This window comes from Collinsella sp. HCP3S3_E5 (genome assembly GCF_052067635.1).
GTDB lineage: Bacteria > Actinomycetota > Coriobacteriia > Coriobacteriales > Coriobacteriaceae > Collinsella.
This window is the reverse complement of sequence record NZ_JBQHQF010000018.1, coordinates 1-41132: the sequence shown is the minus strand read 5'-3', so window position 1 is coordinate 41132 and position 41132 is coordinate 1. Positions and strand designations below refer to the sequence as shown.

The window sequence follows — 41132 nt, the reverse complement described above, 5'->3', positions numbered from 1 at the left end:
AGGCAAAGCCAAAGAGAGAAAGAGGCACGCCTTTGCCAAACCTGAAACCTTTCCTTGCCACGTGTGAAAAGAACCGCTGCCTCAATTGAAAGCCCGAGCTTGACACAAACATACCGGCCGCAGCCGTTGCAGCATCGCGGCCACGCCGCCAGGCGCGGGCAGGCCGCCGACAGGTCGGCGGAGGCGTCCACGCGCTCGCCGCGCCTGGCCTTCGGCGCCGTCACGAACCTGTGCGACGCCACCTCGGCGCTCACCGTCGAGGGCGACCTGCCCAGCTCCCTCGCGATCTCCCTGCACGACGCCCTGCGCTCCAGCATCCTCTGGACCGTGTCCCGCTCGTGCCTCGTGAGCCTTCCGTAGGCCCTCGGGACCGCCCTTGCGGAGCCGCTCTTCTTCTTTCCGGACATGCCGTCCTCCGATCTCCCGGGGCCGGCCGATCCGGCCCTCAGGGTATCGGGTTCCCACATTCATCCGCACATGTACGGATGAATGTGGGAGGTGTTCGGATAAAGTTGATAATCAAGGAAAGCTATGGAGACTTCCGGTTGCCTTGTGTCAAGTCCAAAATTGGAGTAAATTTGTGTCAGTGAAATTGACGTGGAGCTCCTACGGGAACCACGTCCACCTGAAAGGCGGTCTCCGTTTGGCGGCCGCCTTTCGCATTTTCTATGAGGACTTGTGTCTAAGCCGTTTCTTACGATTGAGGAGCAGGTTGGACTGCTTATTTCTCGTGGCCTCATCGCCGATTCGGAAACTGATCGCCTTTTGATGAGGGTGATCTAACCTTCGGTAATCTCGAGCACTTTTTAATTTAATGAAACCTCAAGGAAAGAAAGACGTCGCGAAGATGATTGCACTTTCAACTCGTGAACTCAACGCTCCTAATCCGGGCTTCCTTGAGGTAAATGACATGAGGACGCATCTGGAGGTGCTTGTAAAGTTTCGCAATATTTGTGCTCATGACGAGCGCTTGTACTGCGCCAAGGTTGGTGGAAGAAAAGACGTTAATTACCTCAAGATGACCTGGATGCTCGAGCACTACTTAACTCACTCGGAATTCATGGAGTATTTGAAGGACTTGTTGGGGCTTATTTCTACGGGTGTTAACGACGCCTCTATTGGACACGTCTTGTCTGGACTTGGATATCGAGAGTTCAATGCTCAGCTCCAAAGGAGATTGTGCTAACTGAAATCGAAGTTCGCATACAATGATAATCAATACAAAGAAGTTGGTTGAGATCTTCTTATCGGGGACGCATTCGCTGAGTGTGCCCCCGTTTTCTTTATGGCCGAAGTGGCGTATATTCCGATAGGACGCTTGTCGCTCTGCCATTTGCTGCGAGGATGGGTTTATATTGGAGCATTTCGCATTAACTGAAAGCTGAGAGTCCTTCGGGTAACGTTTTCTGTTGTGTTGAAGGCTTATTACATGAGCTGTTTCCGGAAGTGCGGGGGGAAATCGAGACCTGTCGACCACGATCGGTTATTCGTCATTAAAACCGCAGGTCACAATTGTTTAAAAGTGTGGCTTGGTTGGCTTGAAGTCGTTTCCCCCGCACTTCTGAGAACCGATGCCGGAAGTATGCGTCAAATTCTGGAAACTCTGAGCACACGCCCTATTTTGTCCAAAGAACCCGCATGTAGATTGATTGCGGTGTTCCCGCGTGGTCGGCGTGTTTCAAATTTGCCGCATACTTCCGGATTTAACGTTCTGATGCAGCGCGTGCTGACGTATTTACTTGGCAAATTACTGCAATTTAGTGGGGTAAGTCGTTGAGTCACCCAAGTGTCATTCATTGCCCCGCCGTCCGCCGATTGCAAAAACGATTTACGCCGAATTGTTCGCTTGTCCCAGCGTACTTCGATTTGTTACGGATCCAATCTCGTTACACTAATAGATGCTGCTACCAGGCCATTTTCTGGTGCAGGTCTATTGGCTTTCCGTGGAGATCGGAGCGGCCATGTCAGTCGTTTTGTCCAGTCATCATCGTCGTCACATTCTGCTTGTCGCTATGGCCTGCCTATGCGTTTTGCTGAGCGGGCCTTCTTATGCCGCGGGTGCGGATAGCCTTACCATCGCGGGCCAGACCTACGACGAGCCCGGTGTCTCGGGCCCCGGCTGGGCCTGGACCGATGCTGGCCATCTGCAGCTTAATTGCTACGCGGGCGAGGCCATTGGCGCGGAGGGCGATCTGGTGGTAACGCTGGCGGGCCAAAACGTTGTGGACGAGGCACAGGCCGAGGATGCGGACATGCGTACGAGCGGCCTTGAGGTGTGGGGCAACCTTACGCTTTGTGGCGCGGGCTCGCTGCGCGCGACGGGTTCGCAGTGCGGCGTCTTTGCGCTGAGCGCGCTGGTGATCGACGGCTGCTTGGTCGATGGCCGGGCTGACGGCAGGGCATGATCGATGCCTCGGTGGCCGGCGTGCGCGGTGCCACTGTTACCGTGCGGGGCCGCACGCACTGCTAGCAGTGGATCGGACGATGACTGCCGCTTCTTTGGCGTGTACGCCTCCGATGGCCAGTTTGCCGTGGATGCCTCTTGGGTGGATGCGACGGGCGCAAACGCCGGTGTTGCCTGCGAGACGGTTCACTTACGTCGGCGCAGTTTGTGACGCCGATGGGTGGGGCGTTTGGTAGCACCAGCGTGATTGATGCCAACGGGCCTGTGACGCAGCATGTGGTAATTGAGCTCACGGGCGCCAATCCGCCGGCAGGGTAGACCAAGCCCGGTACCGATGAGCCCGCCGGCGGCGATCCCGCGGGGGATACAAAGCCCGGTAGCGAAGAAAAGCTTGGAGATGAGACCAAGCCCAGCGAAGATTCCGCCCCCACGCCTGATCCGTCTCACAAGCCGGACGTAAAGCCCGCGCCCGCGTCCACCAAGACGCCTGCGATCAAGACTGCCAAGAAGACCAAGCCCGCATCGACGCCGGCCGCCGTGCTCGCCAAAACCGGCGACGGCGATTGGATGATTGTTTCCCTGGCATGCGTAACGATGGGGATGCTGCTACTTTGTTTAGCTTTACTGGCTGCGAAGTGATTGTCGCTAGACATGCCTCAAGTGGCTTATTAGTTTCCACGCGCATCTACCCTGCGACCTATGGCGTGTCCGTTGATGCCGCTGGCGCGAATGTGACCTACCACGCGCTCAACATCTAGGCGAGCAATCGCCTATTGGCGCTATACTGCAGCCGTTGCCCACGATGTGGGAAACATCCGCATCGTGGGCTTTTGTTTTGAGGGGACGGTGCCACGTGGACGTGCAACAGCTAGAAGAGGCTTGGGCTGCAAGGGCCAACGCACGTGAGGCGCGACTGGTTGCAGCCTCGCATGCGCCGGCAGCGCTTGCGCTGTTGGGGATTGTGCGCCCCGGTGACCGCCTGGTGGCCTTTGCGGATGACTTTGCCAAAGCTTTTGTGCGCGGCTTTGATGGCTGCGACATGGCTATGGTGGGGGAACCGTCGGTTGCGGCGTTTGCTGCCGCGTCCGAGGGCTTTTATGCTTCGCTTGATGCCGAGGGGCCGCACCTGTGGTGGTTCGTCAACTCCATCGGCGGGCATGGCCTTCGTGTGCCCGATTTGCGCGCTCTGGGTCGGGCGGCTCGCGAGGTCCATGCGCTGCTCGTGGTGGATAACACGGTGGCGTCGGCTTTTGGCTGCGATCCGCTGCGGCTGGGTGCTGCGCTGTCGCTCGAGGCGCTCGATCGCGTGTGTGCCGGTGATGCTCCGCACAAGTTGGTTGCTGTATCGGTGGCGCGCTCGCAGCTCAAGCGCCATCGTGTGGATGCCGCAGCTGAGTGCGCGCATGCCCTGCTTGGGGGCTGTGGCTTGGCCAAGTTTGATTTGCCTGATGACGAGGCCGATGTGCTGGAGCGTGGGCTTTCCTCGCTCGACGCTCGCATGCAGGCTCACTTCGATCGCGCCCGTGCGCTGGCCGAGTATCTGGCCGCGAACGAGATGGTGCGCAACGTGCGCTATCCCGGGCTGAGCGCGCATCCTGACCATGCGGTTGCAACGGGAATCCTCGAGCATGGCTTTGGACCGGCAGTTGAGTTTGACCTTATCGAGCGTGGCGCGGGAGAGCTGTTCGACGCTTTGCCGGGGGAGTTCCGCACATCGCCTGCCGGCGGCGCAACGATGCGTCTTTCGGCCCCACGTGGCAAGCAGGGGGGCACCATCCGCCTCTTCGCCGGCACCGACGATCCCCTGACGGTAGCCGCTGCCCTCGATAACGCCTTCCGACAGTAGCTAATCTGTTGACTCATCGGGGCGCGTGCCACGAAAACGGCCTATCTACTACGTTTAAGCCCTAAGGGTCGACCATAATCGACTTTTTGAAAATTGATAAACTGTCTACCAGCGGTTTTGTTTTCTTAATTTACGGTCTGGTCGGCGGTATTCGACTAAACGTAGTAGATAGGCCCGTTTTGTGTCTCGCGTCATAATTCGTGGGGGCAGTGGACTAAAAATCAGTTCCAAAAAGTCTACTCTGTGTTGATAGTGGCGATGAGGACGTCGGCTTTGGCAGCTATGACCTGGTTTATGTCGGCCTGCAGCTCCTCGTAGGCCGCTATGGCTCGCTCGCCGGCGGGGGTGAGCGAGCTCCCGCGGGCGCCGTCGCGCTCGATGAGCTTGCACCCCAGCTGCCCCTCGGCCTCGTTCACAATGCGCCATGCCTTGGAATAGGCCATGCCCATGCTCTTGGCGGCGCGGTTGATTGAGTGTTCGCGGGCGATACCCTGCAGCAGCAAGACGCAGCCGTGGCCGAACACGCCCGGCAGATCTTTGTCGCACGACTGAATGACCAGTTTTGCCGTCGTCTTGTACTCCATGCGCTCCACGTCTCTCCGTTAAAGTGTTTGCTGGGCAAACGCAAAGCCTGCGTTAAACCCTCGTGTGCTCTTCTTAAATCATGCATTGTAGCAGTCAAAGTGCGTTAAGATACTTGCCCAGTATTGGGCGCCCAAGGTTGGGCTGGGTCCTACGAGGCCTGCAGCCGACCGGTCGCATGGAAAAAGGAGAAACATGGCTACGTTCTTTCCCGGTGAGTCCCACACGTTTTCGGAGTATCTGCTGGTCCCTGGTTATTCGTCCTCGCAGTGCATCCCCAACAACGTCTCTCTAAAGACGCCGCTAACCCGCTTTAAGCGCGGTGAGAAGCCGGCAATCACCCTGAACATCCCCATGGTTTCCGCCATCATGCAGTCCGTCTCGGGCGTCGACATGGGTGTCGCGCTCGCTACCGAGGGCGGCCTGTCCTTCATTTACGGTTCCCAGACCCCCGAGTCCGAGGCCGCCATGGTCAAGGCCGTCAAGGATCACAAGGCCGGCTTTGTCCAGTCCGATTCCACGCTGACCCCCGATATGACCATGGAGCAGGTTATCGAGCTCAAGGAGAAGACCGGTCACTCCACCATGCCGGTCACCGACGACGGCACTCCCAAGGGCAAACTCCTGGGTATCGTTACCAGCCGTGACTATCGCCCCAGCCGCGATGACCACCAAAAGAAGGTCTCCGAGTTCATGACCCCGCGTGAACAGCTCATCGTGGGCGACAAGAACATCAGCCTCAAGGTTGCCAACGACGTCATCTGGGATAACAAGCTCAACGCCCTGCCCATCGTCGACGACAACGATCACCTTATGGGCATCGTCTTCCGCAAGGACTACGACAGCCACAAGACCAACCCCAACGAGCTGCTCGACGGCGACAAGCGCTACATGGTCGGCGCCGGCATTAACACCCGCGACTATGCCGAGCGCGTGCCGCTGCTCATCGAGGCCGGCGCCGATGTCCTGTGCATCGACTCTTCCGAGGGTTTCAGCGAGTGGCAGAAGCGCACCATCGAGTGGATCCGCGCCAACTACGGCGAGGACGTCAAGGTTGGTGCCGGCAACGTCGTTGATGCCGAGGGCTTCCGCTTTTTGGCCGACTGCGGTGCCGACTTTATCAAGGTGGGTATCGGCGGCGGTTCCATCTGCATTACCCGCGAGACCAAGGGCATCGGCCGTGGCCAGGCCACCGCGCTGATCGACGTCTGCCGCGCTCGCGACGAGTACTACGAGGAGACCGGCGTCTACGTGCCCGTGTGCTCCGACGGCGGTATCGTCTACGACTACCACATGACGCTCGCCCTTGCCATGGGTGCCGACTTTATGATGCTGGGCCGCTACTTTGCCCGCTTTGACGAGAGCCCGACCGAGCGCGTCAACGTCAACGGTCAGTACATGAAGGAGTACTGGGGCGAGGGTTCTGCGCGTGCCCGCAACTGGCAGCGCTACGACCTGGGCGGCGCCGCGAAGCTCAGCTTTGTCGAGGGCGTCGACTCCTACGTTCCCTACGCCGGCTCCCTTAAGGACGGCGTGGGCGGCACGCTCTACAAGATCAAGTCCACGATGTGCAACTGCGGTGCCCTCTCGATTCCCGAGCTCCAGAAAAAGGCACGCCTGACCCTGGTGAGCTCGACCTCGATTGTCGAAGGCGGCGCCCACGACGTAGTCGTCAAGGATTCGCAGCAGTCTGTATCTTATCGATAGGATAAGAGCCGCACATAAAGGTTGAGTTCCAACCACGTTATTAAGATAAAGCGAGATGCCTGCAAGTCGCAGGCATCTCGCTTGTCGTATTTGCTATCATCAGTCAAGTTAACCTTAGGGTCGGTCGGCTTGGCTTTGTTCGCTACAAGTTCCGCACACAAAGAAGAGCACTTAATGTGCTCTTCGTCTTGCGCAGGACTGTCCGCAGTAGCGAATAAAGCCAAGCCGACCGACCCCAGCTAAGATTAAAGGAGCTGATATGTGCGATTGCACAGATCATAAGGACGAGATTCCTGCCTACGACGCGCAGGCCATTGAGTCCAAGTGGATGAAGGCCTGGGAGGACTCCAACCTCTTTGCCGTCGACACCGACGCCAGCAAGCCCAAGAAGTACGTGCTCGAGATGTTCCCGTATCCTTCGGGCGACCTGCACATGGGCCACGCGCGCAACTATACCATCGGCGATGCCATGGCCCGTCAGGCCCGTATGCGCGGCTTTGACGTGCTGCATCCCATTGGCTTTGACGCCTTTGGCCTGCCCGCCGAGAACGCCGCCATCAAGCACAACACGCAGGCTGCCGCCTGGACGTATAAGAACATGGACCAGGCGCTCGCCACGATGAAGCGCATGGGCTTCTCCTACGATCTGGATCGCATGGTCAAGACCTGCAGCCCCGACTACTACCGCTGGGGTCAGTGGATCTTTGAGAAGATGTGGGAAAAGGGCCTGGTCTACCGCAAGAAGAACCCGGTCAACTGGTGCCCCAACTGCAAGACCGTTCTGGCCAACGAGCAGGTTACCGAGGGCAAGTGCTGGCGCTGCGGCACCGAGCCCGAGAAGCGCGACCTTGAGCAGTGGTACTACAAGATTACCGAGTACTCCCAGGAGCTGCTCGACGATCTAGAGAAGCTCCCCGGCTGGCCCGAGCGCGTTAAGCAGATGCAGGCCAACTGGATCGGCCGCTCCGAGGGCGCCGAGGTCGACTTTACCCTGTGTGATGCCAACGGCGATCCCATCGAGGGCGACGAGGGCAAGATCACCGTCTTCACCACGCGTGCCGACACGCTCTTTGGCGTCTCCTTCTTTGTCCTGGCTCCCGAGTACGCTCGTCTGCACGAGCTCGTCGAGGGCACGGAGTACGAGGAGGCCGTTACCAAGATCGTCGAGGACTCCAAGCATATCTCTGCTGTCGAGCGTGCCCAGGGCACCCTCGAGAAGCACGGTGCCTTTACGGGCCGCTACGTGGTTAACCCCGTCAACGGCGAGAAGGTTCCCGTGTGGGTTGCCGACTATGTCGTTGCCGATTACGGCACCGGCGCCGTCATGGCCGTTCCCTGCGGCGACCAGCGCGACTTTGAGTTTGCCCGCAAGTACGACCTCCCGATCGTCCCGATCATCCTGGACGATGACGACCGCGCTTCCGTCGAGGCCAGTGGCGAGACCATCGATACCTTCCATGCCGAGACCGTCGACTGGGATTGCGCCCACGCTGCCGAGGGCACGCTCGTCCAGTCCGGCAAGTACACCGGCATGCGCGGCGGTAAGCACTCCGAGGGCGAGGCTGCCATCGTGGCCGACCTCGAGGCCATGGGCTGCGGTCGTCGCAAGGTCGAGTTCCGTCTGCGCGACTGGCTCATCAGCCGTCAGCGCTATTGGGGCAACCCCATCCCGGCCATCCATTGCGAGCACTGCGGCATTGTGCCCGTGCCCGAGGACCAGCTGCCGGTGACGCTGCCCGAGAACCTGGACCTGGGCGCCGGCGAGACCCTCGCCGAGTGCAAGGACTTCTACGAGACTACCTGCCCGGTCTGCGGCCGCCCGGCCAAGCGCGAGACCGATACCATGGACACCTTCACCTGCTCCAGTTGGTATTACCTGCGCTATACCGACCCGCACAACACCGAGCTGCCCTTCTCCCGCGAGGCGGCAGACCGTTGGATGCCCGTCGATAACTACATCGGCGGCATCGAGCACGCCATTTTGCACCTGCTCTACAGCCGCTTCTTTACCAAGGCGCTGCGCGACCTGGGTCTGCTGAGCGTGGACGAGCCCTTTACCAACCTGCTGTGCCAGGGCATGGTCAAGGACGAGAACGGCGACACCATGTCCAAGTCCAAGGGCAACGTCGTGCCTCCGAGCTCGGTTATCGAGCCCTACGGCGCCGACACCATGCGTCTGGCGATCCTGTTTATCGCCCCGCCCGAGAAGGACTTTGACTGGGATCCCAAGGCCGTCGAGGGTGCCAACCGCTTTATCAAGCGCGCCTGGCGTATCGTGTGGCAGCTTGTCCAGTCGGGTGATGCCAACGTTGCCTTCGACAAGTCCGTGCTCGACGAGACCGCGATGAAGCTCTATCGCGAGCGTCACCGCACCATCGCCAAGTGCACCGAGGACTTCGATCGCGGCCAGTTTAACACCGCGATCTCGGCCGTCATGGAGCTCGTCAACGCAGCGAGCGCCTACCTCAACGCCACCGAGGGCGCATCGCGCGACAAGGCACTGTGCTACGGCGTGGCCAAGGACATCGTGAGCGTCCTTGCCCCCATCTGCCCGTTCTGGGCCGACGAGCTGTGGCACGAGGCACTCGGCTGCGAGGGCAACGCCTACACCGCCGCCTGGCCCGAGTTTGACCTGGCCGAGTCCATCGAGGACACGGTGCAGATCGTGGTCCAGGTGCTCGGTAAGGTCCGCGGCCGCATCGATGTGGCCCGCGATGCCTCCAACGAGGAGATGCAGGCTGCCGCCGAGGCCGCTGTTGCCAAGTGGCTCGAGGGCAAGACGGTCGTCAAGGCCATCTGCGTGCCCGGCAAGCTGGTCAACCTGGTGGTTAAGTAAACCTTGCGCATATAGTTGATGCACAATAGACGAGGGACGATCCGGCTGGGTCGTCCCTCTTTTTGGATATGGATACTTGCGACTACACCTAATTATCCATTTCTTGTGGAGAACCTGTGCTCACGCTGACCTGCGGATTTGTGCTGTGGTTGCACGTTTTCGCAGGTATTGGTATAGTTTGCTTGCAAATGAAGTTGTAATTGAAAGAAGTGGGGTTTCGGCCCCGCTTCTTTTTTGTATGGATGGAGGTGCCGCAATGGTCAAGACCAAGACCGAGCAGGCGATCATCGACGCGCTCGAGGCCGTCGCTCCCCAGCACGATGTCGATATTGTCGACGTTGAGCTCGTGGGTGCTACCAAGGCCCCCTGCGTGCGTGTGCGTATCGAGGGTGCCGAGGGTCAGAGCCTGTCGCTCAACGACGTCACGGCCAACACCAAGTGGGTCGGCGACGTGATCGAGGAGCTCGACCCCATCTCTTCGAGCTATACGCTTGAGGTGTCGAGCCCGGGTATGGCGCGCCCGCTGCGCCGTCCGCGTGACTTTGCCCGCTTTGTGGGCGAGGACTGCGAGCTTTCCTCCACCGCCACCGAGGGCCGTCGCAAGTACTCCGGCAAGATTGCCGCCGCGACCGAGACCAACGTAACCCTCGAGCTCGAGGACGGCGAGTCTGTCACCCTCGATTTTTCCGATGTTAAAAAGTGCAAGTTGAAGCCCGTCTATGACTTCAAGCCCGCGAAGGAAGGAAACTAACATGGCAGCATCCGACATGATGTCCGCCCTGATGGAGCTTTGCCAGGAGAAGCACATCGACCAGCTCTACCTGATCGACCGCCTGGAGCAGTCGCTCGCCAAGAGCTATGCCGAGATCCTGCATCTTGAGTGGGGCGCCAAGGTGACCATCGACCGCACCACCGGCAAGATCTATGTCTACCGCCTGGAGCCGATCGATGATTCCATGGACGAGGAGGGCAACTTCACCGAGTTCGAGGAGATCGACGTCACCCCCAAGAACACCAGCCGCATCGCCGCCCAGCACGCCAAGGCCGAGATCAACGCCATCGTGCGCAACTCCGCCCGCGAGCAGATCTACGAGGAGTTCTCCGGCCGTATCGGCGACCTCATCAGCGGTACCGTACTGCAGTCCACACCCGACTTTACGATCGTCAAGATCCGCGAAGGCGTCGAGGCCGAGCTTCCGCACTTTGATCAGCGCCGCTACGAGAACGAGCGCAACGAGCGCCCCATGGGCGAGCGCTATCTGCACAACCAGCACATCAAGGCCGTGATCATTGACGTTCGCGACCCCAACTCCACGCTTCCGCCGGTCCGCGGCGAGCACAGCCGTCCGCCGATCGTTATCTCGCGTACCCACCCCGAGCTCATGCGTCGTCTGTTTGAGCAGGAGGTGCCCGAGATCTATGAGGGCACCGTCCAGATCAAGTCGATCGCCCGCGAGCCCGGCCAGCGCTCCAAGGTCGCCGTCCACTCGCTCGACGACCGCCTGGATCCCGTGGGCGCCTGCGTCGGCCCCAAGGGCAGCCGTGTGCGCGCCGTCGTGGGTGAGCTGCGCGGTGAGCGCGTCGACGTCATCCTGTGGGATGCCGATCCGGCCGTCTACGTCGCCAACGCCCTGTCGCCCGCCAAGGTCACTCGCGTCCTTATCGACGAGGAGAAGGCCTATGCCGGCGTCATTGTGCCCGACGACCAGCTTTCGCTCGCCATTGGCAAGGAGGGCCAGAACGCCCGCCTGGCCGCACGCCTGACCGGCTGGCACATCGACATTAAGTCCGAGACCCTTGCCGCCGACATCCTCAAGAACGTTCCCGTTCACGAGGAGCCTGCCGCTGACCTGATCGGTGACGAGGAGGATGACGACGCCCGTCGTTGCGAGTACGTGTCCGAGGACGGCATCCAGTGCCGCAACCAGGCCCGTCCCGGTTCCCGTTTCTGCGGTGTCCACGACACCGACGCCTTCGATGATGCGGAGGACCTGATCTAGCGCGCGGTTGCGCTGGACAGGTTCCGGCGCACATCCCACGCTCGTTCAGTCTCTAGGCACCCAAGGTGCCAGAAAGGGTAGGTGAAGTCATATGGCAAAAGTCCGTGTTTCCACCCTGGCCAAAGAGTTCGGCATGACCTCCAAGGAACTGATGGGTCACCTCGCCGAAATGAAGATTCCCGCTAAGTCTGCTTCCTCCGCGCTGGAGGACGCTTATGTTGCCATGGTCCGCAAGCAGCTTGCCTCGGTGATCGAGGCCCACGCCCAGGAAGTCGAGGCCGCCAAGCAGGCCGAGGAGGAGGCTGCCGCCGCCGAGGAGGCAGCGCGTGCCGCCGAGGCCGAGCGCGAGCGCATCGCCGCCGAGAAGGCACGCGAGGAGGAGCGCCGCCAGTTTGCCGCCGCCCAGGCCGCCGAGGAGGCAGCCCGTGCCGAGGCCGAGGCCAAGAAGAAGGCCGAGCAGGAGCGCCTTGCCCGCGAAAAGGAGGAGGCTGCTCGCGAGGCCCAGCGCCGCGCCGTTCCCGCTTCCGACTCCGGTTCGCGCTTCCGTTCGCTGCTCGATCAGATCGCCGCACAGGAGACCGTGCTCAAGGAGAAGAAGGACGCCGAGGACAAGGCCAAGGCCGAGCGCGGCAACCGTCGCGGCGGCAACAACGATCGTCGTGGCGGCCGTCGCAACGACCGCAACGCCTCCGAGAACCGCCCGCACAGCCATCGCACCAACGCCAGCAACAATGTCGCTGCCGGCATGGATTTCCCCAACCCCGATAAGCAGGGCAAGGGCAAGAAGCGCAAGGGTGGTCACAACAGCGAAGAGGACCACTACAGCCGCATGGCGCGCGAGGCCGAGGAGTACAGCCGCGAGAAGGTTCTCGAGGAGGCCCGTGCCGCCGTCGAGGAGGCCTCTCGCGAGTCCACCGGTCGCCGCAAGAAGCGCAAGGAGAAGCGCGAGCGCGAGGCCGCTAGGGCTCAGGAGGAGCGCAAGATTGAGGAGGCGCTGGCCCAGGGCGTGAACCCCGAGGAGCTCGACGCCATCAAGGTCTCCCAGGGCGTTACCGTCCAGGAGCTTGCCGAGGCGCTCGACGTTCCGGCCAACGACATCATCAAGCGCCTGTTCCTGCTGGGCACGCCGCTCACCATGACGCAGTCCATGTCCGACGACCTTGTCGAGCTCGTTGCCGACGACTTGGGCCGTCAGATCAGGATCATCACCCCCGAGGAGGAGAACACCTTCTCGTTCTACGACGATCCCGCCGACCTTAAGCCCCGCGCCCCGGTCGTCACCGTCATGGGTCACGTCGACCACGGCAAGACGAGCCTGCTCGACGCCATCCGCCACACCGGCGTTGCTGCCGGCGAGGCTGGCGGCATTACCCAGGCCATCGGCGCATCGCAGGTCATGATCAACGACCGCAAGATCACCTTCATCGATACCCCGGGCCATGCTACCTTTACGGCCATGCGTGCCCGTGGCGCCAAGGTGACCGACATCGTCATCCTGATCGTCGCCGCCGACGACGGCGTCATGCCCCAGACGGTCGAGTCGATCAACCACGCCAAGGCCGCCGGCGTTCCCATCGTCGTCGCCGTCAACAAGATCGATAAGCCCGGCGCCAACCCCGACCGTGTACGCCAGGAACTCACCGAGTACGGCGTCATCCCCGAGGAGTGGGGCGGACAGAACATGTTCGTCAACATCTCGGCCAAGCAGAAGATCGGTATCGACGACCTTCTGGAGACCGTGCTGCTCCAGGCCGACGTGCTCGAGCTCAAGGCCAACCCCGATACCTTCGCCTCGGGCAACGTCCTCGAGGCCAAGCTCGACAAGGGCCGCGGCTCGGTCGCTACCGTGCTCGTGACCCGCGGTACCCTGCACGTGGGCGATACGCTGGTCGCCGGCCTCACCTATGGCCGCGTCCGCGCCATGCTCGACCCCAAGGGCCGCGCCGTCACCGAGGCCGGTCCCTCCGACGCCGTCGAGATCCTGGGCCTGCAGTCCGTCCCCAACGCCGGTGACGAGTTCCGCGTGTTCGAGGACGAGCGCGAGGCGCGCGCCCTGGCCGATGAGCGCTCGCTCAAGGCCCGCATCGAGGAGCAGAGCCGCGTGAAGCACGTCACGCTCGAGAATCTCTTCGAGACCATCGCCGACGCCGAGGTCAAGGAGCTCAACCTGATCATCAAGGCCGACGTCCAGGGCTCCATCGAGGCCCTTCAGGACTCGCTCGACAAGATGGATCAGTCCGAGGTCCGCATCAACACGATCCACTCCGCGGTCGGTGCCATCAACGAGACCGACGTCGTCCTGGCCGACGCCTCCAACGCCATCATCATTGGCTTTGGCGTGCGTCCCGACGGTAAGGCCCGCTCCGCTGCCGAGCGCGAGGGCGTCGAGATCCGTTGCTACGACGTTATCTACAAGTGCCTCGAGGAGCTCGACGCTGCCCGTATCGGCATGCTCAAGCCCACCGAGGTCGAGGTCTCCACGGGTACTGCGACCGTCCTGGACACCTTTAAGGTGCCCAAAGTCGGTATCGCCGCCGGTGTCCGCGTCGAGGAGGGCGAGATCGCCGCGACCGATTCCGTGCGCCTGGTGCGCGACGGCATCGTTGTCTTTAACGGTAAGATCGCCTCGATGCGCCACTACAAGGACGAGGCCAAGAGCCTCAAGAGCGGTTCCGAGGGCGGCATTGGCCTGGAGAACTTCCAGGACATCAAGCCCGGCGACCAGATCGAGGGTTACCGTATCGACCAGGTTGCCCGTACCGAGTAGGGGGTAGCGCTATGAAGCAAACGCAGGCAACCCGCCGTCTGGGCGAGCAGCTTCGCGAGAAGCTCGGTTATATCCTTCTCTTTGAGGTTTCCGATCCGCGTCTCGACCTGGTCACCCTGACCGCGGTCGAGGTCGCGGTGGACCGTTCGTTCGCGCGCGTGTACGTGTCGTGCGATGCGAGCCGCTACGATGAGGTCATGGAGGCGCTCGCCAGCGCCAAGGGCCGCATTCGCAGCCTGTTGGCTCGCTCGCTCGACTGGCGCGTCACGCCCGAGCTCGATTTTCGCATCGATCGCTCGACCGATGAGGCCGAGCGCATTACGCGTGCGCTGGAGAATGTCCCGGCCACGCTGGCGATCGAAAAGGACGAGGACGGCTATCCCATAGCGGATGCCGCCCAGGAGGCAGCTTTAGATGACTAATTCCGCCGACCTCGTCTCGTGCGAGTCTGCAGATATTAAACGACGCATCCTCGAGCTTATCGAGGGTGCGTCCTCCATTGCGATCTCGGGTCATACCTCTCCCGACGGCGATGCCCTGGGCTCCGTGTTGGGCTTGGGTCTCTCGCTCATGAAGGCGTTCCCCGACAAGGACATCGCGCTGCTGCTCGCAGACGACGATCCCGTTCCGCGTATTTACCGCTTTATGGAAGGCGCCGATCGTCTGGTGCCGGCTTCGAGCTTTACGGGAGATCCCGACCTGTTTATCTCGGTGGATGTGCCGGTTGTCGAGCGTCTGAACAACTCGGCCGACGTGCTCCGCCGCTCCAAACATGTGGTGTGCTTTGACCACCATCCGGCGCGCGAGGAGTTTGCCGAGGTAAGCCTGAGGCGTGTCGATGCTGCGGCGTGCGCCATGATCATCGACCGCTTTTTGGATGATTGCGGCATTGTCGTTCGCGATCGCATCGCCACCTGTCTGCTCTGTGGCCTGGTTACCGATACCGGTCGTTTTCAGTATCAGAATGCCGATGCCGCTGCGTTCCATGCGGCTTCGCGCCTGGTGGCGCACGGTGCCGACCCGGCGCGTGTCGCGCTCGAGGTCTATCAGAGCATGCGCGTCGAGTTCTTGCACCTCAAGTCCATCGTCATGGGCCGCATCAAGACGGTCGCGCACGGGCGCGTGGCGTATAGCTACGCGTACGAAAGCGACCTTAAGGAATGTGGCGTCACCTCGGATGAGTGCGACGGCTTGGTCGATGTGGTGCGCTCGGTGATGGGTGTCGAGGTCTGCCTGTTCCTTAAGGGCATCGAGGGCGATACCAAGGTGCGCGGAAACCTGCGCTCCAAGGGCGACATGGATGTCTCCGAGATTGCGGCCAACTTTGGCGGAGGCGGACATCACGCTGCCGCCGGCTTTACCAATAACGGAACGATTTTCGAGACGCTCACCGCGGCACTTCCCATGCTGGCCGAGCTGGTGGGGGAGGATCCCGCTTCGGTGACCGTCGAGCTTTAACTTTTTGGATGGTACATGGCTCGTCGTACGCCTTCTCAATTGAATATGCTGCTCGCCGTCGATAAACCGGTGGGCTGCACGTCCCACGACGTGGTATCGCGGTGCCGGCGCGCCCTCCATGAGCGGCGCGTCGGTCATGCCGGCACGCTCGACCCCATGGCGTCGGGTGTCATGGTGGTGGGCGTGGGCCAGGCTACGCGTCTGCTGGGCATGCTTACCCTCGATACCAAAAGTTACGTCGCCGATATCTCGTTTGGCGCCGAGACCAATACCGACGATGCGGAAGGCGAGGCCGTCCGTACGGTTGCCATTGCACCCGAGCTGCGCGATCCGGCCTATGCCCGTGAGCGCTTGAGCGCCATGCTGGGCCCTCAGATGCAGGTTCCGCCGGCGTTTTCGGCTATTTCGGTCAACGGCGTGCGCGCCTATAAGTCTGCACGTGAGGGCAATGCCGTTGAGTTGCCTGCGCGCCCGGTCGAGGTATATTCTGCCGACCTGATCGCCGTGAGTGGCGAGGGCGATTCCTGCATTTGGACCGTTGCCTTCTCGGTGAGCAAGGGCACCTATATCCGTGCGCTCGCTCGCGACCTGGGTCGCGCCTGCGATAGTGCCGCGCATATTTCCGCGCTGCGCCGTACCGCTTCTGGCATTGTCTCCATCGGTGCCTGCCATGCGGTCGAGGAACTTTCTGCCGAGTCCGCTGCCGGCTTTGCCTTGGACCCCATTGCGGCCCTCGGCGCCACGCGCGTCGACTTGCCGGGCAATCTTGCCGACGATCTGCTGTGCGGGCGTCGTATTCCTATTGATCGCGCGCTCGCCGGCTTCGATGCGTCGAAGGCACCGTTTGCGCTGGTGCTCGATGGCGGGCTCAAGGCCTTGGCTCGTATCGAGGATGGTCGCTTTGTGATGGAGCACGTCTTTCCGCAGGCGATCGGCGGTGTTCGATGATGCTGGACCCTCGCGAGCTCGCGCGCACATTTTTTGTGGGCGCGGCGGCGGAGGCCCGCATCGTTTTGGCTGATGCTTTTGGTGACTGCGAGTCTATGGGTGCCGCCTCGATTGCCATCGGCGTTTTCGATGGCGTGCATAGGGGACATCGTGAGCTGATCGACGCGGTCATTCGCGATGCGCGCGTCCGCGGCTGCAAAGCGGTTGTCGTAACGTTTGACCCTGATCCAGATGTTGTGGTGAGCCCTGCGCCCGCTCAAAAATTGATGACGACGGCCGACCGCCTGCATGCCCTGGCTCAGACTGGGGTCGATGCCGTGGTGGCTGTTCCCTTTACGCCTGCGGTAGCGTCGCTCGACCACGTGGGCTTTCTTGAGCTGTTGGCGCATGTTGTCGACATTCGCTCCATTCGCGTTGGCAGCGATTTTAGGCTTGGCCGCGGCGGCGCCTCGGGCGTTGCCGAGATGCAGGCATGGGGTGTCGAGCGCGGTGTTGACGTGTGTGGGCACAATTTGCTGTGCGAGGCCGGCGAGGCTATCTGCGCCACCCGCATTCGACGTGAGCTGAGCTTGGGCCACGTTGAGCTGGCAGCCGATCTACTCGGCCGTCCCTATATGGTGCGCGGCGGCGTGATTCGCGGTCGCCACGAGGGCTCCGATATGGGATTTCCGACGGCAAACCTGCTGGTGCCAAACGGAATCCAGCTGCCTGCCGATGGCGTCTACGAGGGCCTTGTGCTGGTCGACGATACCGTGTGGCCCGCTGCCGTCAACGTGGGCCTGCCGCCGACGTATGCCGACGATGCCGCTTCGGCGCATCTCGAGGCCAACTTGATCGGGTATGCGGGCGACCTGTATGGACGTTCGGTTTCGTTGGCGTTTACGCGTCGGCTGCGTCCTTCGCGCGTGTTCGATTCGCTGGACGAGCTTATCGCGACCGTCGAGGGTAATATTGACGATATCCGTTATAACTTGGGTGAGCAGGGGGTGAGCATCCGTGATTAGCGATGAGGAGAAAGACCAGGTGCGCGCTGCGTCCGACCTGGTTGCCATCGTGCAGGAAACGGTTGAGCTCAAGCCCCGCGGCCATGAGTTTTGGGGTTGCTGCCCCTTCCATGGCGAAAAGACCCCATCGTTTCACATTATCCCCGCTACGCAGGTGTGGCACTGCTTTGGCTGCGGCGAGGGCGGCGACGTCTTCACCTACATCATGAAGCGCGAGAACCTGAGCTTTCCCGAGTCGATTCGCTACCTGGCCGATCGTGCCGGCATTGAGCTGCACGATACCGGCGCGCAGCGCGATCGCGGCACCAAGCGCGCCCGCATCTATGACCTGTGCGCCGAGACGGCCCAGTTCTATCACACCATGCTCATGCGCGGTAAGGACAGCCGTCCGCGCGAGTACTTTGCCAGCCGCGGTATGGGTGGCGACGTCTGCCGTCGCTACTGCCTGGGCTTTGCGCCGGGTCGCAATATGTTGGTGGCCCATCTGTCGCAGAAGGGCTTTACCCCGCAGGAGATGATCGACGCCAACGTGGCCGTGAGCCGCGGGCGCGGACAGCTCGCCGATCGTTTTTACGACCGCGTGATGTTTCCCATCTTTGACGAACAGGGTCATAACATCGCCTTTGGCGGTCGTATTATGGGCGACGGCCAGCCCAAGTACCTCAACACCGCCGAGACGAGTGTGTTTCATAAAAAGAGAAACCTCTACGGCTTTAACTGGGCCAAGGAGTTTATCGTCGCGCAGGATACCGCCATCGTGGTGGAGGGATATACCGACTGCATCGCCTGCTGGGAGGCGGGGATCAAAAACGTCGTCGCCACGCTGGGTACGGCGCTGACGGAACATCACGTAAAGACGCTCACCCGTTTTGCCAAGCGCATCGTGTATATGTTCGATGGTGACGCCGCCGGTCAAAAGGCCGCGCGCCGCGCGATTCAGTTTATCGAGCAGGACTCGATGGACCTGCGCTGCGTGGTGCTTCCCGACGGTAACGACCCCATGGAGTTCATCTCCGCGCATGGTGGCGAGGCACTGCAGGCGCGTATCGACGCCGCCGATCCCCTCATGGACTTTGTGTACCGCTCACTGCAGGAGTCGAGCGACATTACCACGCCGGGCGGTCGCGCCAAGGCGCTCGAGGATGCGCTGACGCTCATCTATCCGCTGCGCGATAGCTACATGATCGATACGTACTTTATCCAGATCGCCGACCTTCTGGGCCTGGATTTGGAGACGGTGCGCTTGAGTTCGGGCCGTGTGTTTCGCGATGTCGCCAAACGCGAGGACGCCGAGCGTCGTCGCGAGCAGAACTACGAGCGCCAGCGGGCACAGGCCGAGCGCGCAGGCAGCGCGGGCGGTCGGGCGTCCGGTCCGCAGGGGGCATCTCGCGGCGCCTGGGCGTCGGGGGCGACGCCGTCGGTATCCACACCGGTCGAGGAGGAACCGTACGACTATGTGCCGCTCGAGGCCTACGGGGCCGCGCCGGTCGAGGTCGTCGACGATATGCCGCCGATCGATGTGCCTGCTGGCATGGACGCGGCGCCCGCGGGGTCTGCTTCGACCGCTTCCGTTCCGGCGACGTCGATCGTGCTGACCGATCTGGAGCGGAAGTCTCTGGCGGGGGAGCGCGAGCTGTTGACGATGCTCACCAGCTACCCCGATCTATTCCGCACGTACGCCGATCGCATCTGCTCGATCGAGTGGGTAGACCCCCGTCACGAGTCCATCGCGTGGGCCGTGCTCGCGACGCCGCCGGGCACCGATCCCGCGGCGTGCATGGACGCCGCGCGCGCGGTGTGTCCCGAGGCGGCTTCGCTCGTCAGCGCCGGGCGCATCTCGGCGACGAGCAAGCACCCCACCGAGACGAACATCGTCTTTATGCTCGATACGCTTGAGCTTTACACCATCAAGCGCCGTATGCGGGCTGCCCAGGCCAAGCTGCGCCAGGACCGGTCGCTCGACGATGACGCGCGCCGTGCATTGACCATGCAGGCCGCGCAGGATTCTTTGCGCCAGCGCGAGCTCCAGAAGTCGATTGGCGGCGTGGCCGATCCGTTCCGGTTGATTGGTTTGGAGACTGCGGGTCCCGATCAGGCCTAGATGTTGTGGTCAATCGGCATGTTATCTGCTATATCCAGTCTGAATTTTGGGTATAGACGTGTAAGTGTGTGCTAAAGTAATGTGTCCTGTGGACTACGAAGGGAGAATCTGTGCCAAATAAGACTGAGAGCACGGGTACTGGGCTGGAATCCTACGTTGCTAAGCTCATGGGCAACGGCTCAAACAGGACTTCGGTAACCGAGGACGAGATCCAGGTCGTCCTGAAGGATATCGATGTTTCTGACGAGCAGCTCAACGCGGTCTATTCCGCGCTGCGCAACAGCGGCATCCAGATTATCTCCGCGAGCGGAAACGACGACGCCCCCATGGACGTCGACGATGACGATAACGATACCGACGATTTCGATGACGACGAGGAGCACGATTCCGGCTCGCTCGACGATCATGAGCTTAAGATGGCCCGTCAGGCCGATGCCGAGATGGGTTCTTGCAAGAGCAAAAAGAAGCGCACCGTCCGCACGTCCCGTTCGCGTTCTCGCGTGCGTGGCATCGATGCCTCCACGGTGATGCTGACCGGTGACCCGGTTCGTATGTACCTTAAGGAGATCGGCAAGGTCGACCTGCTGACCGCCTCCGAAGAGGTCGATCTGGCCATGAAGATCGAGGCCGGTCTCGAGGCCACCGAGAAGCTCGAGGCCGCCGAGGCGGGCGAGATCGAGCTCACTCGCGCCGAGATGCGTCGTCTGACTCGTATCGAGAACGTGGGCCTCGAGGCCAAGCAGGCGCTCATCAGCGCCAACCTCCGTCTGGTCGTCTCCATCGCCAAGCGCTACGTCGGTCGCGGCATGCTGTTCCTGGATCTGATCCAGGAGGGCAACCTTGGTCTGATTCGCGCCGTCGAGAAGTTCGACTACCAGAAGGGCTTCAAGTTCTCCACGTACGCCACGTGGTGGATCCGTCAGGCCATCACGCGCGCTATCGCCGACCAGGCCCGTACCATCCGTATTCCCGTGCACATGGTCGAGACCATCAACAAGCTTGTCCGCGTGCAGCGCCAGCTCCTCCAGGATCTGGGTCGCGACCCGACCCCCGAGGAGATTGGTGCCGAGATGGACATGAGTGCCGACCGCGTCCGCGAGATTCAGAAGATCTCGCAGGAGCCCGTGTCGCTCGAGACTCCTATCGGCGAGGAAGAGGATTCCCAGCTGGGCGACTTTATCGAGGACTCCCAGGCCATCGTTCCGCCCGATGCCGCCAGCTTCTCCATGCTGCAGGAGCAGCTCACCCAGGTGCTCGACTCGCTTGCCGATCGTGAGCGCAAGGTTATTGAGCTGCGCTTTGGACTTGTCGACGGACATCCCCGCACGCTCGAGGAAGTCGGCCGCGAGTTTGGTGTCACGCGCGAGCGCATCCGCCAGATCGAGTCCAAGACCCTGGCCAAGCTCCGCCACCCCAGCCGCTCCAGTAAGCTCAAAGACTATATTGAAAGCTAGTCAAGCAAGAAGCGCCCTCAAGCACATCCGCTTGAGGGCGCTTTCATGTAACAAGGGCCGGCAGTTGGGGCACGGGTAGTCTTTTTGGGACGGGGCTTTTTTAGCTACCCAATCTGGGGCCTTTAAAGCTTGAGCCGCTCATTGAGATAGGGTAGCTAAAAAAGCCCCGTCCCAAAAAGACTACCCTGGGCGTCTGGTTAATTAGTCGTTGGGGACGTTCTTGAATGACTAGTCGTTTAAGAACGTCCCCAATGACTGGGTCGGAAAATTTCTCAAAAAAGTTCTTGCCCTGAGCTGATTCGTCCGTATAATAAACTTCGTTGCTTGAGAGCATGCACCTATTCCTCGGTAGCTCAATGGTAGAGCACGCGGCTGTTAACCGCGCTGTTGTAGGTTCGAGTCCTACCCGGGGAGCCAGAATTTCTCAGCCCAATCTGCTGGGCTTTAAATTCCTCGGTAGCTCAATGGTAGAGCACGCGGCTGTTAACCGCGCTGTTGTAGGTTCGAGTCCTACCCGGGGAGCCAGATTGTAAAACCCGTCGCTTTTGCGGCGGGTTTTTTCATACCGCGATTGCTTAACGCAAACGTTGCCATATCAACATTTCGTGTCGAGGATGTAATCCCGCGACCCACCACCTCAACATGGCGCGGTCGTTGTAGAATATTGCAATGATTGCTCCCACGACATGGTGCCGCGAGCACCAGATAAGGAGATTCTTGTGTCTGAGACCATTAACGGCAGCCTGAGCGTCTCGAACGACGTTATTGCCGATATTGCCGGTTATGCCGCGATGACGTGCTATGGCGTCGTCGGTATGGCCGAGCAGCTCCAGGGCGCCGAGAGCGTGCGCCTGCTTGCCGGTCAGCGCCTCCGCAAGGGCGTGCTTGTCTCCGCCGACGAGAACGGCCTTACGGTCGACCTTCACGTCGTGCTCGAGAACGGCGTCAACATGAAGTCCGTCTGCCACAATCTTTCGAGCTCCGTTGCCTTCACCCTGCAGGAGATCGCCCAGATCGATCCCGCCAGCCTTAAGATCGGCATTCACATCGACGCGCTCAAGAGCCGTCTGAACTAGCATCCGAAAACGGAGATTCAAATACTCATGATTGTAAAGACCATTCGCACCTGTTTTCCGATCGCTGCGGCTGCCGTTTCCGACAAGGCCGAGGAGATCAATAAACTCAACGTCTTTCCCGTGCCCGACGGCGACACCGGCACCAACATGTCGCTCACGCTCGCCTCGGTGACCAAGGAGCTTTCCGCCCTTCCCGCCGATGCCGATATGGAGGCCATCGCCGGCGCCATCACCCACGGCTCCCTCATGGGCGCCCGCGGCAACTCCGGCGTTATCACCTCGCAGATCCTGCGCGGCGTGGCCGAGGGTCTCGTCTCTGCCGATGAGCCCATCACGTCTGCCGACATCGCGCATGCTTTCCGTCGCGCCGTCAAGGTCGCCTTCCAGGCCGTCCGCAAGCCCATCGAGGGCACGATCCTTACGGTCCTGCGCGACGTCTCGACCAAGGCCGACGAGTGCGAGAAGAAGAAGTTCTCGGCCGAGGACGCGCTCGACGCCATCGTCGTCGAGGCCTACCAGTCTGTGGCTCGCACGCCCGATCTGCTGCCCGTTCTGAAGGAGAACGGCGTGGTCGACTCCGGCGCCTTTGGCTTCGCCATCTTCCTGGAAAACTTCGTTGCCGCTGCTCTGGGCCGCAGCACCGTTGTCGAGGATTTCTCCACCACGTTTGATTCCGCTGGCTCTGCCCGCGATGCGGCCCTCGGTCGCGTCGAGATCGAGGCCAACGACGACTGGGAGGGCTCGGAGTTCCGCTACTGCAACGAGTTCCTCTTTAAGGCCGACGCCCCGTTTGACGAGGACGAGTGCCTTAAGTTCCTGGGTTCCATGGGCGACTGCGAGCTGCTCGTGGGCGCCTACCCCGACTACAAGATCCACGTGCACTCCAACACCCCCAACCTGGTGCTCGAGCACATGCTGCAGCTTGGCCAGATCTACGAGGTCTTTATCCACAACATGGAGATGGAGGCCCACGACCGTACCGCCAAGATCCACGAGGACCAGGAAAAGGCCGCCGAGCCCGCCAAGGCCCTGGGTTTTGTCGCCGTTGCCGCCGGTTCCGGTGAGGCCGACATCCTCAAGTCCCTCGGCGTCGACGTAGTCGTTTCGGGTGGCCAGACCATGAACCCCTCGACCGCCGACCTGCTGGGCGCGGTGGACCAGGTCAACGCGACTTCGGTCATCATCCTGCCCAATAACGGCAATATCCGTATGGCTGCCGAGGCTGCTGCTTCTGCCTGCACCGACAAAAAGGTCGCCGTGGTTCCCACCAAGACCGTTCCGCAGGCGTTCTCCGCTCTGTTCGCGGTGCTGCCCGATTCCGAGCTCGAGGACGCCGTCGCCGCCATGGTCGATGCCCTCAGCGAGGTTCGCGATGGCGAGGTCACCCGTGCCGTGCGCGATTCCAGCGCCTCTGACGGCTCGCCGATTCACTCCGGTGACGTCATGGGTATCATTGCCGGCTCCATCGACGTGGTCGGCTCCGATGTGAAGCAGGTCACGCTCGACTGCATCAACCGCATGCAGGAGGAAGAGGAGGGCGACGCGCTGACGATTCTGGCCGGCGAGGAGCTGTCCGATGAGGCCTTCCAGGAGATCGTCGACGCCATCGAGGAGGCTCAGCCCGACCTGGAGATTGACGCCCATCGTGGCGAGCAGCCGCTCTATCCCGTGATCTTCTCGATCGAGTAGGCATCTGCCCATGTCCGAGCTGTGCTCCGTGCCGCGCGTCTCGGAGCGCTTTGCCCAGAGCAATGCGCTCGACGAGGATATCGCGCGACTCAAATATGTTTCGGGTAAACGTGAGGAGGCCCTTCGCCGTCTGGGAATTAGGACGGTGGGGGACCTCCTTCTCCATATTCCTCATCGATATCTGGACTTTACACGCTCCTGGTCCATCGAGATGGCGCCTATCGGTACGGTGTGCACGATCGTCGCCACGGTCGATCGTATCGTTCAAAAGCAGCCCCGCCCGCGTATGCAGGTTACCGAGGTCTCGCTTGTGGACGAGACGGGCGTGCTGCAAGTCGCTTTTTTCCGCCAGCCCTGGATTGCCCAGCAGCTCAAGCAGGGCGACCGCCTGGCCGTGATGGGTAAGGTCGAATTTGCCTACGGCTTTAAGCAGATGGCCTCGCCGCATTTCGAAAAGCTCGAGGACGGGCGTGCCGCGGGCACCATCCTGCCGGTTCACTATGTGAGCGACGGTGTGAGCCAGGCTTGGATGCGCCGTATCGTGAGCGGCGCGCTCGAGATTGTCGGCAATCCTTTCGACCCGATTCCCGCGCCCCTGCGCGCCAAGCGCCGCCTTATGAGCAGCGCCCGTGCGCTGCGTTCGATTCACTTTCCCTCGAGTATGGCCGAGCGCGATATCGCGCGCGCACGGCTTGCCTATGAGGAATGCCTCTATCTTCAGCTGGCGCTTCGTCTGCGCAACGACGGCGGTATGGTCGAGGTGGTTCCCTACACCCATACCGCGGGTGGTCATTTGACGGCGCTTAGGCGGGCCCTGCCGTTTTCGCTGAGCGTCGAGCAGGAGGCCGCGTTCCAAGACATCCTGCATGACATGTGCGATGGCGACCACGTGATGAACCGCTTGCTGCTGGGCGATGTCGGTACCGGCAAGACCGCCGTCGCCGCCTGCGCGCTGGCAGTCGCGGCCGATTCGGGTACCCAGTCCTGCGTCATGGCACCCACGGGCGTGCTGGCGCGTCAATATGTCGATAAGACCGGTCCTTTGCTCTCGCAGGCCGGTATGTCCTGGGCGCTCCTGACGGGTGCTACCCCGGCCGCCGAGCGCGAGCGCATCCATGCACAGCTGCAGTCTGGTGAGCTCGATGTGCTCTTTGGTACCCATGCGATCCTTTCGGATAACGTAACGTTTAAACATCTTTCACTCGTCGTTATCGACGAGCAGCATCGGTTTGGCGTGGGGCAGCGCAATGCCCTGCGTGCCAAAGGCCCAGGTGCGGACTTGCTCGTTATGACGGCCACGCCTATTCCGCGCACACTGGCGCTCTCGGTCTATGGCGACCTGGACACGTCCATCATTCGTCATCGCCCCGTTCCCGGGGCCGGCGTCTCGACGCGCGTGCTCACCGAGTCGAGCCGCGACTTGGCTTACGGTGCCATACGCGAGGCGCATGCTCAAGGACAGCAGGCTTACGTTATCTGCCCGCTTGTGGAGCCGAGTGACTCCGCGGACGATTTGGAAGACGTTCCCGGCATTGCTCGCGACGATGAAGGTCGCGTGACGGTGCCCGTGCCGTTGCACGACACCGCGACCGAGCTCGACCGCCTGCGTCTGGCATTGCCGGGGCTTTCCGTCGAGCGTCTTCACGGCCGCATGCCGGCGGGGGAGAAGGACCGCGTGATCGACGCCTTTAAGCGCGGCGAGATCGACGTGCTCGTCTCGACTACGGTGGTCGAGGTGGGCGTCGACGTGCCCAACGCCACCGTCATGGTTATCGAGAACGGCGAGCGCTTTGGCTTGGCGGCCCTGCATCAGCTTAGAGGCCGCGTGGGCCGCGGCAGCGTGTCGGGCACGTGCCTGGTCATGACGCATTCCAAGGGCAATGGCGGTGTGTCTGCTGCGCAAGACCGCCTGCGGGCGCTCGAAAAGACCTCTGACGGTTTTGCGCTTGCGCAGATGGACCTGCGTTTGCGCCACGAGGGCGAAATCTTGGGTTATCGCCAACATGGCGGTGTGACCCTGCGTTTTGTGGACCTGGACGCCGACGAGGATCTTATCGAATGGGCCCATTTGGACGCGGTCGAGCTCTTGCGGTATGCTTGCAACCTTGACTCCGTGGCGACGCGTCCCTTGCGCGATGCGGTCGCCACGCGCTATCGACATATCTTCAAGGAGGTCAGCGGAGGATGAGAATCATCGGCGGTGAATGGCGCGGCCGCAAGATCGAAGAGCCGCGTGGGCGCGATGTCACCCGTCCCACGACCGACCGCGTGCGCGAGGCATGTGCGTCCATGGTCATGTCGGCATTCGATTTCGATCTGGACGAGGTCCGCGTGCTGGATGCCTTTGGCGGCTCCGGTGCCCTGGGAATCGAGATGCTCTCGCGCGGCGCTCGCTCGCTCATCACGTTCGAGATCGATCGCAATGCCGCCCGACTGATCACTAAGAATATCGAGTCGCTGTGTCGCGACCGCTCGCGTTGGCACGTCGTTACCGGCGATGTGTTGGCGAGCGCCTCGCGCGGCCGTGTTCCTGGCGGCCCCTTTGATCTGGTCCTGCTCGATCCACCCTATGCCTTTGGTGCCGAGCCGGTCGAGGAGCTGCTGCGCAATCTTGCCCAGCAGGGCCTGCTGGCACCAGGGGCCTTTGCCCTGTTTGAGCATGCCGCAAGCGACGCGGGCGCTCATCCGGCTGGTTTTGAGACCGTGCGAGAGAAACGCTACGGCATTACCTCGGTTGACTTGCTGCGCTGGGTGGCCGCGGACGAGTGCGACCATACTAATGACAGCGATATTGACGAGGACGTGCCTTTGGAGGATACCCATGAATGACACTATCAACCGCGTGATCGTTCCGGGTACGTTTGACCCCATCACGTTTGGTCACATCGATGTAATCCGCCGCGCCCGCCGCATTTTTCCCAGCGTGATTGTCGCCGTGGCGGAGTCGCAGGGCAAAAACGGCGTGGGCACCACCTTTATGCTCGATGAGCGCGTGGCGTTGGCCCGCGAGGCCCTGGGCGATATTGACGGTGTCGAGGTACTGCCCTTTACCGGCCTGTTGGTCGATTTTGCCCGTGAGCAGGGTGCGGGTGCTGTGGTCAAGGGCCTGCGCGCCATGACCGACTTTGAGTACGAGCTGCAGCAGGCGGACCTCAACTATCGCCTGGACAACGAGCTTGAGTCCATTTTTGTCATGAGTGCGCCGCAGTACGGCTATATCTCGAGCTCGGTGGTTCGTCAGATCGCATCGCTCGGGAGCGATGTGTCGACGTTTGTGCCGCCCAATGTGGTCGAAGCGCTTAAACATCGCTTTTCGTGACGTTTCATATTGCCTGATGGCATGTGGTAAACTAACACGATGACATGTTACCTATGAAAGGAGACCGGATGCCGGGCGAGAATTTTCCTGGCGACAGGATCGTGAGCCTTGTCGAGGAGCTCGAGGGGCTCATCGAAGAGGCTAAGACGCCGTTCGGCAAGAATGCCCAGATGAAGGTTATCGATGCCGACGTCTTCTTTAACATCCTTGACGAGATCCGTATGAGCTATCCCGAGGAGTGGCAGAAGTCCCGTCGCATCCTCAAGGAGCGCGACGAGCTTATGGCTTCCGCCGCCGCTCAGGCCGATTCCATCATTGCCGATGCTCAGCAGCAGGCGCTCACCATTGCCGGTGAGCAGGAGATCGTCCGCTTGGCGCAGCAGCAGGCCGACGATATCCGTGATCGTGCCCAGCAGTACGAGCGCGAGACGCGCTATGCGGCCGAGGATTATGCCGAGCAGGTCTTTACGCATCTCGAGGAGAACCTCAAGAGCCTGACCGGCACCGTTACCCGTTGCCGTCAGCAGCTCAACGAGGGTGCCGCCCAGCAGAACGGTCAGTGGTAATGGCTGAGTTCCCGAGCGTTACCGTCGATCTTTCCGAGCAGCTCGAGTTTCCCGGAGACTCGTATCCGCTGACCGGCAAGGTCGATGTCGCCACCTACACGGTGGGCGAGAAGGAGTACCAGCTGCAGGACGGCATTGCTTACGACGTGGTTTTTACCAATGCGGGCACCGGTGTTCTGCTCTCCGGCATGGTTCGAGCGCACGCCACCGGCGAATGCGACCGCTGCCTTGAGCTCGCCTCGTTTGATATCGCCGGCGAGATCGAGGAGTTCTACCTCTTTGAGGAGCCCGAGGATCCCGAGGCCTACGAGGACGGTTACGAGCTTTTGGGCGAGGACCGCATTGTCGATCTGGGGGAGCCCATTAACGACGCCGTTGTCATGGACACGCCGTTTGTGGTGCTCTGCAAGCCCGATTGCCGCGGCCTGTGCCCCACCTGCGGCATCAATCTCAACGTCGAGCAATGCGATTGCGCTGCCCAGGCCGAGGCCGAATGGGCCGCTGCCACGGAAAATCCATTTGCAGCATTGAAGAATCTCAATCTTGATGAGTAAAAATGTGGTAGTATCGCTACTTGCGCGTAATCGCCACACTGGATAGTTCATAAGGAAGGTCACTATGCCCGTACCTAAACAAAAGCAGGGTCGTATCCGTACCCATACCCGTCGTTCCGCCAACATGAAGATCTCGGCTGCGGCTCAGTCCACGTGCCCCCGTTGCGGCGCTGTCAAGCTCCCGCACCACGTGTGCCCCAGCTGCGGTTTCTACAAGGACCGCGAGGTTATCGTTACCGAGTAACTGTATACTCTGGATACGATGCCGTTCCAACTGGAACCATAATGGCCGGCTCAATGAGTCGGCCATTTTTGTATAAGGAGCACTTGAAATGAGTAACGTTCGCGTTTGTGTAGACGTTGTGGGCGGAGACGAGAAGCCCCAAGTTGTCCTCGACGGTATTGAGGCCGCACTTGCCGCCGATCCCGATATCGAGGTCATTGCTGTTGGCCCCGCCGATATCGTCAACCCCTTTGCCGCGGCGCACGCGCGCGTGGAGGCTCTGGAGGCCCCCGATGTCATCGCCATGGACGACGATCCCATCCGCGCCGTGATGACCAAGCGTAAGTCTTCGATCGTGCTTGCCTGCCGTGCTATTAAGAAGGGCAACGCGGACGCGTTTTTCTCCGCGGGGTCGACCGGCGCCATGACGGCTGCCGCCACCGCCTACGTGACGCCGTTTAGATATTTGGTAGAGGGTAAGAAGCAGCCGGTGCGTCCATGCCTCACCAATGCGCTGCCCAACCGCGCCGGTGGCCTTACGGTACTGTGCGACATGGGGGCCAACCCCGATGTCGAGGTCGACGACATGGTCCGCTTTGCCCAGATGGGTGCAGCCTATGCCCGCGTGGTCCTGGGCATCGAACACCCGCGTGTGGGCCTGCTTGGCAACGGCACCGAGGACGAGAAGGGTTCTAACTTTACCAAGGCGTGCTTCCCGGCTATGAAAGCCGCGGTTCCCGGTTTTGTGGGCAACTGCGAAGGCACCGATCTTACGTCGGGCAATTTTGACGTTGTGGTCGCCGACGGCATGTCGGGCAATATTGCGCTCAAGGCAACCGAGGGCGCTGCCAAGTTTTTGCTGCAAGAGCTCAAGGGCGCCTTTATGTCTTCGCTCGGTACCAAGATTGCCGCACTGCTCATCAAAAAGCAGATGCGCCAGATGAAAGCCAAGCTCTCGGGCGATGCCAAGGGCGGCGCGATCCTGCTGGGCCTTCGCGGCGTCGTTTTGATTGGCCATGGCGCCACGTCGGCCGAAGCCGTTAAGAACGGTACGCTCGCCGCGGCTCAGGCCGTTCGAGCCGGGCTTATCGAAAGCATTGCCAATTCCATGGAAGGTATCGTTTAGCAAGAGCTCCGTTACGTGGCTCAAGCTATGCATCGTGGGGTAGAATCGGAGCCGTGCTGCAATGCGGCTTCCGCCCGCGCGACACATTGTATTCCACGACTTATGAGAGGATGCGCTATGGATCGCTCCGAAATCTTTGACAAGATCGCCGAGGTCGCTGCCGACGTGCTGGGCGTTGACGTTGCCGAGATCAGTGATGAGACGACTTTTGACGACCTCGATGCCAATTCGCTCGAGCGCCTGCAGCTGGTGACGGCCATCGAGGACGAGTTTGACCTCGAAATCGATGACGAGACCCTGTTGTCGCTCACCTCCGTTGCCGACGCCGTCGACGCTATCGAAAACGCCAGGGAGGCCTAGGTCTTGGCTTTATCTCAACGACTCACGCGCGCTCAGGAAATCCTGGGCCATGAGTTTAATAACAAGGTGCTGCTACGCGCGGCGCTCACCCACCCCTCGGCAGTAGAGGGGCAGCCGGTCTCTGCCAGCTATGAGCGGCTTGAGTTTTTGGGTGACTCCATTCTGGGCGCCGTGGTTGCCCGTTCGCTCTTTGAGTCTTATCCCGAGTTCGATGAAGGCAAGCTCACGCGTCTGAAGGTATCGCTTGTTTCGGGTGCCACGCTGTCCGAGGTTTCGCACGAGCTGGGCATCGACGACATCATCATCTTTGGCGCCTCCGAGACCGGTACCGGCGCGCGCGGCCTTAACTCGGCGCTCGAGAACGTCTATGAGTCGCTCGTGGGTGCGTTGTACCTCGATGCCGGCTGGGATGCGGCGGCGGAGTTCATCCACCGCACGCTTAAGCCCCATTTGGCCTCCGAGCGTGCCGAGCACCCCGCGAACCCCAAGTCGTTCTTGCAGGAGTGCGTGCAGGCAGACGGTCACGAGCCCCCGGCATACAAGCTGGTAGGCTCCGAGGGCCCGGCACATGCGCCCACCTTTACCGCCGTGGTGCTTGTCGACGGTATCCGTCAGGGCCGCGGCACCGGCGCCTCTAAGAAAGAGGCCGAGGGAGCCGCTGCACTCGAGGCGCTCGACCGCATGGGTTACACCACCAACGGTGTGATTCTCAACAAGAAGCCCGTTTAAGCGAGGAACCGTGTATCTCAAGTCCCTTACGCTCAAAGGGTTCAAGTCGTTTGCCGACCGCGCCCATATGACGTTTGAGCCGGGCCTGACCGTCATCGTCGGTCCTAACGGCTCGGGAAAATCGAATATCTCCGATTCGATTCTGTGGGTACTGGGTGAGCAGAGCGCCAAGCAGCTGCGCGGCCAGGCCATGGAGGACGTCATCTTCTCAGGCTCGTCGGCGCGCAAGCCGGTGGGCGTTGCCGAGGTCACGCTGGTGCTCGATAACTCGGACCATGTGCTGCCTGTCGACTTTGATGAGGTTGCCATCACCCGCCGCATGTATCGTTCGGGCGAGAGCGAATACCTCATCAATTCGAGTCCGTGCCGCCTGATGGATATCCAGGACATTTTGCACGATTCGGGCTTGGGTAAGGATACGCATTCCATTATCAGCCAGGGCAAGCTCGATGCCATTTTGCAGAGCCGTCCCGAGGAGCGCCGCGTCCTTATCGAGGAGGCTGCCGGCATTTCCAAGCACAGGCGCCGCAAGGAGCGTGCGCTCAAAAAGATTAAGTCGATGGACGAGCACCTTACTCGTGCGCGCGACATCAATAAGGAGATTGCCCGTCAGCTGCGACCGTTGGAGCGTCAGGTCGATCGCGCGCGCAAGTACAAAGAGCTGTCCTCGCGCGCGAACGAGCTTACGCAGATGCTGGCCGTTGACGAGCTTCGTTCGCTGCAGTCGCAGTGGAACGATCTGGAGAGCCGTTCCAAAGAGGGTGCCGCCGAGCTGGAGCTTGCGCAGTACCGCTTGGGCGAAAAGGAGCGCGAGCTCGAGAAGCTCCAGGTGATGCTCGAGGAAAAGGGCCTGTTTGTGGGTGACTTGGGCGAGCAGCGCCGTCATATGCAAGATGTGGTCGGCCGCATTAACTCCGATATGCGCCTGCTCGAGGAAAAGGGCCACAATATGGTGTCGCGCCTGTCCGATATGCGCGGCCAGATTTCGAGCTCCGAGCATCAGCGTCGTCGCGTGGTCGAGGAGCTCGAGGATGCACGTGCCCAGCTTGAGGAAGTGACCGGTGCGCACATGCAGGCCCAGGACGACGTTGACGCCGCCGGCCCTGCCGCCGCCGAGCTCCACGAGCGCCGTGTTGCGCTCGACAATCAGATTTCGCAGCTTACGCGCGAGCAACGCGATGTGCAGCGCGTGGCCGACAAGGCTGCGCTCGAGCTTGCCAAGGTGAAAGACTCGTTGAGCAATGCCGAGGTCGAGGACAACATGTACGCCTCGCGCCTGGAGCAGATTGACGAGCAGCTCGAGGAGGTCACGGCCTCGCTCGAGAGCCGTCGCGACCGCGCCGAGGAGCTCGACGGCGCGCTCGATCAGGCTCGCCAAGCTCAGGCCGATGCGCGCCAGGCCACCGAGGTCGCCCGTGCGGCGTTGAAGGACTTGCGCGCCCGTGAGAGCGAGTCGCGCAACAAGTTGTCCGAGGTGCGCTCTGAGCTTGCGAGCCAAAAGAAGCTCGATGCCCGTATGGCCGATAGCTCGCCGTTGGTGAGCCGTCTGGTAGGGGCATTGGGCGATGACGTAACGGGCCGTCTGGGCGACGTGCTCGAGGCGCCGCGTGAGCTTGAGGGCCTGGTCGAGCAGCTGCTTGCCGGCGATATCGATGCCCTGTTGTTTGATGACGCCGCCACGCTTGAGCGTGCCGGTCGTGCGGCTTTGGACCAAAAGAAGGCCTCGGGCGAGGCACTGCTGGTGGCGCGTGCTGTGAGCGGCTCTGCTGCTGCCGAGGGCGCTGCCGGTTCGCGTCTGGTTGATCGCCTGTCCGTGCGTTCCGGTTATGGCCCGATTGTCGATGCACTGCTCGGCGGCTATTACGTGGTCGATGACTTGCCTTGTGCGCTGGCGGCGCCAGTCGTTGACGGTGTGACCTATGTGACGCCCGATGGCGCTCGCGTGAGCTTTGGTGGCCTGGTGCGCGTGGGGCTCGATGCCGGCGAGGCCTCGGGTGCCCTGGAGCGGAAGCGCCGCATTCGCGAGCTCGAAGGCTTGGAGCCCGATTTGGCTGCCGTTTTTGAGCATGTGTCGAACCAGGTTATCGAGGCCAATGCGGCCGTCGAGGAGGCGCGCGCCTCCGAGGGTGATGCCGCCGGCGAGATCGCCCGTCTTGAGGGCGAGCGTCGCTCGCTGCTCTCCGAGATTGGCCGCCTGGAGCAAAGCGCCAACAACGCCGAGGTCGAGCGTGCGCGCATCTCCAGGCGCCGCGAGCAGGCGGCCGAGGCCGTGAACGCCGCGCGCCCGCGCGTTGACGAGCTCACCCGTTCGCGCGACGAGGCCCGTGCGCAGGCAAGCGACCTGGGTCTCCAGATTGCCGAAGCCAACGACGAGCTCGATCGCGTGCGCCGTGACGATTCCGAGGCAGCCGGTAAGCTCGCCGATGCCAAGGTGCGCCTGGCCCAGACGAGTGAGCGCCTGCGTTCGCTGAAGGGCCGCGTGCCCGATCTGGAGCATCGCCTGGAGGGCATTGACCGCCGTATCCGCGGAACACGTCAGGCTTCGCGCTCGCTCGAGCTGCTGCGCCTGCGTGTCGATCCCATGCACGAGCGCTATTCGGCCCTGCTGGAGCGTGCATCTGATTGGGCCGCGCGCCTGCGTGACCAGGCCTCACTCGAGGAGGCAGACTCGGCTTCGCTCAAGAAAACCATCGAGGATGCCAAGGCCGAGGTCTCCCGCGCCAAGGAGCGGGTCGATGCCGCCACAGCGACACAAAACGAGTTCAAGGTCGCGCGCGGCAAGCTCGAAGTGCAGGTAGAGGCGGCCATCAAGGCCATTACCGCCGATGGCACCACCGTGCTCGAGGAAGCGCTCATGCTTCCTGCTCCCACCGACCGCGACGCCGCCGAGCGCGAGCTCAACCAGCTCGTGCGCCAGATCAACAACCTGGGCCCTGTGAACCAGGTTGCCATGGAGGAGTACGAGCAGCTCAAGCGCCGCGCCGATTACATCGAGGAGCAGCTGGCCGATCTGGAGAGCGCGCGCAAGGCGCTCACCAAGATTACCGTGGCCATCGACCGCAAGATGCGTAAAGCCTTCCTGGTGACCTTCGAAAAGGTCGATGCGAACTTCCGCGAGATCTTCGCCATGCTGTTCCCGGGTGGCCAGGCACATCTGGAGATGACCGACCCCGAGCACCCGGCCGAGACGGGCATCGAGGTCGTGGCGCAGCCGCGCGGCAAGCGTATCACCAAGATGATGCTCATGTCGGGCGGCGAGAAGAGCCTGACGGCGCTTGCCCTGCTCTTTGCCGTGTATCGCACGCGTACGGTGCCGTTCTATGTGCTGGACGAGGTCGAGGCGGCGCTCGATGACGCCAACCTGTCCAAGCTTATCGGCGCGCTCGACGTGCTGCGATCCGATACACAGCTCTTGGTTATCTCGCATCAGCGCCGTACTATGGAGGACGCTGACGTTCTCTACGGCGTCTCGATGCAAGCTGACGGCGTCAGTCGCGTCGTCTCGCAAAAACTCGATCGCGAAACCGGAAAGGTCGTGAATGCATAATGGGATTCTTCGATGCTCTCTCGCGCGGACTTGAGCGTAGCCGCGAGGCCCTCAACGAGGTCTTTTATTTTGGCGGCGAGGTCGACGAGGATTTTTGGGAGGATCTAGAGGACACCCTCGTCATGGGTGACATGGGTGCCGAGGTCGCCATCCAGGTCTCCGACGACCTGCGCGATGCCGCGGCCAAGAAGAACCTCAAGACCGCCCCGCAACTCCGTCGGGCCCTGGCCGAGCAGCTCGAGCAGCATTTTGTACCCGTCGAGCGCGATCCGTTCGCCGACACGCCGAGCTGTGTTCTGTTTGTGGGCATCAACGGTGCCGGCAAGACCACTACGGTCGGCAAGATCGCGAGCGCCATGGCCGCCCGCGGCAAGAACGTCGTGATCGGCTCGGCCGATACCTTCCGCGCTGCCGCCATCGAACAGCTCGATGTGTGGGGCCAGCGCGCCGGCGTCCCCGTCATAAAGCGCGACCGCGGCTCAGACCCGGCAAGCGTTTGCTACGACGTGCTCGACGAGGCCGATAAGCGCGGCAGCGACCTGGTGCTCATCGACACCGCCGGTCGTCTTCACACGAGCCCCGAGCTCATGCGCGAGCTTGCCAAGGTGGTTAACGTGACGCGTAAGCGCGCCGCCAATATGGCCGCCGGCCCCATGCCCGTCTCGGTCGTCCTCGTGATCGATGCCGCGACGGGCCAAAACGGCCTGAACCAGGCGCTCGAGTTTAATGAGGAGCTGGGTCTGGACGGTATTATCATGACTAAGCTCGACGGCACGGCAAAGGGCGGTATCGCCATGGCCGTGGCCGAGAAGCTCAAGCTCCCAATTCTGCGCGTGGGCGTGGGCGAGCAGGTCGATGACCTGCAGGAGTTTAATGCCAAAGATTTCTGCCGCGCCCTGGTGGGCGAGTCCAACTAAGGAGTGACCAGTGTTTGATTCTCTGAGCGATCGCCTCAACGACACATTTGACCGCCTGCGCGGCAAGGGCAAGCTGACCGAGGCCGATATCACCTCGGCCATGCGCGACATTCGCATGGCGCTGCTCGAGGCCGACGTCAACTTTAAGGTCGTCAAGGAGTTTGTCGCCAAGACCAAGGAGCGCTGCATGACCGCCGAGGTCATGGAATCGCTGACTCCGGCGCAAAACGTCGTCAAGATCGTGCTCGACGAGCTCACCGAGATGCTCGGCTCCACCGAGAGCAAGCTCGTCTTTAGCAACCGCATTCCCAACGTCATTATGCTCGTGGGCCTGCAGGGCTCCGGTAAGACCACGGCGGCTGTAAAGCTGGCATACCTGCTCAAGAAGCAGGGCCGCTCGCCGCTGCTCGCCGCGTGCGACGTCTACCGTCCCGCCGCTGCCGACCAGCTGGCCACGCTTGGTGGAGAGATCGGCGTGCCGGTCTTCCGCGGTGACGGCGAGCACCCGGTCGCTATTGCCAAGGGCGCCATCCAGGAGGCCGTCGACCACCTGCGCGATGTGGTCATCGTCGATACCGCCGGTCGTCTGCAGATCGACGAGCAGATGATGCAGGAGGCCGTGGACATCAAGAAGGCCGTCAAGCCCGATCAGGTGCTGATGGTCGTCGATGCCATGACCGGCCAGGATATCGTCAACGTTGTCTCGACCTTCGCCGAGCGCACCGACTTTGACGGCGTGATCATCTCCAAGCTCGACGGCGACGCCCGTGGCGGCGGCGCGCTTTCGGTGCGCCAGGTGACCGGCAAGCCCATCAAGTTCGTGAGCATGGGCGAGAAGCCCGATTCGCTGGAGCCGTTCTATCCCGACCGCATGGCCAAGCGCATCTTGGGCATGGGTGATGTCGTCGGCATTATCGAGAAGGCCCAGGAGGCAGCCGATGCCGAGCAGCTCGAGGCTGCCGAGCGCATGCTGCGAGAGGGCTTTACCATGAACGACATGCTCGACCAGATGAAGGCCGTCAAGAAGATGGGCGGCATGAAGGGCATTCTGGGCATGCTTCCCGGCGGCCAGCGCGCGCTCAACCAGATGGGCGGCAACCTGGATGAGGGCATCTTCGACAAGAACGAGGCCATCATCATGTCGATGACCAAGGAGGAGCGCCTGCGTCCTTCCATCATCAACGGCCAGCGTCGCGCCCGCATCGCCAAGGGTGCCGGCGTGACCCCCACCGAGGTCAATAGCCTTATGAAGCAGTGGGGCGAGATGAACAAGATGATGGGCCGCATGCGCTCGATGGCCAACCAGGCGCAAGCCGGCGGCAAGAAGGGCAAGAAGGGTAAAAAAGGCAAAAAGATGCGCATGCCCAATATTCCCGGTCTGGATGCCATGGGCCTGGGCGGCATGGGCGGCCTGGGTGGCCTGGGTGGCATGGGAACAGGTGGTCCCAAGTCCGATATGGACCTGCTGCGCCAGATGGAAGCGCAGATGCGTAATAAAAAGTAACGACTGGTTGAGTCGAGTATGGCGAAGGCCGCCTGGATGGTACTCCAGGCGGCCTTCGCCGTTCGTTCGCAGGTTTTCTCACGCGCGGAAACGTGTTGGCGTTGAGGTGCTTGCCACTAGTGGCAGCCACAGCCCTCGTGCCCATCATGGTCGTGGTGGCCGTGGCAGCCGCAGGCCTCGCCATGCTCGTGGGCGTGCTCGTGCTCGTGCCCATGGCAGTCGCAGGTGGCCTCGCCGGTCTGCGCGAGCGTGCCGGCAATGAGGGCCTCGACGCAGGCGTCGCAGCTGCCCTGGGCGCCCGCATAGACCGTGATGCCTGCCTGGGTGAGCGCGTTGATGGCGCCGCCGCCGATACCGCCGCAGATGAGCGTATCGACGCCACCGTTGGCGAGCAGACCCGCTAGGGCGCCGTGACCAGTGCCGCCGGTGCCTACGACCTGCTCGTTGAGCACCTTGCCATCCTGGATGTCATAGATTTTGAACTGCTCACTGCGGCCAAAGTGCATAAAGATGTTGCCGTTGTCGTACGTCGTTGCCACCCTCATGGTGCCGACCTCCTTTGCTGGCCATATGGCCGTCGTCGTAGGTGTAGGGGAGTATGCGATATTGCCGCCCTCGATACTAAGTGCTCGCCCGTTGACCAGCGCGTTTGCCACCTTGCGATGCGCGCGGCTGCAGATGGCCGCCACGGTGGCACGGGCGATGCCCATTTGCTGGGCGACGGCCTCCTGATTGAGGCCTTCCAGGTCGCAAAGCCGTAGGACTTCGAGCTCATCGACCGTCATGTCGATGGCGTCTCCGCTGGCAAGGCCGTCAGGGGTAAAGCCGCGATATTCGGGAATGATCCCAACACGGCGCAATTTTTCGCGTCTTCCTGCCATACACTCTCCAAATCTGACATATGTCAACAATAGGATAGCGCGTATACGAAACCGTTCAAGCTATTTTTGGCATATGTCAAAAAAGCTAAAGGTACAGCATTTGCGAATGCGGTGCCGTACTGCCGTGCATTGCGTGTGCCGCCCCAAGTGTGCAATTCGATGCTGCGCGCCTGGGCTACAATAAAAATCGCTTATAGGCGACTGACAGGAGGGTCAATGAGCAAAGCTGATCAACAGTTTGTAGCCATGTGCCGCGATATTCTGGACCATGGCACCACTACCGAGGGCCAAAAGGTTCGTCCGGTGTGGGAGGACGGCACCCCTGCCTATACTATTAAAAACTTTGGCGTTACGGCGCGCTACGACCTGCGTGAGGAGTTTCCGGCGCTTACCCTGCGTCGTACGGCCCTCAAATCTGCCATGGACGAGATCTTGTGGATCTATCAAAAGAAGTCCAATAACGTGCATGACCTCAACAGCCATATTTGGGATGAGTGGGCCGACGAGACCGGCTCTATCGGCAAGGCCTACGGGTATCAGATTGGGCAGAAGAGCCATTATGCCGAGGGTGACTTTGACCAGATGGACCGTGTGCTGTACGACCTTAAGCACACGCCGTACAGCCGTCGCATCATGACCAATACGTACGTGTTTAGCGACCTGTCCGAGATGCACCTGTATCCGTGCGCCTACAGCGTGACCTATAACGTCACGCAGCGTCCGCAGGACGATAAGCCAACACTCAACATGATTCTCAACCAGCGCAGCCAGGACATTTTGGCCGCGAACAACTGGAATGTGTGCCAGTACGCCATTTTGCTGATGATGGTCGCGCAGTCGGTCGATATGATCGCTGGCGAGTTGCTGCATGTGATCGCCGATGCCCATATTTACGACCGTCATGTCGATATCGTCCGCGAGCTTATCGAGCGTCCGCAGTTTGCGGCTCCTAAGGTAACGCTCAACCCCGATGTGCATGATTTCTACGCGTTTACGACTGATGATCTGATCGTTGAGGGCTATGAGCACGGCCCGCAGGTCAAGAACATCCCCATTGCTGTGTAGGTGACGCGCATGACGTGTAAGCTTTCTGCCATTGTCGCCGTGTGCGATGACTGGGGCATTGGGTGCGAGGGTGACATGGTCGTGTCCAACCGTGCCGACATGCGCCATTTTGTGGCGTGCACCAAGGGTTGTCCGGTCATTATGGGACGCAAGACCCTGCTGAGTTTTCCCGGCGGGCGTCCGCTTAAGAACCGCCGCAACATTGTGCTTACGCGCGACGAGGGCTTTGCCCCCGAGGGCATCGACGTGGTGCATAGCGTTGACGAGGCCTTGGCCGCGGTTGCCGATGAGCCCGTTGCCTGGGTGATCGGTGGCGGCGATGTCTATCGGCAATTTCTGCCGTACTGCGTGGAGGCCGAGGTCACGCACAACCATTGCACCCATGCCGTGGACACGTATTTTCCCAATTTGGATGTCGATCCTGCGTGGGAAGTTGCGCGGCGCGACGGGGTTGCCACGATTGCCGCGGGCGAGGGTGACGAAGGCCTCGATTATGAGTTCGTGACATATCGTCGTGTTGATGCTTAAATCGTCTGGCGTGAACGGTATCACCGGGTTGATTGAATGCATGGGGCGGCGCTTAGCGTCGCCTCGTTTGGTATAGATGTGCTGTAAAGAAGGGTACGGGCTGGCTGCTATGACTGATGCCGTTGAGGTGCTGCGAATCGATTCCCTTAATGATGAGCGGCTCGACGCCTACGTGCGACTGACTGAGCGCGAGCTGCGCTGCGTGCTGGAGCCGCAAAAGGGCATCTTTATCGCCGAGAGCGCCAAGGTCATCGAGCGCGCGGTGCGTGCCGGATACGAGCCGGTGAGCTTTCTTTTGGGTGAGCGCTGGCTCGATCAGATGATGCCGCTGTTCGAGCGTCTGGTTGTACACGAGGGCGCAGGTCCGGTTCCTGTGTTCGTGGCCTCCATGGAGCTCATGGAGCAGTTGACGGGCTTTAACGTGACGCGCGGTGCGCTCGCGGCGTTCCGTCGCCCGCGTCAGATTCCGGTTGATGAGTTCTTGGACGGCGTCGTCGAGGTGGCGGGTGAGCGCCCGGTGCGCGTGTGCGTGCTCGAGGGTATTGTCGACCATACTAATGTGGGTGCGATTTTCCGCTCGGCGGCAGCGTTGAATGTCGATGGCATTTTGGTAAGCCCCACTTGCTGTGACCCGCTGTACCGCCGCTCGGCCCGCGTGAGCATGGGCACGGTGTTCCAGGTGCCCTGGACGCGCATTGGCAGCGAGGCGCGCGTATGGCCGCATGATGGGCTGGCGGCGCTGCACGATGCCGGCTTTTCGTGTGCCGCCATGGCATTGACGGATGATTCGGTGTCGTTGGACGATCCCGCGTTGCGGGAGATTGACCGGTTGGCGATCTTTATGGGCACCGAGGGCGCCGGCCTGGGCGCCAAGACCATCGCGGGCTGTGACCGGGCTGTGCGTATTCCGATGGCGCACGGGGTCGATTCGCTCAACGTGGCCGCGGCGAGTGCTGTCGCTTTTTGGCAGTTGTGTCCGCACGTGAGCAACGAGTATCACTACCAGCCGGGACTGTATCACTAGGCAGATATTTTGCACCGGGCTCTGATTCCGTGTGTTTCGGTTGACGCCGGTCGGTGCTAAGCTGGTGCTGGCCTTGGTCTTAAATTGACGTTTTGTTGTTTGACGTGCGCTGGTGGGGAGGGCGTGTGGCTAAGAAATCTACGGCTATCGATGTAACACAGGGTGTTATTTGGCAGCAGTTGCTTTCGCTGTGCGTTCCCATCTTTTTTAGTTCGTTCTTTCAGCAGGCCTACACGCTTATCGGTACCTATATCGTCGGTCAGTTTGGCGGCAAGCTCGCGCTGGGCGGCATACAGGCCACGATGGTGCTCACGGAGCTCTGCATCGGTTTTTGCGTCGGTGTTGGCGCCGGCTGTGCTGTCATTACGGGTCAGTATTTTGGCCAGCACGATGATGAGCGACTGAGTCGTTCGGTCCATACGGCCATGACGCTCGCTCTGGTGGGCGGTATCGTCGTCTCGATTCTGGGCATAGTGTTCGTTGAGCCCATGCTGGTGCTTATGAATACGCCGCATGAACTATTGGCCGAGGGTGTGGCCTATGCTCGTTGCTATTTTGCCGCCATGGTTGCGGCGCTGCTGCTCAATATGGGAACGGCACTGCTGCGCGCCGTGGGCGACACGCGTGGCCCTGCCGTGATCATCGCTTCCGGCTGCCTCGTTAACGTGGTACTGGATATCATTTTTGTTGCCGTGCTGCATATGGAGGCTCTGGGCTGCGGCATAGCGGTGGCGCTGACCATTTGCTCCAACGCCACGATGATCGTGATTCGCATGATGCACGCACCGGGTGCGTGGCGGCTTTCACTCATATGACCCAATCCGCTGTCAAGAGCCACAATGGCCCCGCCGACCGCTTGCAATCGGTCGGCGGGGCCTGCCGTTAACCCGTCCCGGTCCGCCCCCGGCATGTCATCG

Annotated in this window: 36 protein-coding genes and 2 tRNA genes; 35 read left to right on the top strand and 3 right to left on the bottom strand. The window is 61.3% G+C overall.

The genetic code is table 11. The annotated features are described in order from the left end of the window. Positions 1–407: helix-turn-helix domain-containing protein (locus ACTM82_RS06710; RefSeq protein ID WP_441088526.1), on the bottom strand; the 407-nt coding region annotated here is incomplete at its 3' end. A gap of 407 nt (positions 408–814) precedes the next feature. On the opposite strand from ACTM82_RS06710, the gene ACTM82_RS06705 reads away from it, so the two are divergent. From ACTM82_RS06705 to ACTM82_RS06690, 4 genes are all read left to right on the top strand, one after another. Further along, the gene (locus ACTM82_RS06705) at positions 815–1186 is read left to right on the top strand and encodes a hypothetical protein (RefSeq protein WP_441055335.1); all 372 of its coding nucleotides are present in this window, start codon (positions 815–817) and stop codon (positions 1184–1186) included. A 775-nt stretch (positions 1187–1961) separates the two neighbouring features. Continuing rightward, complete coding sequence (locus ACTM82_RS06700) at positions 1962–2405, top strand: hypothetical protein (protein ID WP_441055333.1); 444 nt, start codon at positions 1962–1964, stop codon at positions 2403–2405. Positions 2406–2967: 562 nt separating this feature from the next. Continuing rightward, positions 2968–3162, top strand: coding sequence for a hypothetical protein (locus ACTM82_RS06695; RefSeq protein WP_441088525.1), 195 nt, complete (start codon positions 2968–2970; stop codon positions 3160–3162). Positions 3163–3257: 95 nt separating this feature from the next. Further along, complete coding sequence (locus tag ACTM82_RS06690) at positions 3258–4250, top strand: PLP-dependent transferase (protein ID WP_441055331.1); 993 nt, start codon at positions 3258–3260, stop codon at positions 4248–4250. Positions 4251–4486: 236 nt separating this feature from the next. Here ACTM82_RS06690 and ACTM82_RS06685 read toward each other — a convergent pair whose 3' ends face one another. Further along, on the bottom strand, positions 4487–4834 hold the full coding sequence (locus ACTM82_RS06685) for a winged helix-turn-helix domain-containing protein (protein WP_441033506.1): 348 nt from the start codon (positions 4832–4834) through the stop codon (positions 4487–4489). A 193-nt stretch (positions 4835–5027) separates the two neighbouring features. Here ACTM82_RS06685 and ACTM82_RS06680 point away from each other — a divergent pair, with 193 nt between their 5' ends. The 27 genes from ACTM82_RS06680 to ffh all read left to right on the top strand — a co-directional run bounded on the left by ACTM82_RS06680 (position 5028) and on the right by ffh (position 36717). Beyond that, positions 5028–6539 (top strand): IMP dehydrogenase, encoded by a 1512-nt coding sequence (locus tag ACTM82_RS06680; protein ID WP_154515410.1) that lies wholly within the window; start codon positions 5028–5030, stop codon positions 6537–6539. Between the two features lie 259 nt (positions 6540–6798). Continuing rightward, the gene (gene leuS, locus ACTM82_RS06675) at positions 6799–9375 is read left to right on the top strand and encodes a leucine--tRNA ligase (RefSeq protein WP_441055329.1); all 2577 of its coding nucleotides are present in this window, start codon (positions 6799–6801) and stop codon (positions 9373–9375) included. A 256-nt stretch (positions 9376–9631) separates the two neighbouring features. Next, the gene (rimP, locus tag ACTM82_RS06670) at positions 9632–10126 is read left to right on the top strand and encodes a ribosome maturation factor RimP (protein WP_441033500.1); all 495 of its coding nucleotides are present in this window, start codon (positions 9632–9634) and stop codon (positions 10124–10126) included. Position 10127: 1 nt separating this feature from the next. After that, entirely contained in the window at positions 10128–11375 is a 1248-nt protein-coding gene (gene nusA, locus ACTM82_RS06665; RefSeq protein ID WP_154515419.1) for a transcription termination factor NusA, read from the top strand. Positions 11376–11466: 91 nt separating this feature from the next. Next, a complete protein-coding gene (gene infB / locus ACTM82_RS06660) occupies positions 11467–14142 on the top strand; it encodes a translation initiation factor IF-2 (protein ID WP_441055327.1) in 2676 nt (891 codons plus the stop codon). Between the two features lie 11 nt (positions 14143–14153). Next, complete coding sequence (gene rbfA, locus ACTM82_RS06655; RefSeq protein WP_006234038.1) at positions 14154–14564, top strand: 30S ribosome-binding factor RbfA; 411 nt, start codon at positions 14154–14156, stop codon at positions 14562–14564. After that, positions 14557–15600, top strand: a complete 1044-nt coding sequence (locus ACTM82_RS06650) for a DHH family phosphoesterase (protein WP_427719632.1) — start codon at positions 14557–14559, stop codon at positions 15598–15600. The genes rbfA and ACTM82_RS06650 overlap by 8 nt, the downstream gene beginning before the upstream one ends. A gap of 15 nt (positions 15601–15615) precedes the next feature. Then, positions 15616–16548 (top strand): tRNA pseudouridine(55) synthase TruB, encoded by a 933-nt coding sequence (gene truB / locus ACTM82_RS06645; RefSeq protein WP_441048819.1) that lies wholly within the window; start codon positions 15616–15618, stop codon positions 16546–16548. Continuing rightward, positions 16545–17552: a riboflavin biosynthesis protein RibF gene (ribF, locus tag ACTM82_RS06640; RefSeq protein ID WP_441055325.1), complete on the top strand. Its 1008-nt coding sequence runs from the start codon at positions 16545–16547 to the stop codon at positions 17550–17552. The genes truB and ribF overlap by 4 nt, the downstream gene beginning before the upstream one ends. Then, positions 17545–19653, top strand: a complete 2109-nt coding sequence (gene dnaG / locus ACTM82_RS06635) for a DNA primase (protein WP_441055323.1) — start codon at positions 17545–17547, stop codon at positions 19651–19653. The genes ribF and dnaG overlap by 8 nt, the downstream gene beginning before the upstream one ends. 110 nt (positions 19654–19763) lie before the next feature. Next, on the top strand, positions 19764–21107 hold the full coding sequence (gene rpoD / locus ACTM82_RS06630) for an RNA polymerase sigma factor RpoD (RefSeq protein WP_370450567.1): 1344 nt from the start codon (positions 19764–19766) through the stop codon (positions 21105–21107). 342 nt (positions 21108–21449) lie between these two features. Further along, positions 21450–21524 (top strand) — tRNA-Asn (locus tag ACTM82_RS06625). A 33-nt stretch (positions 21525–21557) separates the two neighbouring features. Further along, positions 21558–21632: transfer RNA gene (locus ACTM82_RS06620), tRNA-Asn, on the top strand. A 161-nt stretch (positions 21633–21793) separates the two neighbouring features. Continuing rightward, positions 21794–22183 (top strand): Asp23/Gls24 family envelope stress response protein, encoded by a 390-nt coding sequence (locus ACTM82_RS06615; RefSeq protein WP_187361832.1) that lies wholly within the window; start codon positions 21794–21796, stop codon positions 22181–22183. Between the two features lie 27 nt (positions 22184–22210). Beyond that, positions 22211–23872 (top strand): DAK2 domain-containing protein, encoded by a 1662-nt coding sequence (locus ACTM82_RS06610; RefSeq protein ID WP_441055321.1) that lies wholly within the window; start codon positions 22211–22213, stop codon positions 23870–23872. A 10-nt stretch (positions 23873–23882) separates the two neighbouring features. Beyond that, positions 23883–26060, top strand: coding sequence for an ATP-dependent DNA helicase RecG (gene recG / locus ACTM82_RS06605; protein ID WP_441055319.1), 2178 nt, complete (start codon positions 23883–23885; stop codon positions 26058–26060). Further along, the gene (rsmD, locus tag ACTM82_RS06600; protein WP_441055317.1) at positions 26057–26701 is read left to right on the top strand and encodes a 16S rRNA (guanine(966)-N(2))-methyltransferase RsmD; all 645 of its coding nucleotides are present in this window, start codon (positions 26057–26059) and stop codon (positions 26699–26701) included. Before recG ends, rsmD begins: the two co-directional genes overlap by 4 nt. Beyond that, positions 26694–27191 carry a pantetheine-phosphate adenylyltransferase gene (gene coaD, locus ACTM82_RS06595; protein ID WP_154515440.1) on the top strand — a complete coding sequence of 166 codons (498 nt, stop codon included), beginning with the start codon at positions 26694–26696 and terminating at the stop codon, positions 27189–27191. The genes rsmD and coaD overlap by 8 nt, the downstream gene beginning before the upstream one ends. 68 nt (positions 27192–27259) lie before the next feature. Then, entirely contained in the window at positions 27260–27757 is a 498-nt protein-coding gene (locus tag ACTM82_RS06590; protein WP_154515443.1) for an ATPase, read from the top strand. After that, complete coding sequence (locus tag ACTM82_RS06585) at positions 27757–28311, top strand: YceD family protein (RefSeq protein ID WP_154515446.1); 555 nt, start codon at positions 27757–27759, stop codon at positions 28309–28311. Before ACTM82_RS06590 ends, ACTM82_RS06585 begins: the two co-directional genes overlap by 1 nt. Positions 28312–28375: 64 nt before the next feature. Further along, positions 28376–28555 (top strand): 50S ribosomal protein L32, encoded by a 180-nt coding sequence (gene rpmF, locus ACTM82_RS06580; protein WP_022094017.1) that lies wholly within the window; start codon positions 28376–28378, stop codon positions 28553–28555. 88 nt (positions 28556–28643) lie between these two features. After that, positions 28644–29660: a phosphate acyltransferase PlsX gene (plsX, locus tag ACTM82_RS06575; RefSeq protein WP_154515449.1), complete on the top strand. Its 1017-nt coding sequence runs from the start codon at positions 28644–28646 to the stop codon at positions 29658–29660. A 117-nt stretch (positions 29661–29777) separates the two neighbouring features. Next, complete coding sequence (locus ACTM82_RS06570; protein WP_154515452.1) at positions 29778–30020, top strand: acyl carrier protein; 243 nt, start codon at positions 29778–29780, stop codon at positions 30018–30020. A gap of 3 nt (positions 30021–30023) precedes the next feature. Further along, positions 30024–30749, top strand: coding sequence for a ribonuclease III (gene rnc, locus ACTM82_RS06565; protein WP_154515455.1), 726 nt, complete (start codon positions 30024–30026; stop codon positions 30747–30749). 10 nt (positions 30750–30759) lie between these two features. Further along, entirely contained in the window at positions 30760–34296 is a 3537-nt protein-coding gene (gene smc, locus ACTM82_RS06560) for a chromosome segregation protein SMC (protein WP_441055315.1), read from the top strand. Then, positions 34296–35213 carry a signal recognition particle-docking protein FtsY gene (gene ftsY / locus ACTM82_RS06555; protein WP_441055313.1) on the top strand — a complete coding sequence of 306 codons (918 nt, stop codon included), beginning with the start codon at positions 34296–34298 and terminating at the stop codon, positions 35211–35213. The genes smc and ftsY overlap by 1 nt, the downstream gene beginning before the upstream one ends. 10 nt (positions 35214–35223) lie before the next feature. Beyond that, positions 35224–36717, top strand: coding sequence for a signal recognition particle protein (ffh, locus tag ACTM82_RS06550; RefSeq protein ID WP_441055311.1), 1494 nt, complete (start codon positions 35224–35226; stop codon positions 36715–36717). 116 nt (positions 36718–36833) lie between these two features. Here ffh and ACTM82_RS06545 read toward each other — a convergent pair whose 3' ends face one another. Continuing rightward, positions 36834–37598: a NifB/NifX family molybdenum-iron cluster-binding protein gene (locus ACTM82_RS06545; protein ID WP_441055310.1), complete on the bottom strand. Its 765-nt coding sequence runs from the start codon at positions 37596–37598 to the stop codon at positions 36834–36836. 216 nt (positions 37599–37814) lie between these two features. Here ACTM82_RS06545 and thyA point away from each other — a divergent pair, with 216 nt between their 5' ends. The 4 genes from thyA (at position 37815) to ACTM82_RS06525 (ending at position 41030) form a co-directional block, all read left to right on the top strand. Next, positions 37815–38663, top strand: a complete 849-nt coding sequence (gene thyA / locus ACTM82_RS06540; RefSeq protein ID WP_154515464.1) for a thymidylate synthase — start codon at positions 37815–37817, stop codon at positions 38661–38663. 9 nt (positions 38664–38672) lie between these two features. Continuing rightward, positions 38673–39191: a dihydrofolate reductase gene (locus ACTM82_RS06535; RefSeq protein WP_441055308.1), complete on the top strand. Its 519-nt coding sequence runs from the start codon at positions 38673–38675 to the stop codon at positions 39189–39191. Positions 39192–39300: 109 nt separating this feature from the next. Then, entirely contained in the window at positions 39301–40215 is a 915-nt protein-coding gene (locus tag ACTM82_RS06530; RefSeq protein ID WP_441055306.1) for a TrmH family RNA methyltransferase, read from the top strand. A gap of 125 nt (positions 40216–40340) precedes the next feature. After that, positions 40341–41030, top strand: a complete 690-nt coding sequence (locus tag ACTM82_RS06525) for an MATE family efflux transporter (RefSeq protein ID WP_441055304.1) — start codon at positions 40341–40343, stop codon at positions 41028–41030. Positions 41031–41132 lie beyond the last annotated feature (102 nt).

Excerpts from the sequence above, each read along its gene's own strand:
- ftsY (WP_441055313.1), top strand. The coding sequence starts at position 34,296 with ATGGGATTCTTCGATGCTCTCTCGCGCGGACTTGAGCGTAGCCGCGAG.
- ACTM82_RS06700 (WP_441055333.1), top strand. The coding sequence starts at position 1,962 with ATGTCAGTCGTTTTGTCCAGTCATCATCGTCGTCACATTCTGCTTGTC.
- nusA (WP_154515419.1), top strand. The coding sequence starts at position 10,128 with ATGGCAGCATCCGACATGATGTCCGCCCTGATGGAGCTTTGCCAGGAG.
- truB (WP_441048819.1), top strand. The coding sequence starts at position 15,616 with ATGGCTCGTCGTACGCCTTCTCAATTGAATATGCTGCTCGCCGTCGAT.
- ACTM82_RS06590 (WP_154515443.1), top strand. The coding sequence starts at position 27,260 with ATGCCGGGCGAGAATTTTCCTGGCGACAGGATCGTGAGCCTTGTCGAG.
- ACTM82_RS06650 (WP_427719632.1), top strand. The coding sequence starts at position 14,557 with ATGACTAATTCCGCCGACCTCGTCTCGTGCGAGTCTGCAGATATTAAA.
- rimP (WP_441033500.1), top strand. The coding sequence starts at position 9,632 with ATGGTCAAGACCAAGACCGAGCAGGCGATCATCGACGCGCTCGAGGCC.
- rsmD (WP_441055317.1), top strand. The coding sequence starts at position 26,057 with ATGAGAATCATCGGCGGTGAATGGCGCGGCCGCAAGATCGAAGAGCCG.
- ACTM82_RS06615 (WP_187361832.1), top strand. The coding sequence starts at position 21,794 with ATGGTGCCGCGAGCACCAGATAAGGAGATTCTTGTGTCTGAGACCATT.
- leuS (WP_441055329.1), top strand. The coding sequence starts at position 6,799 with ATGTGCGATTGCACAGATCATAAGGACGAGATTCCTGCCTACGACGCG.
- ACTM82_RS06545 (WP_441055310.1), bottom strand. The coding sequence starts at position 37,598 with ATGGCAGGAAGACGCGAAAAATTGCGCCGTGTTGGGATCATTCCCGAA.
- rpmF (WP_022094017.1), top strand. The coding sequence starts at position 28,376 with ATGCCCGTACCTAAACAAAAGCAGGGTCGTATCCGTACCCATACCCGT.
- ACTM82_RS06530 (WP_441055306.1), top strand. The coding sequence starts at position 39,301 with ATGACTGATGCCGTTGAGGTGCTGCGAATCGATTCCCTTAATGATGAG.
- ACTM82_RS06610 (WP_441055321.1), top strand. The coding sequence starts at position 22,211 with ATGATTGTAAAGACCATTCGCACCTGTTTTCCGATCGCTGCGGCTGCC.
- rbfA (WP_006234038.1), top strand. The coding sequence starts at position 14,154 with ATGAAGCAAACGCAGGCAACCCGCCGTCTGGGCGAGCAGCTTCGCGAG.
- ACTM82_RS06680 (WP_154515410.1), top strand. The coding sequence starts at position 5,028 with ATGGCTACGTTCTTTCCCGGTGAGTCCCACACGTTTTCGGAGTATCTG.
- ACTM82_RS06685 (WP_441033506.1), bottom strand. The coding sequence starts at position 4,834 with ATGGAGTACAAGACGACGGCAAAACTGGTCATTCAGTCGTGCGACAAA.
- plsX (WP_154515449.1), top strand. The coding sequence starts at position 28,644 with ATGAGTAACGTTCGCGTTTGTGTAGACGTTGTGGGCGGAGACGAGAAG.
- ACTM82_RS06705 (WP_441055335.1), top strand. The coding sequence starts at position 815 with ATGAAACCTCAAGGAAAGAAAGACGTCGCGAAGATGATTGCACTTTCA.
- ACTM82_RS06585 (WP_154515446.1), top strand. The coding sequence starts at position 27,757 with ATGGCTGAGTTCCCGAGCGTTACCGTCGATCTTTCCGAGCAGCTCGAG.
- thyA (WP_154515464.1), top strand. The coding sequence starts at position 37,815 with ATGAGCAAAGCTGATCAACAGTTTGTAGCCATGTGCCGCGATATTCTG.
- coaD (WP_154515440.1), top strand. The coding sequence starts at position 26,694 with ATGAATGACACTATCAACCGCGTGATCGTTCCGGGTACGTTTGACCCC.
- ACTM82_RS06570 (WP_154515452.1), top strand. The coding sequence starts at position 29,778 with ATGGATCGCTCCGAAATCTTTGACAAGATCGCCGAGGTCGCTGCCGAC.
- infB (WP_441055327.1), top strand. The coding sequence starts at position 11,467 with ATGGCAAAAGTCCGTGTTTCCACCCTGGCCAAAGAGTTCGGCATGACC.
- ribF (WP_441055325.1), top strand. The coding sequence starts at position 16,545 with ATGATGCTGGACCCTCGCGAGCTCGCGCGCACATTTTTTGTGGGCGCG.
- recG (WP_441055319.1), top strand. The coding sequence starts at position 23,883 with ATGTCCGAGCTGTGCTCCGTGCCGCGCGTCTCGGAGCGCTTTGCCCAG.
- ACTM82_RS06535 (WP_441055308.1), top strand. The coding sequence starts at position 38,673 with ATGACGTGTAAGCTTTCTGCCATTGTCGCCGTGTGCGATGACTGGGGC.